The sequence below is a fragment of the Micromonospora sp. 067-2 genome, from assembly GCF_046549295.1.
GTDB lineage: Bacteria > Actinomycetota > Actinomycetes > Mycobacteriales > Micromonosporaceae > Micromonospora.
The window spans coordinates 1-55457 of record NZ_JAJPWB010000007.1 but is presented as its reverse complement, the minus strand read 5'-3'; the positions used below and the strand labels follow the sequence as shown (position 1 = coordinate 55457).

The following is a 55457-nucleotide window of genomic DNA, read 5'->3' as shown; positions in this document are numbered from 1 at the left end:
ACCGGTCCGGGCCACGTTCCAGGACGAGATGCGCCTCGGCGAGTTCGGCCACGGCCCTCCGGATCTCGCGACGGCCGGTGCCGGCGAGGCTGGCCACGGCCGCCGCGCTCACCGTGACGTCCGTGCTGCCTCCGACCAGCCGGAACACCCGGGCGGTCGGCACCGACAACAGGCGGTACGACCAGGACAGAGTCGTCCGTACGCTGCTGTCGTGCTCGCCCGTGTCCAGCCCGTCCAATCCGCCGTCGGTGCGCAACTGCGCGCCCAGCTCGGCCAGCGAGAGCTGCGGACGGACCACCGTGCGGGCCGCCACCACGACCAGTGCGAGCGGCAGCCGGTCGCAGAGTCGTATCAACTCGTCGACCGCGGCGGGTTCCGCCTCGGCCCGCGTCCCGATCCGCGCACGCAGCAGCGCCCGCGCGTCCTCGTCGGTGAGCAGGTCCAGCACCACCGAGTCGGCACCCTCGGTGGCCACCAGGCCGGTCAGCCGGTCGCGGCTGGTCACCAGCACCAGGCAGCCGGCGGCCCCGGGCAGCAGCGGCCGGACCTGCGCCGCGTCCCTCGCGTTGTCCAGCAGCACCAGCATCCGCCGGCCGGCCAGCAGGCTCCGGTACAAAGCAGTCTGCGCCTGCTCGTCGGGGGGCACCTCCCGGGGCGGCACCCCGAGGGCGCTCAGGAAAGCCCGGACCACCTGCTCGGAGCTGCGGACGACACCGCTCTGGCTGTAGCCCGCGAGGTTGGCGTGCAGCTGCCCGTCCGGAAAGTGGCTGGCCACCCTGTGTGCCCAGTGCACGGCCAGTGCCGTCTTTCCGACTCCACCCGGCCCGGAGATCACCCCGACCGGTACCGCCGTGGCGGGCTCCCCGGCCGATGTGCGCAGCGCGTCCAGGCGGGCCAGCTCGGCCCGCCGCCCCGCGAAGCCGCGTACGTCGGACGGTAGCTGGGCCGGCACCGGCCCGACGGCAGCCGGCCGGGCCGGGGTGCCCGCAGCGGTCGGCGCCGTGGAGCCGGTGGCGGACGGCGCCGAGGTGATCTCCCCGCGCAGGATGGCCCGATGCAACCGTTGCAGCTCGGCTCCCGGGTCTGCGCCGAGCGCCTCGGCCAGGCGGTCCCGCGTCCGGGCGTAGTGCTCCAGGGCCTGCGCCCCGCGCCCGGCGGCGGCCAGCGCGTGAAGCAGCGTCGCGGCGACGGGCTCGTCCAACGGCTGGTCCTCGGCCAGGCGGGTCAGCGGGTCGACCACCGCAGCGGGGTCGCCCCGGCGCAGCAGCGCCCGGGCCCACTGCACGGTGGTGTCGGTGTGCTGACGGTGCCAGTCCTGCCGGACCCGCGCCGCCCAGTCGCCGGGCAGCCCGGCCAGAGGTTCGCCCCGCCACAGCGCCAGCGCCCGCCGCAGCAGCTCGACGCGCTCGGGGTCGTCGTCGGCCAGTGCGCCGGCGCGCTGGCGCAGCATGGCGAACCGCTGGCCGTCGACGGTGTCCGGCGGTAGGTCCAGCAGGTAACCGCCGGAGCGGCGGACCAGCGCGTGCGGTGCGCCGGCGTCGGTCAGCACCCGCCGGATCCGGGCCAGGTAGACGTGCAGGTTGTGCCGGACCCGCAGCGGTGGAGCCTCACCCCAGACCCGGTCCATCAGGGACTCGGCGCGCACCGGCCGACCCAGGTCGACGGCCAGGGCGGCGAGGACGGCGCGTTGGCGCGCCGCGCCGGCGTCGACCAGCCTGTCGTCCGTCCACACCTCGAACGGTCCGAGAACCCGAATCTCCATGAACCGCCGCTCGCCCATGCCGCCGTCCGGGCAACCCGGCACGGCCGGATTGAGGTTCCGGCAGGAAACCGTCGACCTTCCGCGCAGATCCTTCTCGACAGAGGGAAATCTCTCAATGTGATGTCGACAACTCGACTCGCGGCCGGATAGGTCGTGACATGACCCGGAGGTGCACGGACGTGCGAACGTCGCTGAGAAGGCTCATCCCCGCCCTGCTCGCAGCGGTGGCGTTGACCGCTGCCACGGCCGCCACTCCGGCCGCCGCAGCCGCGGCCGGCCCGACCTGTTACTACAATCTGGTCTGCCTCTACGACGGGACCAACTTCACCGGCAGAGTCGTCTATCTCGAGGTCGACTACGTCAACGCCTGCCGGGACATCGCCGTGCCGTCGTACTTCCGCAACAAGACCCGGTCGATCATCAACAACCGGCCGTCGGGCACCGTCTCCACCTTCTGGGACAACAGCAACGCCACCGGTCTGCTCGGCTACCAGCACGCCTACGGCTACCGGGCGAACCTGGCCTACGACTCGGCGGCCATCGGGGGGACCTGGGACCAACGCATCGAGGCGGTCCGGGTCTGTTGAGCCACTGAGAGTCGGTGTCTCCGGGTGGGGGAGGGCCGGCGACACCACAACGGCGCCGGCCAGCATCCGACGGGGGGATGCTGGCCGGCGCCTTCAGGCTGCTCAGCCCGGGTAGTAGCAGGTGTTCGGGATGACCGCGCCCCCGTTGACACCGAAGATCGCGAAGCCCATGTACGCCCGGGTCTGCGGGCCGTACTCGCCGTCCTCGGCGATGTGCGCGTACACGTAGTCTCGGTTGATCTGGCGCTGGGCGGCCCGGACGGCGTTCTTGGTGTTGGTGCCGTACTGGCCGTCGAGCCTCAGGGACTGGGAGTAGCAGTTGTTCAGCGCCTCCTGCAACACCTTGACCGCGCTGTTGGAGTTGCCGTAGGCCAGGTTGCAGGTCTTGTTGCCGTCCTGCCAGCCGACGGTGGGCACGTGCATGTCGGCGCCACCCGGGTAGCCACCCACGCGGAAGAAGGTCAGGCTGGTGCACGTGCTGGCCGCCTGCGCGGCGGACGGCGCGAGCACGGCAAGGCCGGTGCTGGCCAGCAGGGTCAGCAGGGTGGCGGTTGCGCCGCGGCGCCCGATGCGGTTCCGGATCGGCATGGTCTCCTCCTAAGGATGGGCGGGGCTTTTCGGGTCGACCCCGCTTCTACCCGAGGAGCGTCACTGTCGGCGGTCTACGGTTTCTTGCGCGATCGTCAATCGTCGGCCGACCCGACCGGCGTGAGTGCCGAGTGGCCGGCGCGTGCAGCGCGGCATTCCGCTGCAGGCGTTGAAGCGATTCACGGTTGGGTGAGGACCCCCTGCCTCCGGGCCGACGACACCCGCCCGCACCACTCTGGAACGGCTGCTGCTCCGGTGGTTGGCCTGTTTCCTCTTGACGTCGGGCGGGTTGCGCGGTTGACTCCAGCGATAAACATGTATCGATTCAATCGTGGGTTCCGGAGGCATCGGATGACCGGCAGTCGGCGTGCACTGGGCCCGAGTGTGACACTTCTGGGGATGGCTGCTCTCGTGGCGCTTACGCCCACCAGCAGTCAGGCGGCGACGCCGACCACGTGGTCGATCGCGCAGCCGGGCGTCGCCGCTGGCGGGTGCGACGGGGTGCGGGCGAACCTGTCCATCGACGCGGCCGGGAGCCTGACGCTCGGCGCGACCCGCAACTGCGCCACCGTCCTGGAGCCGGCCGCCGTCGGCCTGGCCACCACCGCCGTCGACCTGACCACCGGGCTCTCCTTCGTCAGCCGCACCGACGGCACGGTGAACGTTTCGTACACCACCCTGGCCGGCAAGACGCGGCAACGGCAGGGCACGGCGACGGAGTCCCAGTTCGTGTTCTCGCGCGGGTCGACCCGGATGACGGTGTTCGTACGGGTATCCGGCGACGGCATCGCCTACCGGTACGAACTGGCCGGTGGTGGAACCGTGACGAGGGAGGCGTCCACCTTCCAGGTGCCCGGCAGCTCCCCGGCCTACCTGAGCACCTTCATGGACTACTACGAGAACCAGTATTCGGCCACCACCGCGGCCGGCGCCGCGACCGCGGACTACGCCCACCCGGCGCTGTTCCGGGTGGGGTCGAACTGGGCGCTGATCAGTGAGTCGGACGTGGACGGCCGCTACTCCGGCGCCCGGTTGACGCACACCGCCGGCACTGGCCGGTACACCGTGAAGCTCGCCGATGCCCAGGTCACCTTTCCCGGGGCGCTGGTCACCCCATGGCGTACCGCGATCATCGGCACGCTCGACACCATCGTCGGATCCACCCTCGACGACGACGTCGCGCCGCCGTCGCGGATCGCCGACACGTCGTGGATAAAGCCGGGTCGGGCCGCCTGGTCGTGGCTCGACGGCGGCCGCGCCACGCAGCAGAGCCTGAGCAGGCAGAAGGCCTACGTGGACTACGCCGCCCGGCAGCGCTGGGAGTACGTGATCGTGGACGACGGCTGGAAGAGCGTCACCTGGATGCCAGAGTTGATCACGTACGCCAAGGCCCGGAACGTCGGCATCATCCTCTGGTACAACTACGCCGACGTGGACACCGACGCGGAGCGCACGACTCAGTTCGGCCAGATCGCCGGGTGGGGCGCGGTCGGGGTCAAGCTCGACTTCATGAACTCCGACAGTCAGGCCCGGCTGCGCTGGTATGACGCCGCCCTGGCCAGTGCCGCCCGGTACAGGTTGCTCGTCAACCTCCACGGCTCGACCATTCCGCACGGCATCCAGCGCACCTGGCCGCACGTGGTGAGCATGGAAGCCGTTCACGGTGGCGAGCACCGCAGCCGCACCCTGGCCCACGTCACCGCGCTGCCGTTCACCCGCAACGTCGTCGGCTCCATGGACTACACGGCGGTCGCGTTCCAGCACGGCACCAGACCGCACACGGCCGCCGCCGAACTCGGCCTCACCGTGGTCTACGAGTCGGGTCTGCAGGTGTACGGCGGGTCGTTGTCCGCGTACAGCACCCGCCCCGAGCTCGAACGCTTCCTGCGTCAGGTGCCGGCGGTCTGGGACGAAACGCGGCTGGTCTCCGGCGATCCCGCCAGCGGCGTCACGATCGCCCGACGCAACGGCGACCGGTGGTTCGTGGGCGCGGTGCTGCCGGGCTCGGCGCGTACGGTCCCGGTCCCGACCACGTTCCTGCCGGCTGGTCGGTGGCTGGTCGAGGTGATCATCGACGGTACGACCCTGACGCGGACCACCCGCACCATCGAGCGAGGTGAGACGCTGAGCGTGCCGATCCTGGCCAACGGCGGGTTCGCGGCACAGATCTGCCCGGCGGTCAGCGGCCGGACCACCTGCGACCGCTGACCGCCCGCTCGGTAGTCGACGCCGGGACCGACCGCACGGCGTCTCAGGCGGCCGCGGTGGCCGCCGTTCCCGGACGCGCCCACCCCTGGCCGGTCGACCAGCCCCGCCGCGCGGCGGGAACCCCGTCCCCGCCCCGATCGGAAGCGGCTCTCGACGGGGTGCCGGCCACACCGCGGGCCAGCCGGAGCGACTGTTCGGCGTTGCCGCGGGCGGCGCACGGCCACGGCTGACCGGCGCAGAGCAGGTTGTGGCAGGCGCCGTTCTCGTCCGGCTCGTGCGCGCTCAGCACGTCGACGGCAAGCTGCCAGAGCAGCGGGTCGGTCACGTCGGCGGGTCGCTGCTCGCGTTGGCTCGCACGGATGGTGGTGTCCTCGGGCATGGTGGTCCCCCCTGTCAGGCTGATCCCTTCAAGGTCACCGATCCAACCGTCGCTAAACCAGTCACCCGGTGTGAGGTGCACCGCCGTTGCCGCTCAGTCCGGCAGCAGGGGCATCTCGACGCCCGGCTCCCTGCCGAGCAGCACCGCTCGGGTCAGCGCCGCTGACCCGAAGCGGTCGCGGACCGCGTCCACCGCGGCGTCCAACTCGGCTCCCGGATCACGGTGGAACGGCAGCTCGGGCTGGACCGGGTTGTCGTCCAGGTTGCCCACCGAGACGCCGACCAGCGTGACACCCCGCTGGTCGATCTCGGGCTGCGCGGCGCGCAGGAGCGCCCGCGCGGCGGCGAGCAGCGGCGTGGTGTCCGAGGTCGCCTTGCCGATCGTGTGCGATCGGGTGGCCCGCGTGTAGTCGCCGAAACGCAGACGCAGCACCACGGTGCGTCCGGACCGCCCGGCCGCCCGCATCCGCCGGGTCACCCGGTCGACCAGGCCGGCCAGGATGGCGTCCAGCTCCGCCGGCGGGTGCGGGGTGCGGCTCAGCGCGTGCTGGGCGCCCATCGAGCCGCGTCGACGGCCGACCTGGACGGCCCGGGGGTCGCGGTTGTGCGCCAACGCGTGCAGGTGCCGACCGGCGCCCGCGCCGAGCAGTGAAACCAGCGCGGCCTCGCCGAGCCGGGCCACCTCGGCGACGGTGCGGATCCGTCGTTCCCGCAGCTTCGCGGCGGTGACCGGGCCGACGCCCCAGAGCCGTTCCACCGGCAGTGGGTGCAGGAACGCCAGCTCGGCGTCGGGCGCGACGACCAGCAGCCCGTCCGGCTTGGCCACGCCGCTGGCCACCTTCGCCAGGAACTTCGTCCGGGCCACACCCACCGTGATCGGCAGGTGGATCCGGTCCCGGACCTCCCGGCGCAGCCGCTCGGCGATGACGGCGGGCGACCCGGCCAGCCGCCGGAGGCCGCCCACGTCCAGGAACGCCTCGTCGATGGAGAGCCCTTCGACCAGCGGGGTCGTCTGCCGGAATATCTCGAACACCGCCCTGCTGGCCGCCGTGTAGGCCGACATCCGGGGCGGCACCACGATCGCGTCCGGGCAGAGTCGGCGCGCCTGCTGGCCGCCCATCGCGCTGCGTACGCCGCACGCCTTCGCCTCGTAGCTTGCTGCCAGCACCACGCCGCCGCCGACGATCACCGGCCGCCCCCGCAGGCGCGGGTCGTCACGCTGCTCGACCGACGCGTAGAAGGCGTCCAGGTCGGCGTGCATGATGCTGGCACCCGACGACATAGAACATATGTTCGCACAGACGCGGTGTGTCGGAGCACCGACCTGGGCGAACGCGCCGCTCGACGACCTCCCCAGGCTGCAGAGCGCGGGGCTGTCAGCCGACGGCGGTGGCCGACGGCGGGGCGCTGCCGCCCTGCGGTGCCTCCGGGGTCATCAGCCGGACGATCTCCGCCCGGTCGGCCGCCGAGGGCAGCCCCCATTCCCGCCGGTATCCGTACACCTCGTGCAGTGGGGTGGAGCTGGTGCGGCCGTCCAGGATCTCCACCGCGTCGGTGTCGATCAGGCCGGGGTGCTCGACGCCGCACGCCTCGGCGACCTTCACCAGGTCCCGGCGCAGCGTGCGGAGGTAGTTGGCCGCCCGCACCGACTTCAGCGCCGGGTCCAGGCCCCGGGCCAGCCAGGCGTTCTGGGTCGCGACGCCGGTGGGACAGGTGTCGGTGTGGCACTTCTGCGCCTGGATGCAACCGATCGACAGCATGGCTTCGCGGCCCACGTTGACCATGTCGCAGCCCAGAGCGAAGGCCACGATGGCGTTGTCCGGTAGGCCCAGCTTGCCGGCGCCGACGAACATGACCTGCTCGTGCAGGTCGTGCTCGGCGAAGACCCTGTAGACCCGGGAGAAGCCCTGCTGGAAGGGCAGCGACACCGAGTCGGTGAAGATCAGCGGCGCGGCGCCGGTGCCACCCTCGCCGCCGTCGATCGTCACGAAGTCGACGCCCCGGCCGGTGTCCCGCATGAGGGTCGCCAGATCCTGCCAGAAGCCCAGGTCACCGACCGCCGACTTGATGCCGACCGGCAGGCCGGTCTCGGCGGCCAGCAGCTCCACCCAGTCGAGGAGGCTGTCGCAGTCGGAGAACTCGGCGTGCCGGGACGGGCTCACACAGTCCTGGCCGGCCGGGATGCCCCGGGTGGCGGCGATCTCGGCGGACACCTTCGCCCCCGGCAGCAGGCCGCCGAGGCTGGGCTTGGCGCCCTGGCTCAGCTTGATCTCCAGCGCCTTGACCGGCGCCTCGGCTACCAGGTCCTTCAATCGGTCCAGGCTGAACCGGCCGTGCTCGTCCCGGCAGCCGAAGTACGCCGTACCGAGCTGGAAGACCAGGTCACCGCCCTTGCGGTGGTACGGCGACAGGCCGCCCTCGCCGGTGTTCTGCAGGCAGCCGGCGAGTGCGGCACCCCGATTCAGTGCCGAGATGGCGTTGCCGGAGAGCGAGCCGAAGCTCATCCCGGAGATGTTGACCACCGACTCCGGTCGGAACGCGCGGGCCCGACCCCGGGCCGCGCCGAGCACCTTGGCGGCGGGCAACCGTACGTCGTGACCGGCGGTCGGTGTCGACGGCGGCACCGCCCGGCCGAAGGTGCGATGTTTGATGATCGGGTAGCCGGGGGTGTACTCGATGTCGTTGTCCGTGCCGAAACCGAAGTAGTTGTTCTCCTGCTTCGCCGACGCGTACACCCAGCGGCGCTGGTCCCGGGTGAACGGCCGCTCCTCGTTGTTGCCGGCCACGATGTACTGCCGAAGCTCCGGCCCGATCGCCTCCAGCAGGTAGCGGGCGCGCCCGAGCACCGGGAAGTTGCGCAACAGCGCGTGGTCGCGCTGGATCAGGTCCCGCGCGGCGAGCGCGGCGACGGCGGCGGCGACGGCAGGTACGGCTCGGCGGGCCCATGTCATACCCGCCACTCTTTCCGCCCGCGTCGCCGGCCAAACCGGCCCACCAGCGACGCCCCGCTGGTCAGCCCTGCGACTGGGTGATGTTGACAAGCCACCCGATGCCGTACGGGTCGACGCACATGCCGTACTCGTCGCCCCACATCTGCTTCTCCAGCGGGGTGTTCACCGACCCGCTCGCGGAGAGCTGCTCCCAGTAGCCGCGAATCTCGTCGGCCTTGTCGCCGCTGAGGCTGATCGCGATGTTGGTGCCGGGCACGTGGTTCATCCCGGGCGCGGTGTCCGAGGCCATCAGGGTGAAGCCGTTGGCCGTCTCCAGCAGCCCGTGCATGATCTGGTCCTGCAGGCCGGGCTCGGTGCTGCCGAACTCGCCGAAGGTGGTCAGCTTCAGCTCGCCGCCGAACACGCGGTGGTAGAACTCCATCGCCTCGCGGGCGGTGCCGGGAAAGTTGAGGTACGGGTTGAGTCGTGTCTGCACAGCACACCCCTTCCTGGGCCTGGTCGCCGTCATCGTCGCAGGCCGATCGAGGGTGGACAACGAGGCGCGCCCACGTGTGCGGGTCGGACCTGGCGGCGGCGCGGGTACGCCGCCCACGCCGCCGCCGGAGACGCCAGGGTCAGTGGTGCCGGAACGACTGCCGGACCGACCCTCCGACGATGGTGCACCAGGTGCTCGTGCTGACCTTGCCGTTACGGGGCAGCCCGTGCAGCGCCTGGAGTTCCTTCACCGCTGCCCGGGTGGCGTGGTCGTACGCCCCGGTGACCGCGACGGCGTACCCCTTTCTGGCGAGGATCTCCTGCACGGCGGTGACCGGCAGGCCGGTGGCGTGCTGATCCAGCTCGGGAACCAGGGTCTCCCAGGTCGGTGCGGTGAGCGTGGCGTCCACGTCGACGGCGATGCCGTTGCGGGCCTGCCAGTCCTGTACGGCGGTCACGGTCGCGGTGTCGAACGCGCCGCTGACCGTCACCGGGTAGCCGCGGTAGGCCAACAGGTACTGCACCACCCGCACCGACGGGGAGCTGACGAAGCGCCACAGGTCCGGCCAGCGACGAGCCGGCACGTCGCCCAGGTCGGTGCCGAGGGCGGCGAACACCCGTTGACGCAGCGTGGGGAACTGCCGGTAGAACGCGGCGCCCGGGCAGTCGGTGTCGCGGAAGTCCCAGTGGCCGAAGATGTCGTGCGCGTGCAGTCCGTACTGCCGGCAGACGGCGACGCAGAGCGTGACCAGCGAGTCGGTGAGTGCCGTCGGCGGGGTCTCCGTGACGTAGGTGCCCTCGTTCTCGATGCCGATGGCCCGGCCGTTCTCGCCCGGACAGTGCGCCGAGATCATCTGCCGGTCGCCGGCCTCGAGGCGCTCCAGGCTGCCCCGGCGACCCTCGAGCACGTAGCCGCCCCGGCTCACCGTGAAGTGCTGGCCGGTGTCCGACCAGCCGTTGCCGTCGATGTGCAGGTCCTGGCAGTCGTGGGCCAGCTTGACCGCCTGCTCGCGGGAGTAGTCCGTGACGTTCGGGAACGCCATGTGGTGCACGATGATCTTGTTGGTGGCGATGGCGCTGACCGACAGCGGATCCTTCGGCGGACGGGCGGCCCACCCGTCACAGCTGATGATCCAGTCCAGGTCCGTGCCGGAGGCGGCCTGCGCCGCGCCAGGGAACGCGAGCTCGCTCCCGACCACGGCGACCGTGGCGGCACCGAGACCGGCCCGCAGCAGCGTTCGGCGATCCACTTCGGAATGGTCGACGTGCATGACATCTCCTCCTGCGGCCGACGGCGGGGGATGATGAAAAGTAGCTACAGTGGCCGCATTTGCTTCGGAGGATATTGCCAGCGCTCGCCCGCGCGCCAGACCCTGCCGTCCATCTCCCCGAAACGCCCGTGGTCGGCTGAGCATCACGTGGTCGAAGGGGCAGAGGCACAGTCGATGCGCCAGTCGTTGCTGCGCATCAGGGAGCCGCTGCCGGTTGGGTACTCGAAATCGCAGGGGCCGACGAGCGTGAAGCCGAGGCGGTGGCAGAGCGCGTTGGAGGGGGCGTTCTCGACTGAGGGGAACGCGTGCAGGCTGTGGGGAGCGTCAGGATGGCGAGCAGCCTCGCGGACGATGGTGATCAGGGCCGTACCCGCTGCGGTGGCAACGCCTCGGCCCTGATAGGGCGGTAGGACGTTCCAGCCGGTCTCGTAGATCTGCCGGCCCTGCCACTCACGCTGGTGGTAGGCGATGCTGCCGACCATCTCGTCGTCGAACAGTACGGCGAACATGCGGCCGCGAGCAGTCGTCGGCAGAGCGAGGTATCGACGGTGCCGGGCGAGCAGTTTGTCCTCCGGTTCGGGGCCGCCGACGTGTCGACGCATCTGCGGGGTGTTGATCCGGCGCAGGAGGTCGAGCGCGGACTCCGACCAGGGCTCAAGACGTACGTCCATGCCGCGCAGCCTGGCATGCCCCGGGACCGTCGAGCAGCGGCGGCATGGCCGGGACCGGAACGGGTACCCGGCGCTCCGGGAGGCGAGCGCCTCCGGGGGAGCGGGATGTCATGGGATCCGCCGTCGTCGTTCTGGTCGTCGTGGTCGTGGTCGTGGTGCTGCTGTTGGCACTGAGCGTGCGGATGGTGCAGCAGTACCAGCGCGGCATCGTGTTCCGTTTCGGCCGGGTGCTCGACCGGGTCCGCGGGCCGGGCCTGCAACTGATCGTTCCGGTGGCCGACCGGATGGTGCGGGTCAGCATGCAGACCACCGTGATCGGCGTGCCGGCGCAGGGCGCGATCACCCGGGACAACGTGACACTCACCGTCGACGCGGTGGTCTACTACCGGGTCGTGGATCCGGTGAAGGCGCTGGTCAACGTGCACGACTATCCGTCGGCGGTGCTCCAGGTCGCGCAGACCGCGTTGCGCTCCGTGATCGGCCGGGCCGACCTGGACACCGTGCTGGGCGACCGCGAACGGATCAACGCCGAGCTGAAGTCCGTCATCGACGCGCCCACCGAGAAGCCGTGGGGGCTACTCATCGAACGGGTCGAGGTCAAGGACGTCTCGCTGCCGGAGGGGATGAAGCGCTCGATGTCCCGGCAGGCCGAGGCGGAACGGGAACGCCGGGCCCGGGTCATCGCCGCGGACGGCGAGTTCCAGGCGTCACGCCGCCTCGCCGACGCGTCGCGGGCGATGGAGGCGACACCCGGCGCGTACCAGTTGCGCCTGTTGCAGACCGTGGTGGACGTGGCGGCGGAGAAGAACAGCACGCTGGTCATGCCGTTCCCGGTCGAGCTGCTGCGCTTCTTCGACCTGATGGCTCCGCAGGCGGCCGGGGCGGGTCATCCCACGCCCGCCGCGCCGGATCTCGGGCCCGTGACGGAGGCGGTGGCCGACGCCGCCGAGCAGAGCTCCGAGCATCCGGGGACGCCGCAGCACTGAACGGCCGGCGTTTCCGCACGCAGCGCCGGGGGTAGGTCGGGGCCGACCGTCCCGGCTGCCCCCAACTGAAGGACACCCCGATGAGTGACAACGTCAGCGACGCGGTGGGCGACGCCCTCCGCTCGGTGATGCTCTTCCTGCCCAAGGCCGTCGCCTTCCTGGCGATCCTGGTGGCGGGATGGCTGATCGCCAAGGCCGTACTGAAGATCGTGGAGAAGGTCCTGGAGCGAGTGGGCTTCGACCGCGCCGTCGAACGCGGCGGCGTGCGCCGGGCGCTGAGCCGCTCACGGTACGACGCCAGCGACATCGTCGCGAAGCTCGTCTACTACGGCGTGCTGCTGCTGACCCTCCAGCTCGCCTTCGGCATCTGGGGACCGAACCCGATCTCGGACCTGATCGCCGCGGTGATCGCCTGGCTGCCCCGCGCCTTCGTGGCGATCGTCATCGTCGTGGTCGCCGCCGCCATCGCCAACGCCGTCAAGGACATCATCGGCGGCGCGCTCGGCGGGCTGTCCTACGGTCGGGTGCTGGCCCGCATCGCCTCGGTGTTCATCCTCGGCCTCGGCGTCATCGCCGCGCTGAACCAGATCGGCGTGGCGACCGCTGTCACCACCCCCGTACTGATCGCCGTGCTGGCCACCGTCGGCGGCATCCTCGTCGTCGGCGTCGGCGGCGGTCTCGTCCGTCCGATGCAGAGCCGCTGGGAGTCGTGGCTGACCCGCGCCGAGCAGGAGTCCCAGGTCATCGCCACGCACGCCCGCGCGTACCGGGCCGAGCGTCGGAACGCCGAGACCGCGCCTGCCAAGGCCTCGACCGCCCACACCGACCCGGAGGCGACCCAGGTGGTGACCCGACCGGCCGAGCCGGAGGCAACCCAGGTGGTGACCCGACCTGCCGAGCCGGAGGCGACCCAGGTGGTGACCCGACCGGCCGACCCGGAGGCGACCCAGGTGGTGACCCGACCGGCCGACCCGGAAGCCACGCAGGTGGTGACCCGACCGGTGGACCCGGACGCCACGGAGGTACTGGGTAGCGGCCTCGACGCCGACGCCACCCAGGTGGTGAGCGGTGGCAGCGAGCGGGTGGCACCCCACCAGCGCGCCAGCGACGACAGCGAGACCACCACCGTCATCCCGCCGGTCGACCCGGACCATCGCTGACATCCAGCGGGCGCAACGGGGCGGGATCCGGTCGGATCCCGCCCCGGTTTGGCATTCGCGGGCACGCCGAAAGGGCTGGCCCGGGCCGTGAAGCGGGTCTAGCATCCCCGACATGACCTGGCGACATTGATCTACCGCCGCAGACCGATCCCGTGGGCCACCGCGGGCACCGCACATCCGGTGTCCGTCTCCGTCCCCACGGAAAGGTCTCATGACCCACATCGCCTCGCGGGTGCCCGACCCGGCGGTCCGCCGTCTGACGGCCACCCTCTACGGGTACGCGTTCCTCAGTGACCTCGTCCTGCTCTATCCGGTGTACGCGCTGCTCTTCGCCGACACCGGGCTGTCGGTGGGGCAGATCTCCTCGCTCTTCGTCCTCTGGTCGGCCGCCGGCATCCTGTTCGAGGTGCCCTCCGGCGCCTGGGCCGACGCGGTGTCCCGCCGGCTTCTCCTGGCCCTCGCGCCGTTGGTGACCGCCGCCGGCTATGCCCTCTGGGTGCTCTCTCCGTCGTACCCGGCGTTCGCGGTCGGGTTCGTGCTCTGGGGCGCGGGCGGGTCACTGGTCTCCGGTGCCCTGGAGGCGCTCGTGTGGACCGAGCTGGACCGGCTCGGCGCGGTCGGCAGGTACCCCCGGGTGCTCGGCCGGGCTCGGACGGCGGGTGTGCTGGGTGTGCTGGCGGCCGGGGTGCTCGCCGGCCCGGTGCTGGCGGCCGGCGGTTACCCGGCGGTCGGCCTGGCCAGCGTGCTCGCCTGCCTGCTCGCTGCCGCCGTCGCCACCCGGTTTCCGGAACACCGCCGGCCGTCCGACACCTCGTCCAATCTGGACGACGGGAGTGACCTTGGTTGGTGGGACGCGTTGCGGGCCGGGGTGGCGCAGGTCCGCACGCACCCCCCTGTGCGGGCCGCGGTGCTGCTGGTCGCGGTGGTGGCCGCCGACTGGGGTGCCCTGGACGAGTACACGCCGCTACTGGCCCTGGACACCGGCGTCGGAGTGCGGGTCGTCCCACTGTTGCTCCTGCTGCTCTGGGCCGGGGTCACCGCCGGTGGGCTGCTGGCCCCGGCCGGGGAGCGGATGGGCGGCCGGGGTTACGCCGCGCTGCTCGCTGTGGTCGCCGTCGCGCTGGCCGGGGGTGCCCTCATCGCACATCCGGCCGGGTTTGTGCTGCTCGCGGTGGCGTTCGGGGGCGCGCAACTGGCCACCGTGCTGGCCGACGCGCGACTGCAGGCACGGATCACGGGGAGCAGCCGCGCCACCGTCACCTCGCTGGCGGGGATGGCCACCGACGTGCTGGTCATCGTGACCTACGTCGGCTACGGACTGGTGGCGACAGCAGCCGGCAACGCGGTGGCGTTCGCGGTGGCGGCCGGGCCGTACCTCGTCGTGGCGCTGGTGCTGCTGGCCCACCGCCAGCGGTCGCACTCCCGACCCGGCGCGGGACCCACCACCACCTGACCGGCGGTGGCACCCCCGGCGGCGGTCGGTGTGCCGTCGCCGGGGTGTGCGCTCAGCCCGCCATGTGCAGGAACGACCACTGGTGGCCGTCGATGTCCCGGAAGCCGCGCATGTACATCGGCCCGCTGGTCATGCCCGGCCCGAGCGGCTCCCCGCCGGCCACCACGGCCCGGTCGACCAGTTCGTCGACCCGCTCCCGACTCTGCGTCGACAACCCCAGGATGACCTCCCGGCTGGCCTCCGTGTCCGTGGTCGCGACCCCGGTGTACGCCTCGAAGGTCGAGCGGAGGTGCAGCATCAACCGGGTGCTGTCGGAGATGGCGATCTGCACGATGTCACCGCCCAGATCGGCCTGGTCGCTGGTGAAACCGAGCGCCCGGTAGAACTCGGCGGCGGTGGTCAGGTCACGCACCGGCAGGTTGATGAACGTCATGGTCATCGGTGGTCCCCGTCCGACTCCAGCAGTGCCTTCAATGCGGCGAGCCGCTCCCGCCAGTACGTCTTCAGCTCCGTGGCCTGCTCGGCCTCCGTCAGCTTCTCGTGCGAGAGGTTCACCCGGGCCTTCGACTCGCCGACCGCCTCGAAGCCGACGACGATCCGGGTGGGGCCGCCGGCCCAGTCGGCCCGGAAGCTGCGGGGCGCGGTGGCGGTGCGCAGGCGCACCTGCACGTCGGGCAGCCAACGGGCCCGTGCCGTCTCGTCGGCGAACGCCTCGAACAGCCGCAGCACCGGCACCGCCACCGTCCGGCTGGCGGTGGCCGAGAACCCGGCCCCGCGCGCTTGACCGGGCGCGCGCAGGCCGCGTGCCTGCTCGTACCCGACGGTGATGCTCTGTGCCCACCAGCCCGCCACGTCGTGTTCGACGACCAGGTGGCGGGCGATCTCGGTGTGCGTCCGCCGCGTGGCGTCCACGGCGTCGAGCAGGGCGAACCACTCCGCCCAGCCGCGGCCGGTCCGCGCGCGGATCAGCTCGTCGGCGATCCGCTCGGTCTGCGCCGCGGCGGGCGCCGGCGAGGGCGGCACGTCCGGTTCAGGGAACGGCGACACGTCCGCGGCCGGTGCGGCGGCGGGTGCGGTAGCCCGATTGATCAGGTGCCGGCGGGCGGTCGTGTAGCTCTCGCCGGTCTTCTCCATCCGGGTTCGGACCCGGGTCTTGAACGATCTCTGATTGGTCATCACATGCTCCCGGTCAACGGCACGGTCACCGGGACTCACGCTCCCGTCGACCCCGCCGGAGTGGGGCATGTGGCACCGCGTCCCGAGGGCGCCAGGCCCCCTTTGCCTCCGCGTGGCCGGCGGCGTGAGCGCCGAGAGGGAGGTGTGGCGCAGGACTGCGCCGAGGTCATCCTACGCGACAACCGGCCATCAGGGCTCTACGCCGTCGAGATAGACCCACCGGCCGTTCTCGCGGACGAACCGGCTGCGTTCGGTCAGCGTGCCCGGCCGACCCGCGTCCCGGTAGTGCGCGTGAAACGTCACGGTGCCGGCGTTGTCGAGCAGACCGCCCCGCTCGGTCTCGACGATCTCCAGCCGGGTCCAGCGCTGCCCGGGCTCCAACTCCAGCCGAGCCGGGCGGGTCGAGGAGTGCCAGCTGCGCAGCAGGTAGCCGCTGTCGCCGCGGGCGAAGGCGCTGAACCGGGACCGCATCAGCGCCTCGGCGGTCGGCGCCTGCGCCACGCCGCCGTGCACCTCGGCGCAGCAGTCGGCGTACACCCGGCCGGAGCCGCACGGGCAGGTGAGTCCCGTCGTCGCGTCCGTCCGCCTGCGCCCCGCACCCTTGCCCACGTCACCATCCTGCCGCACCGCCGATCGACCTAGACTCGCGACATGACGCGATCCCCGGCCGTGCAGCTGGCTCCGAACGTCTGGCGCATCCCCACGGTGGGCCGCGCGGCCGTCAACTCGTACGCCCTCGTGGACGGCGACGGCAGCGTCACCCTGGTCGACTGCGGGGTGACCAGGGCGCCCGCCCGGATCGTGCGGGGGCTGGCGGCGATCGGCAAGGTGCCGGCGGACGTCACCCGGATCGTGCTGACCCACGCCCACCCCGATCACGCGGGCGGCGCTGCGGAGATGGCCCGCCGCACCGGCGCCCCGATCGCCGCGCACACCGGCGACGTGCCGTACGCCGAGGCGGGCCGCGCACCTGCCGCCGACCCGGCGGTGACCGGCGGACGCTTCCTCGCCCGGGTCGGCGGTGGTCGGTTCCCCGCGGTCGAGGTGGCGCAGCCACTCGCCGACGGCGACCTGATCGACGTCGGCGGTGGCCTGCGGGTGGTGCACACCCCCGGGCACTCGCCCGGGCACGTGTCCCTGCTGCACGAGCCGACCCGACTGCTGATCACCGGGGACGCGCTGTTCAACGTGCTCGGGGTCCGCTGGCCGCTGAAGTGGCTGTGCAGCGACTTCCGGATGACCCAGCAGACCGCGCACGTGCTCGGTGAGCTGGAGTACGACATCGCCGCCTTCACGCACGGCCCGGAGTTGACCGACCGTCCCCGCGACCGGATCCGCGGTTTCCTGTCCCAGCCCCGCTGACGGGTTTCAGAGCCAGCCGGAGCGGCGGAACAGGCGGTGCAGGGCGAGGGCGGCCGCCGCCATCAGGGTGAGTGCGCCGGCGTAGCCGTAACGCCAGGTCAGCTCCGGCATGTGCGAGAAGTTCATGCCGTAGATGCCGGCGATGGCGGTCTGGGTGGCCGCGATGGCCGCCCACGCGGCGATCTTGCGCATGTCGTTGTTCTGCTCGACGGCGAGCTGCGCCAGCCGGGACTGCACGATCGAGGTGAGCAGGTCGTCGTAGGCGGCCACCCGGTCGACCGCCCGACTCAGCCGCCCGTCCACGTCGACGAACCAGCGGTGCAGGGCGCGCGGTGGCCCGTCGGTGCCCGGGTCGAGCAGCGTACGCATCGGCGTCTGCAAGGGCAGCACCGCCCGCTTGAACTCCACCACCTCCCGCTTGAGCTGGTAGATGTGCTGGATGTTGGCGGATCGCTCGCGGGCGAACACCGACTCCTCGACCCGTTCCAGGTCCCGCTCCACGTGCCCGGCCACCTCCAGGTAGGAGTCGACCATCCGGGCGCACACCGCGTAGGCCACCGCCCACGGTCCGGCGGCCAGCAGCGCTGGGCGATTCTCGATGTCGGCGCGGACGCTGCGCAACGCACCGGCGGCACCGTGCCGCACGGTGATGGCGAAGCGGTCACCGAGCAGCACCATCACGTCCCCGGTGTCGATCACCTCGGAGGTGTCGGTCAGCTCGGCGTGCTCCACGTACCCGGCGGTGCGTAGCACCAGCAGGGTGACCGTTCCGTGTCGTTGCACCGTGGGCCGGTGCCCGTCGGCGAGCGCCTGCTCGACGGTCAGTTCGTCGAGGCCGAAGGTCCGTCCCACCGCGGCGAGCACCGCCGGGCCGGGTTCGTGCAGACCCAGCCAGACGAAGGCGTCGCGGCCGTGCCGGGCGCGCGCGTACGCGTCGGCGTAGTGCGGGCGGCCGGGCTCGCGCCGGCCGTTGACGTAGACGGCGCAGTCGACCACGGCGTCCGGGTTGGACCTGCGGGGCGCGGGGAGGCCGCCCTCGACGCGGCCGAGAAGTCGACGGGCCAGGGCGCGTACGCCACGGCTGGCCCGGTCGCGTACCGCTCTCTGATCCATCGCGTGCCTCCCCGCCGCCAGCGCACCGCCGCGATCGCGGTGCCCGGGGGCGATGGTGCCACCGCATTCTGCCGAGCGAAGTCCGGCTCCCGACACCCGGGTCGGTGGTGTCAGGCCGCGGGTGGTGTCAGGCCGTGCGGGTGGTGTCAGGCCGTGCGGGTGGTCTCAGGCCGTGCGGGTGGCGAACACGACGACGTTGTCCACGTAGTTGCCGCTCGCGGCGTCGAACCGCCCACCGCAGGTGATCAGGCGCAGCCCGGCGGCATCCGCCGGGCCGTAGACGAGTCCGCTGGGAAAACGCTCCTTGGGGTACGCGCGAACGTCGTCGACGGTGAACGTCGTGACCCGGGTGTCGGCGCGGGTGATCTGGATCTCCTGGCCGGCGCGCAGTCGACCGAGGTCGAAGAAGACCGCCGGGCCGGCCGGGGAGTCGACGTGTCCAACCAGGACGGCGTTGCCGATCTCGCCGGGGCTGACCCCGTGCCGGTACCAGCCGGCGACGGTGGGCCGATCCAGTGGCGGCACCTCCAGCACCCCGGCGGCGTCCGCGCCGACTCCGACGACCTCGGCGCGTACGCCGATGGCCGGGATCCGGATCCGGACCGGCGCGGCGCGTGGCAGGGGGGACAGGTCCGGTGCGGGGTGGGTGCGCGTCGGCGCGAGCGTCGGCGGCCGAGGTGGACGTGCCGGGTCGGCGGTGAGGCCGACGGTGATGAGCCCCAGCCCGGTCACCCCGAGCAGGGCGACCACGACCGGTAGGGTCCGCCGCCACCACACGTGCGCACCTCCGTACGGGCTCGTCGGGGTGCCCGCGCCGGTGTTCGTCGGCGCGGGCACCCGTCCTCAGGGATGGAGCGGGTCGCCAGGTCAGGCGACGGCGGACACCGGACGGCGTCGGCGGATCAGGACGACCGCCCCGGCGACGGCGGTGCCGAGCAGGGTGCCTCCGGCGGCGAGAGTGCCGTTGTCGCGGCTGTCGCCGCCGGAGCCGGCGGGGGCGCCGCCGATCGGGGTGACGGTGAACGTGGCGCTGCCGGCCGAGCTGCCGTCGCCGCAGGTGGCGGCCACCGTATACGTGCCCAGGGTGAACCCGGCGGTGAAGAGTTCGGCGCTCAGCCCGCCGCCGGCGGCGGCCGTGGTGGAGCGGACGTTCTGGTCGCGGTTGGGGCCGGTGACGCGGAAGAGGGCGTCACCCGACTTCGGGTTGCAGGTCGTCGCGGTGAGCACGACGGTCCCACCGACCGGGGTGGTGGCCGGTGACACCGTGGTGTCGGCCAGTGCGGCGCCCGGCAGCAGGAGCGTGCCGAGGCCCACGCCGAGCGCCGCCGAACAGAGTGCTGTTGAGACCTTCATACGCGTCTTCCCTCACATTTCGTCCGCTGACTGCGTGGGACGTCGTTCGGGTGGCCAACTCCGACTAGCACCGGTGTGCCCAACACTAGGTGTGTTGGGTCCTCGATCAGGTGAAAATGAGAAATCCTCGTTGCCGTCACGTGTCCACCCGAAGGCGGGGGGAGCTGCGCAAATGCCCGGACGAGCCGACCGGCACGGGGTGACCCGATCGATGTTCCTCCGCCGTCGACAGCGCGGCTGGGCGGATGGCGAGGTATCGACGGTACCGGCGGGAATGACCCGCGCGACCCGGCCGAGGACCCGGATAAACCGGGGGCGGGTCTGGGGCGGGCGCTGGTAGGTTCGCTGGCCGTGACGCGAGACGCCGGGACACCGATGGGACCACAGTTCGCCCGGCTGTGGGCGGCCAGCACCCTCTCCGCCCTGGGCAGCGGCCTGGCCACCGTCGCCGCGCCGCTCTTCGTCGCCTCGCGTACCGACGATCCGCTCGTCGTGGCCGCGGCGTCCGCGGTGGCCTGGCTGCCCTGGTTGCTCTTCGCCCTGCCGGGCGGCGTGCTGGTCGACCGGATGGACCGGCGCCGCCTGATGATCCTCATCGACCTGGTGCGCGTGGTGGCGCTGGCCGTGCTGGCCACGGCGATCATGACCGGGACGGCCGGGGTGGCGCTGCTGTACGCGGTGCTGTTCGTCGTCAACACCGGTGAGATCGTGTTCCGCGCCGCCAGCCAGGCCATGCTTCCGACCGTGGTGCCCCGACAACGCCTGGAACGGGCGAACGGCTGGCTCGGCGGCGGCACCACCCTCATGAACGGCATGCTCGCCGGGCCGTTGGGTGGTTTCCTGTTCGCCCTCTCGGCGGGTAGCCCGTTCCTCGTCAACGCCGTCACGTACGCCCTCAGCGCGGTGCTGGTGGCACTCGTCGGAGGCGGCTTCCGGGCCACCGCGACCGATGCGAACGCAGACCGGACCCGCTCGATGCGCAGGGAGATCGGCGAAGGGCTGCGCTGGCTGGCCCACCAGCGGTTGCTCCGGACGATGGCCGTGCTGATCGGTCTGCTCAACGTGACCCTGACCGCCGCGCTCGCGGTCCTGGTGCTGCTCGCCGACGAGCGACTGGGGCTCGGCTCGGTGGGCTACGGGCTGCTGTTCACCTGCATGGCCACCGGCGGGGTGCTCGGCGCGCTCCTCGGCGACCGGCTGATCGCCTGGATCGGCGCCACCTGGACGATCCGGATCGGCCTGCTGATCGAGGCGGGGCTGCACCTGGCGCTGGCCGGCTCCCGCAGCACGATCGTGGTGGGCGCCGCGCTCTTCGCCTTCGGTGTGCACAGCGCCCTGTGGAACATCGTGGCGAACTCGCTGCGCCAACGGCTCACGCCGCCGGCGTTGCAGGGCCGGGTGGCCAGCACCACCCTCTTCGTCGCGGCGGGCGGCAACTGCGTGGGCGCCCTGCTCGGCGGGCTGCTCGCCACCCGGTTCGGCATCACCGCGCCGTACTGGGTCGGACTGGTGGTGGCGATCGGTGTCTCCGCCGCCACCTGGCGGGTCTTCGACCGAACGGCGGTGGCCCGCGCCTACGCCGATCCGCCGCCCGCCGAGCAGCAATCCGCCCCGGTGGCCTGAGCGCCACGCCGTACCGGTGGCGGCGCGCGACCCGGGCGGGTGGTGTGGCAGCGTGGTGCGGTGACCGAATCCGCGCCGCTGGACGTCGACCTCGCGCTGCTCGGTGGCGGCGGCGCCGCATCGCTGCTGCTCGCCGCCCTGGACCGGCACGGCGTCCGCGACCTGCGGATCGCGGTCGTCGATCCGGTACGCCGCCGTGGCCAGGATCGCACCTGGGCGTTCTGGGGCCACCCGGACAGCGACCTGGACCCGCTGCTCAGCGCGAGCTGGCAGCAGGTCGAGGTGGCCACGCCGACGCGGCGTCGGGTGCTGGATCTGGCCCCGCTGCGGTACGCCATGCTCCGCTCCGGCCCGGTCTACGACCGGGCCGCCGAGGCGGAGCGTCGGCTCGGCGCCACCCGGATCGTCGCGCCCGCCGAATCGGTGACCGACGACGGCACGCGGGTGGTGGTGCGCACCGGTGCAGGCCCGGTCGTGCGCGCCGACTGGGTGCTGGACTCCCGCCCCCGCCCACCGGCCCGCCCCGGGCGGACCACCTGGTTGCAGCACTTCCGCGGCTGGTGGCTCGAAGCCGACCAACCCGTCTTCGACCCGGCGCGGGCCGTGCTGATGGACTTCCGCACCCCGCAACCTGCCCGGGGCGTCTCCTTCGGGTACGTGCTGCCGGTGAGTGACCGCTACGCCCTTGTCGAGTACACCGAGTTCTCGCCGGGCCTGCTCACCGACGCCGGGTACGACACGGCACTGGCCGGCTACCGTGACCTGCTCGGGCTGGATCCGACCGGGCTGCGGATCCGCGAGGTGGAGAACGGGGTGATCCCGATGACCGACGCGCCGTTCCCGGCCCGGCCCTCCGCCCGGGTGGTCCGCCTCGGCACGGCCGGCGGCGCGACGCGCCCGTCGACCGGGTTCACCTTCTCCGCCATGTACCGCCAGGCCGACCAGGTGGCCCGCGCGCTCGCCGCCGGCCGGCCGCCGGTGCCGCTGCCCGCGTACCCGCGTCGGCACCGCTGGATGGACGCGGTCGCGCTGCGCGCGCTCGACCGGGGTGGGGTCGGCGGCCGCGAGTTCTTCGATCGGCTCTTCGACCGCAACCCGGCTGAGCGGGTGCTGCGCTTCCTCGACGGCGTCACCAGCCCGGCCGAGGAGGTCGCGGTGATGAACTCGACCAGGCTGCTGCCGATGATCGCCGCAACCGCCGGCGACGCGGCACACCGGGTCCGGGCGCGGTTGGGTCCGACCCGCCCCGCGCCGACCATTCCGGCGGCGGTGGTCGGCCCCACGCCCCCCGGTGCCGCGCCGGACGGCGGCACCCTGCCCGGTTGAGCCGGTGTTTCGCAGCCGGCGCGGTGGCCCCCGAGCGCGGGCCACGGCGTCGACGCCCGGTAGGTTGCCGGGCATGGTGGACGCGGCAGCCGGCAGGGGCGTGCAGATCTGGACCGACGGGGCGTGCAGCGGCAACCCCGGGCCGGGCGGCTGGGGCGCCCTGCTGCGCTACGGCGACCACGAGCGGGAGCTGTGCGGCGGCGAGGCCACTCCGACCACCAACAACCGGATGGAGCTGATGGCGGCCATCCAGGCGCTGGAGAGTCTGAACCGGCCGGTCGTCGTGGAGCTGCACACCGACAGCACCTACGTGCGCAACGGCATCACCAGCTGGCTGGCGTCCTGGAAGCGCAACGGTTGGCTGACCGCCGCGAAGCAGCCGGTGAAGAACGCCGACCTGTGGCATCGACTGGAGACGGCCTGCGAGCGGCACGAGGTCACCTGGCTGTGGGTCAAGGGGCACAACGGCCACCCGGAGAACGAGCGGGCCGACGGGCTGGCCAACAGGGGCATGACCGAGGCGCGGGCGGCCGCGCTGGCCAGCCGCTGAACCTGCGCTGGCCGGCCGGTGAAACCGCGCTGGGTCCGTGTCAGCGGGTCGCGTCCGGATGTCCGGGCAGGTTCGATCCGCCGCCACTGCTGCCGGAGCTTCCGCCGGCGACGCCCGAGTTGTCGTCCTCGGTCACGATGTCCGGTGGCACGTCGGTGTCGTCCGGCGCCGGGACCGGAGTGTCCGCCTCGACCTGCACCAACCGGGCCTGGCCGGCCTCGTCCTCGCTGTGCTGCGGGTCGCCCGGCAGCTCACCGTCGCGTTTTCGGAAGCCCACGCCGTGCCCCCCGTCGGTGCCGTCTCTTCTCGGCAGTGGCTACCCGGCGTCGTCCCGGACGAAACCTCGCCCGGCCGTGGCGACCGTCGCGGCGCTCGGCCACCACCGGGAGGGTCGTTCAGCGACGCCGGCCCCGACGGGCAGGGGAGGGGAGGCCCGGTCGCCGGCGGACCGGGGTGAGCGACAGCGCCGTCCAGTGCGTCGGGCGGGTGAGCGTCGCCGGCAGCCCGGTGCGCGCGTCACCACGGGCGGCGTCCAGCTGCGCCTGGTGCAGGAAGAGAGTGGCGCTGACGTCCGCGCCGCGCAGGTCGGCGCCGCGCAGATCCGCGCCGGTGACGTCGGCCAGCCCCAGGTCGACCCCGCGCAGGTCGGCGCCGATCAGCACCGCCCCGCGCAGGTTTGCCCGGCGCAGGTCCACCCCGCGCAGGTCGGCCCCGAGCAGGTGGGCGCCGCGGCGGTCCGAGCCGACGCCGCCGCCTCGGGAGCGGGCCACGTCCCCGGCCCGTGACAGCAGCGGGTTGACCCGGTCGCGGTGCGCCGACACGTCCACGGTGCGCAGCCACGCCGGGTCGCCGCCGGTCAGCGCCGCCGTGTCGGCGCGGGCACGCTCCAGCGCGACACGCAGCTCGGCGGGTGGGTCCAGGGCCAACGCCTCGGTGACGTACCAGAGCAACTCGTGCAGTGGACGCAGGACGACGAACGCCGCGGCCATCGCGGGGAGCGTGTCCGGTGCGTCCCGCCAGTCCCGTCCGCCGAAGGTCACCTGGGCGACCTGCTGGCCGGCGCCGAAACAGTCGAAGACCGTGCAGCCGGGGAACCCCCGCTCCCGCAGCTGGGTGTGGATGCCGCAGCGGTGGTCCGGGCCCAGGTTCGTGCAGGCCTGCCCGGCCGGCTTGTCGACGGCGAAGTCCGCCGACGCGGCGAAGGCGGGCACCACGCAGCACAGCCCGAAGCAGCGCCCGCAGTCGGCGCGCAGCTGCGCCGGCCCGAGCGGTGCTGCGGGGCTGAGCGACACGGGACTGCCCTCCAGGCGGTCGGCACGGCACAGCGCCGTGAGCACCATTGTCCCGCGCGACGACCCGACCGGACGGCTCGGGGGGTCACCCCGCGTGCGGGTCGCCGGCCGCCGCAGGGCGGGGTGCGGGGGTACGGGAGTGGCCCGGCGGCTGCGGCACCAGTCGACGCAACGCCCGTTCCCCGTCGCCCCGCCCGTACTTCTGGTCGAAGTGCCGGATCACGCCGGCGGGCGGCGTGCGGTCCCCGTCGGCCGGTTCGGCGAGCGCGAACACCGCCGTCGCCGCCGCAACCGCCCGGGGCGGCAGGCCGGCTCGCACGCTCAGCGGCCGGGCCAGCCGGAACGCACGGCAGTCGATGTAGTGGTGCCCGTCGACCGTCACGTAGGGCACCTGCACCTCGACCACGTCGGAGTCGTCGTGCAGCAGCGTGACCGTGACCGACCAGTACCGGTCCAGGTTCAGGGTGGCCTGACCGTGCTCCCACAGCTCCTCGAACCGGGCGTGCACGAACCCACCCCACGGGCTGTCCATGTCCACCTCGAGCTGGGGCACGTTGAACGACAACTTCCCGATCGGGAAGAACGAGATCAACGCCCGCCCATCCCACTGATAGAGCTGGATCGACGGGGAGGCGTCGTAGAGCTGGACCTGGAAACGGTGCCGCAGGCGCGGGTCGAGGGCTTCCTGAAAGGCGGTCAGGTGGCGCAGGTTGGTGCGGATCTGCCGCGGCACATCCACCCGCTGACGTTCCAACTCCTCGGAACGCTGCTGCGCGGCGGCGCAGTCCGGATCGAGCAGGAGCACCTGCACCTGGGCGCCGTTGGCCAGCGCCGCCCGTACGGCCGCCAGGGTCTCGTCGCGGTGCCGCTGCTCCAGCAGGATCGTCCAGGTGTCCAGGATCCGCACCCGGCGGCCGGCGCGGTGCAGACGCGCCACGAACGCCTGTTGGTCGAAGCTCAGGTGCTCCTGCACCCGCGCCTTGCGGGCCTCCTCGAACAGCGGGTCGAAGATGACGTACGAGATGGCCGCGAGCACCACGCTGGCGCCGAGGTTGAGCAGGAGGTCGCTGAGGAAGCCGGTGCTGCGCCAGGCGGCCAGCAGCATCACGACGGCGACCGCGAGCAGCGTTCCACCGACGACGAAGGCGCGTCGCTGCCGGCCGCCCCGACCAGCCCACTCGGGCATCCGGTCCCCTCTCCGTCGTCGGCCAGGCCCCCGTCACCGCCCGCTGACACCGGAATGCGGAGGATACGTGCCCGCTTTGCTGCCCCGCTGTCCCGTTCCCGACCAGCGGGGTTCGGCGATCGGACCGCGTTCGACGCTCGTAGTGTGACGGTAACGGGGTCGCGCGACTGCGGAGGGTCAGGCGGGATGGACGACGGCGAACGCGAGCAGGCGCTGCTCACCGCCCTGACGACCGAGCACTACGCGTTGCAGACCGCCCGGGCCGGTACGATCGCCGAGGCCACCGGCCGGGCGACGATCTTCCTGTCCGTGCTCTCGGCCGCCCTGATCGGGCTCGGCTTCGTGGCCAGCAACGACAAACTCGTCCGGCCCTACCTGGGTGCGGTGCTGCCGACCCTGGTGGTCATCGGGGCGCTGACCTTCCTGCGCCTGGTCGAGACGACCGTGGAGAACTCGATCGACCTGTGGCGGATCCAACGCATCCGCGCCTTCTACCACCACCGGTTCGCCGCCGAGCACGACTTCTTCGCCGACGCGGTGATCGCCGAGGGCAGCATGCGTACGGCCTGGACCCAGGCCGGAAGCCGGCCCGGGCGCTGGGAGTTCCTGCTGACCACCGCCGCGCTGGTGGGCGCGGTCAACGCGCTGCTGGTCGGTCTCGGCGCCGCCCTGCTGGCCCGCTCGGCCGGGGCGGGGCACGGGCTGGCCGTTCCGGGCGGCGTGGTGCTCGCGCTCGTCGTGTTCGGCGTGCAGTTCGTCTACATCGTCCGGGAGTCGTCATCCGGGCGCCCGAGCTGACGGTGCCCAGATCGACCGCCACGGGTGCGCGGCGGGGGCACCGGCGGCGCGCTCGCGGGCATACCGTCGCCGGATGCGGATCACCCGATTCACCCACTCCTGTGTGCGCATCGAGCACGACGGCGGGGTGCTCGTCGTCGACCCGGGCACGTGGAGCGAGCCGCGCGCCCTGGTCGGCGCGGACGCCGTACTGGTCACCCACGAGCACGCCGACCACGTCGACGTGCTGCGACTGGCCGGTCTCGGCACCCCGGTGTACGCCCCCGAGGGCGCTCGGCTGCCCGACCTCGCGCCGCTGCCGGTGACCCGGGTCCACGCCGGTCAGCGCTTCACCGCAGCCGGCATTCCGGTCACCGCGTACGGCGGTCGGCACGCAGCCATCCACGAGGGCCAGCCCGACTGCGCGAACCTCGGTTACCTGATCGGGAACGGCATCTACCACCCGGGCGACGCCCTGCACGTGCCGGACGAGCCGGTGCACACGCTGCTGGTGCCGGCGCAGGGGTCCTGGCTACGCCTCGACGAGGCCATCCGGTTCGCCCGCGGGGTGGGCGCCGCCCGGTCGTATCCGATCCACGACGGGCAGCTCAACGAGCGGGGCCTGGACAGCGTCGCCGGTTGGTTCACCGAGACGATCCCCGGCTACCGCCACCTCGTGCCGGGCGACACGGTCTGACCGGGCCGGCCGTGGCACGCCTTCATCGTCCGGCGAGGGCGAGCGTCACGCCGAGCGCGACGAACGTGCCGGCGACGGATCGGCGCAGCCAGTCGGTGACCCGCGGCCGGGACAGCACCCACCCGCGCACCCGGGCCGCGAAGATGCCGTAGCCGCTGAACACCACGAAGGTGAGCACCATGAACACCGCGCCGCAGGCGAGCATCGACCGGGTCGCGCCCGGCGCGGTGGTGTCCACGAACTGTGGCAGGAACGCGACGAAGAACAGCATCGGCTTCGGGTTGAGCAGGTTCACCAGGATGCCGTCGATGATCACCCGGGCCGCGGGTCGGGGTGCGGCGGTGGTGCTGGCCGCGAAGCCGCTGCGGTCCCGCGCGGTCGACCAACCCAGATAGAGCAGGTACCCGACGCCGAGGTACGTGACCACGTCGAAGAGCACCGCGCTCGCCTGCAACAGCGCGGCGAGACCGGTCAGCGCCGTCAGCAGGTGCGGCACCGTTCCCAGCGTGCAGGCGAACGCGGCCAGGACGCCGGCTCGGGCGCCCCGGGACAGGCCGGCGGAGAGGGTGAAGATGACCCCGGTGCCCGGGGTGATCACCACGATCAGTGTGGTGAGCAGGAACGGAATCGTCACGGACGTCCTCCATGTGGCGTGGCGGGGCTGACGTGATCTCCACTCTGCTGGCACGATGGTCCGATGAGCAGGGCCAAAACAGCGGCAACCGATAGGTCCATAGCGGCCGGGTCGGACTTTCTGCACCTGACCATCGCCGACGCCCCGCCCGGCGGGCGCGCCGACTGGCTGGCCGCCCGGCTGCGACAGGCCATCGCCGACGGTCGGGTGCCGGTCGGCGACCGCCTGCCCGCCACCCGGTTGCTCGCCGCCGATCTCGGTGTCTCCCGGGGCGTGGTCACCGAGGCGTACCAGCGGCTGACCGAGGAGGGGCACGTCACCGGCAGGGGCCGGGCCGGGACGGTGGTCGTCGCCGCCCCGCCCGCACCGGCCACCCCGGCACCCGCCCCGACCGCCGCGTTGGCGCCGGCCGCGCTCTTTCCGCCGGCCCCGGGCAGCGACATCTTCGACGCGGTACGCGCAGCGAGCGCGGACATCGACCTGACACCCGGCGTACCGGATCTGACCGCCTTTCCCCGCGCGGACTGGCTGCGCGCCGAACGGACCGTGCTGCGTCACCTCGCCGCGTCCGACTTCGGCTACGGCGATCCGTGCGGAACGCCCGCGCTACGACGGGCCGTCGCCGCGTGGCTGGCCCGCAGCCGTGGCATCGCGGTCGACCCCGGCGAGGTGATCATCGTGACCGGGGTGTCCCAGGCGCTCGGGCTGCTCGCCCAGGCACTCGGCGCGGCCGGCATCCACCGGATCGCCGTGGAGGACCCGGGCTCGCTCGGCGTGCGGCAGCACCTGAACAACTGGCGGGTGGACACCCCGCCGATCACCGTGGACGACGCCGGGCTGCGGGTCGACGAGTTGACCGCCAGCGGGGTGCGCGCGGTGATGCTCACCCCCGCGCACCAGTTCCCGACCGGCGTGGTGCTCGACGGTGACCGCCGCCGCCAGCTCGTCGACTGGGCGCGGGCCGGGGGTCTGATCATCGAGGACGACTACGACGCCGAGCACCGCTACGACCGGCCCCCGGTGCCGGCGCTGCGCGGGCTGCTGCCGGAGCAGGTCTGCTACGCCGGCAGCGTCTCGAAACTGCTCGCCCCGGCGCTGCGGATCGGATGGCTGCTCGTGCCCGCCCGACACCGCGAGGCGGTGGTTGCCGCCAAGCGCAACGCCGACCTGGGCAACGCGGTGCTGCCCCAGCTGGTGCTGGCCGAGCTGATGACCTCCGGCGCGTTGGAGCGGCAGCTGCGGCTGCTGCGTCGCCGGCACATCCAGCGCCGGGACGCGATGATCAGCGCGCTCACCCGGCACCTGCCGGACGCCACGGTGCACGGCGCGGCGGCCGGGCTGCACCTGATGATCACGCTGGACGGCGAGCTGATCGACGGGGAGCTGGCGGCGGCGGCACTGGCCCGCGGGGTGAAGGTGCAACCGCTGTCCTGGCACTGCCAGCGGCCGTACCGCCCCGGCCTGGTGCTCGGCTACGCCGCGCGGACGGCAACCGAGATCGACGAGGGCGTCGCGACGATCGCCAGCTGTCTGTCGGCGCGTTGAACTGCTGAAAACCGAAAGACGATCCTGTTACGGGTCGAGGGGCTCGATGACCGCTTTGCGGGCGTGCTGGTAGATCACGGAGCTGCGGAACCCGGCGATCTCGCGGCGCCCGCTGAACTTGTCCATGAGGAACGCGTGCAGGCTGTCCACGTTGGGCACCGCGACGTGGACGAGAAAGTCGTCGCCGCCGGCCACGACGAACACCGACAGCACCTCGGGCAAGGCCATCGCGTACGCCTTGAAGCCCTCGATCACGGTGCGGCTGAGCGGCCGGACCTGCACGTGCAGTAATGCCTGCACACCGCGGTTGAGCGCGGCGAGGCTGATCTCGGCGTGGTAGCCGGTGATCACGCCGCGATCCCGCAGCGCGCGGACGCGTTCCAGGCAGGTCGACGGCGCGATACCGACCGCTCGGGCCAGCTCGCGGTTGGTCTGCCGGGCATGTGTCTGCAGGTGCCCGATGATCGCCGAATCAAGTTCATCCACGATCGGAATCATGGCATCTCTCTCGAACGTCGTTCGGTAGGGGCCGGTCGACGCCCTCCGTCTGACTACTGTCGAGCCGATCAAATGACCAGATGACAGGAGCCGCCATGTTCCCAGCCGCCACCGACAGCGCCAGCGAGTCGATCCACGAACGTGTCGTCATGCAACAGGGCATTCGGTCCGGGCTGCCGATCATCGTCGCGGTGCACTCCACCGCGCTGGGCCAGGCCATCGGCGGCTGCCGGCTGGCCCACTACCCGGACTGGCGCGACGGCCTCACCGACGCGCTGCGGCTGTCCGCTGCGATGTCCGACAAGTGCGCGCTGGCCGGGCTGCCCAACGGCGGCGGCAAGACCGTCGTCCCGCTGCCGCCCGGCCGCCGTCTCGACGCTGCCGCCCGCCAGCGTCTGCTGCACGACGTGGGCGACGTGATCGCCGCGTTGAACGGCACCTACGCCACCGGGCCCGACGTGGGCACCGGCCCGGACGACATGACCACGATCGCCGAGCGCACCCCGCACGCGTTCTGCCGACCGGTCCCGGCCGGCGGCAGCGGTGACTCGTCGCAGCACACCGCCGTGGGCGTCCTGGCTGCCCTGCGTTCGGTGTGTTCGGAGCGGTTCGGCTCGGCCGACCTGTCCCGGCGCAGCTTCGCCGTCCTCGGGCTGGGCCGCGTCGGCGGTCACGTGGTCCGCATGCTCGCCGACACCGGCGCCAAGCTGGTGGTCAGCGACATCGACGAGGACAGGCGGGCGCTCGCCGACCAGTACGGTGCCACCTGGACCAGCCCGCCGGACTGCCTGACCGCCGACGTGGACGTCCTGATCCCCGCTGCCCTGGGCGGCGTGCTCACCCCGCAGTCGGTGCCGACCCTGCGCTGCGCCGCGATCGCCGGGCCAGCCAACAACCAACTCGGCACCCCCGGCACCGCCGACCTGCTGCACGAGCGGGGCATCCTCTGGGCACCCGACATCGTCGTCAGTGCCGGTGGCATCATCCACGCCACCGCCGTCGAACTGCACCACGAGACATCGACACAAGCCACCACCCGGGTACGCGGCATCGCCGAGACCCTCACCGGCATCCTGCGCGCCGCCAGCGCCGCGACCGCCACCCCGGCCGCCGCGGCCCGGCACCTGGCCGGGCAACGGATCCGGCACGGCACCGACGTGAGGTTGGCCGAGGGGTCCTGGTCAGGCCACGAACAGGCGGACCAGGACCAGCACGGCCAGCAGCGCCGGCCCGCGTGAGCCCTGGCGCAGCAGGTCCACCGGGATCATCCCGAACGGGGTGTTGACCGTCGCCCCGCCGTAGTCGATCGGCGGTCGGGTGGCCGCCCGCCAGGCGGCGGCCACCACTCCGAGCGCCAGCGCCGGCCCCAACCAGGGCGGCCCACCGTCGACCGTCGGCAGCGTCAGCAGCCACCACAGCCCCGCGCCGACCGCCGGCACGACGACGTGGATCCCGCGCAGCGCGGCGTCACTGCCACCGAGAGCACGACGCAACCCGGGTGACCGGCTGACCGACCGCAGGCCGCCGGTGAGCCGGTCGGCGGCCAGGTAGCCGAACACCACCTGCGCGGCACCGGCCAACCCGGGCAGGGCGAGCGCGGCGGCGTACTGGACGAGGATCAGAGCCGTCCAGATCAGCAGGGCGCTGGGATGGCGGCGGAGCCGGCGCACGTCGGCCTGGAGGAAGGCCCACCAGCCGGGGCCGGGCAGGAACCGGCGGCTGCGCACCCGACCGATCTGACGCCAGCGCCGGCTCTCCACCAGGCTGGCGAGCAGGCTCGGGTCGAGCAGGATGGTGGCCGTGGCGGCGGCGTTGGCGAACTGCGCGCCGGTGGTCAGCGTGGCCCGGTCCACGCGGGGCAGCGCGCGTACCGCCAGGACGGTGGCGACGACCGCGAGGGGCACCCCCACGGCGGCCAGCGCGGCGGCCGGCGACGCCGTCGGCCGGGACAGCCCGTCGCCCAGGCGCCCGACGAGCACCACCAGGGCCGTGACGGCCGCGGCCGCCAGCACCGGCACCACCCCGGCCAGGGTCGGCCAGCGCCGGCCGGGCCGGCTGCCCTGGGCGACGACGCTGGACGCCAACCCGGTCGCACCCCACCCCGCGCCGGCCGCCGCCGCCCAGCCCAGGTCAGCCAGGTCGGCGACGCCGCCGAGCGCCGCCACGGCCACCCCGATCAGCGCGGTGCCGGCCGTCGCGCCGGTCACCAGGAGGACGAGGCGCGGCGCCAGCCAGGCCCGCCGGTCGACCGGAGCGCTGGTCACCCAGCTCTGCGTTGCCGGAGTCACCAGCAACGGGCCGAGCGCGCGCAGGCCGCGCCAGGCGAGGCCCGCTCCGGCCAGCAGCGCGGCGACCGCCAGCCACCACCGCACCCCCGGATCGGCGCGGCCGACGGTGGGCGAATTCAGCATGTCGCGGCTGGCGCTGATCGCGAACCAGCCGTACATGCCCACGAAGAGCACCATGACGTACGCGTCGCCCAGCACGTCGCCGAGGGAGTGGTCGTGGTGCCGCCGACGGGCCTGGCGCAGGTGCGAGCGCAGCTGACGGGCCGTGGGCACCCCGATCGGCGTGTCGGCGACCGTGGCCGGCGGGGCCGTCACCGGCCGATCTCGATCCGCTCGTCGACCACCGCGTCGATCAGCTCGGGGTCGTGCGAGGCCAGCAGTACGGCGGTGCCCGCCTCCCGCTCCCGGCGTAGCCGGTCGGCCAGCCACTGCCGGCCGCGTACGTCCAGCCGCTGCTCCGGCTCGTCGAGGATCAGCACCCGACGCGGCCGCACGAAACAGGACGCCAGGGCCAGTCGGCGACGTTGCCCACTGGACAGCGTCACCGGCAGTTGGTCGCGGGCTGGTTCCAGGCCCAGCTCGGCGACGACCTCGTCGACCGGGTCGGCGTCGCCTCCGTGGGCGTACGCGACCAGTTCCAGGTGCTCGACCACGGACAGGTCGGGAAAGAAGTCGATGTCGTCCAGGGCGGCCGCCACCAGTGCCCGTACCTCGGGATCGGTCTCGTCGGCCCGGCGACCGAGCACCAGCACCTCGCCCGCGTCCGGCCGGTCGGCGCCGACCACGCAGCGCAGCAGCGTGGTCTTGCCACTGCCGTTGGGGCCCAGCACCACCGCGATCCGCCCCGCCCGGAGCGTGAAGCTCACATCGTCGAGCACGACCAGGTCACCGAAGTTGCGGCTGAGTCCCCGCACCGAGAGCGCGTCCACGATCACACACTCTCCCAGACCCGTTCAAGCGGCCAACGTGAGCGACCCACATCACGTCGGCGCCCCCGCCGATCATGGGCCAGGTGCCGCCGGGTCGGTGCCCTCCTCCAGCCGACTGTCGGCGGCGGCCAGCCCCCGGGCGTCGTCGACCTCCTCGGCCACCGCCGCCGCGTCCGCCCAGTGCTGCCGCGCCTCGACCCGGTCGCCCAGCTCGGCGGCGGCGTCACCCAGGTACAGCAGGGTCCGCGCCAGCCCCGCCGTGGGCTGGCTGTCCTCGCGCAGCCGCCGACCCTCGGCCAGCAGCTCGTACGCCGCCCGCGCCTGCCCCGGCGCGGCGGTGAGCAGCGTCGCCCCGGCGTTGAGCAGCGCCGCCGACCGGCTGGTCGGGTCCCTGACCGACTCGTACTCGCGCAGCGCGGCCCGCCACGCCTGCGCGGCGTCCAGGTGCTCGCCGAGGGCGGCGTGCACCAGCACCAGGTTGGTCAACGCCGCCGCATAGCCGCGCGCGTCCCCCACCGACCGGAACGTGTTCGCCGCCCGCACGAGGTGGTGGTGGGCGGTGTCCAGCTCCCCCCGGGCCAGCTGCGCCGCGCCGAGACCCAGGTCGGTGAGCGCCAGGCCGGACCGGTCCGCCCCCGAACGGTGCCGGCGGGACAGCTCCAGGTGCTCCACCGCGTCGTCGAGCTGGCCCAGGTCGAGCAGTGCCAGGCCGAGGTTCATCCGGGCCTGGGCGGTGCCCCGCCGGCCACGCTCGGCCACCGCGAGGGTGAGCGCGGCGGCGGCACCCTGTGGGTCGCGTCGGCGCCGGCGCAGCACCCCCAGCTCGTTGTGCGCCCATCCGGCGATCTCCGGTCGGTCGTCGGCGGTCGGGGTGTTGAGCACCGTCCGGCACACCTGCTCCCACTCCTCCAACCGCTCGACGTGCGCCAGCCACCCGCACAGCGCCACGGCCAACCGGAACCACCACCGGCGCACCCGGCGGGGCAGCGTCTCGGCCGCGCCGGCCGGCACCCGCACCACCGCCAGCAGCAGCTCCTGGTGCAGGTCGAACCAGCCGTACGGATCGTCGTCCAGCGCCAGTGACCACTCCCGGTCCGGTGGGGAGCCGAGCACGGCCAGGTTGGCGGCGTGCCGCTCGGCCCGCCGGGCCAGGTGCCGGGTCAGCCGGGCCTGGGCGGCGACCCGGGCCCGGGCCGGGTCGGCGTCGCGCAGGTGCAGCCGGGCGTTGCCGGCGAGCAGCGGGCGGATCTCGTACCGGTCTCCGGGAGCGCCGACCACGAACGCCGCCGCGGCCAACTGATCGAGCAGCGTGGTCACCCGCTCCGCGTGCCGACCGGCGAGCGCGGCGATGGCCGGGCGGTCCACCGGGGCGGGGGCCAGCGACATCAGCCGGTACAGGCGGCGGGCCCCGCGGGTCAACGCCCGGTACGCGGTGTCCCGTTCGGTGACCAGCCGGGCCGCCGGCGAGATGGCGACCCGCTGGTGCGGCGGTGTCTGCACGGCGCGGCGCAGCGCGTCCAGCACATCGGCGTGCCGCCAGCCGTGCTGGGCGGTGCGGTAGCCGAGAGCCCGGACCGTGCGCGGCTGCTGCCCGCACAGCTCGACGATCTCGCGTACCGCCGGGTCGGTCCTCGGGTCGGCGCGGCGGACCCGGGCGGCTGGTGCGGCCCCTCCGGCGGCGGCGAACAGCTCCACCGCCTCGGCCGGGCCCGGCTCGGCGATCCAGTGCGCGACCACGCCCTCCAGGCCGCTGAGCGCCGGGCCGCCGGCGAACAGCAGCCGACACGTGCGTGCGGTGGGCGGAAGCAGCGGCCGGACCTGCTCGGGACGGTCGACGTTGTCCAGCACCAGGAGGATCTTGCGGCCGTCGAGTTGGCGGCGCAGCGCGTCGGCGGCGACCGCGAGGGCGTCCGGCCGGCTCGAGGTCGGCGGCGCGGTGCCCAGGACCCCCGCGAGCGCGGCGAGCACCTGCCGGGCGGACCGGGGCCGGCCGCCGCGGCGCAGGTCGAGGTAATACTGCCCGTCGGGGAAGTCCTCCCGGCACAGGTTCGCCGCCTGCACCGCGCAGGCGGAGGTCCCCACCGCCCGCCGACCCAGCACGGCCACCGCGTGGTCCCGGGTGAGCAGCCCGAGCACCGCCTGGACGTGCTCGTCGCGGCCGGTGAAGCCGGCCGGGTACGGCAGCGTCGGCGCGCCGGTAGCCGGCACGGCGACGACCTCGGTGGGCTCCGGGCTCACCTCGCGATCGATCCGGCGTCGGCGCATCTCGAGCAGCACCGAACCGACCACGCCGCCGACCAGCAGCACGATGCTGGCCGGCCCGAGCACGCTGGCCGCCAGTTCGGAGAGCAGATTGCTCACCAGGTTGCCGAGCACTCCGCTGACGATCGTGCCAACCGCGATGACCACCGGCCAGCGTGGCCCCCGGCCGGTGCCGGTCGGGCTGGTCACCGGACGCCTCCGGAGACCAGCCCGGTGACGAGCTGCCGCCGGGCGAGAACCACCAGCACCACCGGCAGCACCGAGGCGAGCACCGAGCTGGCGGCCAGCAGACCGCTGTTGCTCACGAAGCTCCGGGTCTGCCCGGCCAGGAACAGCCCCAGCGGCGCCGCCTCCGGCCCGCTGAACAGCAGGCCCACCACCAGGTCGTTCCAGACCTGGACGAACTCCAGCACGGAGACCGCCACCACCGCGGGCAGGTTGTGCCGGGCCAACCGGCGCAGGGTGCCCCACCAGCGCCGGCCGCCCAACCGGGCACCGCGCACCTGCTCGGCCGGCAGGTCGGCGAACGCGTTGCGCAGCACCAGCACCGCGAACGGCACGCCCAGCGCCACGTGCACCAGGGCCAGCCCGCGGGCGGTGCCGGAGGAGAGGACCAGGCCCAGCACCTCGTTGACCGGCCCGGCGATGACCTGGACCGGCACCACGCTGGCGGCCAGGAGCAGCAACCCGGTGGCCTGCGCGGCCGGCCCGGTCAACCAGGCCAGCGGGTACGCGGCCAGCAGGGCGACCACCAGCACCGTGGCGGTCACCACGGTGGCCAGCAGCAGCGTGAAGGCCAACGTCCGCCACAACCCGGTGCCGGTGACCAGCGTCCGGTAGGAGTCGACGCCCGGCGGCGCCGACCACCAGCCCCGCGCGGCGGCGTCCACCCGCCCGTGCATCGAGGTGGCGACCAGCACCGCCAGCGGCACCAGCCAGGCCACCGCGGCGCCCGCCGCGAGCAGCCGGAACACCCGCCGGGGCGGGGCCACCCGGCCGGGGTCCGGTGGTGTCTCGGCACGTGGCGGTGGCCAGGCCTGCCGGACGAACAGCGCCGCCACCAGCATCCCGCCGACGACCGCCACCAACCACACCACACCGAGTGCGGCGCCCTCGCCGGTGGTGGTGCCGCCCGAGGTCTGCCAGACCCGCAGTGCGAGCACCGCGGCCTCGCCACGGACCGAGCCGGGGGTCATCACCAGGATCAGGTCGAACGTGCGGCTGGTCCCGACCGCCACCAGCGCGAAGACCACCGCGACGGTACGCAGCAGCAGCGGTCGCCACTGCGCGTCCCACAGCACGTGGCGTCGACCGCCACCGTAGGCGCGTACGGCGTCGGCCAGGCTCGGCGGGACCGCGTCCAGCGCGGCCCGGAAGACCAGCACGGCCAGCCCCACCCAGGCCCAGACGAACGCCGACATCAGCGCCACCGTGACCAGGCCCGGCCCGAGCAGTTGCGGGGCGTCCTCGGGAGACCGGCCGGTCAGTCGCGCCGCGAGCAGCGTGGCCAGACCCCGGGAGGGGTCGGGGTCGTACATCAGGCGGAAGGTCACCCCGGTGACGACCAGCGGCAACGCCACCGGCACCAGCAGGATCAGGCGGACCAGGCCGCCCTCCTGTGAGCGGCGGGAAGCGGCGGCGAGCAGATAGCCCAGCGCCGTCACCACCGCCGGCACCAGCACCGCCCAGAGCACCGTGCGGCCGACCACCGCGCCGGTGCCCGGCGCGGCGAGCGCGGTGCGGAAGTGCGCCACCCCGACCCAGTGACCGTTGGTGGTGACGCTGGCGTGCAGGGTGCGCAGCACCGGCCACACCACCAGGCCGCCGAGCAGCACGAGGGCGGGCAGCAGCAGCGCGGAGGTCGCTCCGGCCGCCGGGTAGGCCCGGCCGCGCCGGGGTGGACCCACGTCGTCGAGCACCGCCAGCTCGCCGAGCACCCGGACCTGGCTCATCGGCCGCCCCCCGCGCTGCGCGCCGCCGAGGCGAGTTGCCCGGTGGCCCGGCGAACCGACTCGGCGGCGGGTACGCCGTCGGTCACGTCGGCGAAGAAGTCCTGCATGATCCGCCAGATGCCCAGCCCGTCGGAACCGGTGAACGGCCCGGGCAGCTGGTCGGAGAGGTCGAAGCGCAGGGTGCCGGGGGCGCGCATCTCGTCGGCGAGCCGACGGCGGACCGGATCGACGTAGCCGTCCAGCGGGACCGTGGTGTTGGGTGACAGGTAGCCGCCGGCGCGCAGCCACGGCTGGAACGAGTCGGCTTTGGTGAGCCACTCGACCAGCTCCGCCCCGCCCCGGGCGCCGACGAACGCCACCGCCGCGTCTCCGCCGACGATCAGTGGGCCGCGCGCGCCCGGTCGGCCGCTCGGGAACCGGAAGGTGACCGGCTCCTCCGGGCCGCGCCGGAACGCGCCGACCACCTCGTCGGTGAAGTCGGCCTCGAAGACCATCACCGCCCGCCGGGACCGCACCACCTGGATTACCGACTCCTCGTACTGGGTGAGCAGGGCGCGGCGACCGCCGCCGGGGAAGGCGCCGTCGATGCTCCACAGCTCGGCGAGCCGGTCCAGCGTGTCGCGCACCGGCCGGCCGCGCCAGTCGGCGTCCGGCCCGGCGAGGGCGTCGTAGGCGTCGGGTGCCAGGTCGGCCAGCACGTTCTCGAACCAGTCGGTGAGGACCCAGCCGTCCGCCGCCCCGATGGCCAGCGGCGCCGGGTCGGAACCGCGCCGGGCGAGCGCCCCGAGGCGGCGGGTCAGTGTGACCAGCTCGTCCCAGCTGCCGGGAGGCTCTGGAAGCACCGACGGCAGGCGCCAGATCAGTGACTTGTGCGCCGCCTTCACCCAGACGCCGTAGCGCCGCCCCCGCGTCATCAGCAGGTCGCTCAGCGCGGTGGGCACCGCGTACTCGCTCGACGGGCGCACCGGGCTCAACCACCCCCGCTGGGCGTACTCGGTGACCAGGCCGGGGCGCGGCAGGATCGCCACGTCCGGGCTGGTGCCGGCGAGGTGCCGGGCACGCAGGAACGCGTCGATGTCGTTGCCGGCGCTGACCACGTTCACCGGGGCGGAGTAGCCGGCCACGACCTCGCGGAACCGGTCCAGCTCCCGCCCGCTCCAGACGACCGCCACCTGCACCGACCGGGTGCCGCCGGCGCAGCCGGCCGCGGTCGCCGCGGCGCCGGCCGTGGCGGCGCGCAGCAACGTACGCCGGGTAACTCGGCCAGCCGGCGTCACCGGCCCACCCCGTCGGGCTCGGTGACCAGTTCATGGTGCAGCGGGATCTCGGTCAGGGTCGCCGGATCGGCGGTGCAGACCAGCACCGCGACCCCCGGCGCGTCCGCTGGGGACAGTCGAGGCAGCAGGTCGCCGAGGCGGCTGCCGCCGGCCGGGCCGGCGGGCAGGTCGACGACGAGCACCTCGGGCAGGCACACCGCTGCCCGGGCCAGGGCCACCCGGAACCGCTGGGCGTCGGAGAGCAGGTGCGGCAGCAGAGCCAGCGTCGGCGCCAACTCCAGCCGGTCCACCACGGTCGCCGTCCAGTCGTCGGCCACCTCGTGCACCCGTTCGCGTTTGCGTTGGCCGTACTCGATGTTGCGTCGCACGGTGAGCTGCGGCAGCAGCGCGCCACCGGCTGGCACGTAGCCGATCTGCCGGCGCGGTGGCGGCAGTGCGGTGACGTCCCGATCGCCGACCATGACCCGCCCGGTGACCGGGGCGGCGAGGCCGGCCAGCACCCGGGCCACGGCTGTGCCGAACCGGGGCGACGCCACCAGGGCAGCCGTCGTGCCGGCCGGGACGTCGAGGGTCACCGGCCCGGTGCCGGGAACGGCGACCAGTGCGCGTAGCCGTAGCGTGACCCTCACCTCCGGTGACCGCTGGTGACCGTCCCAGGGTGGCACACCAGGCCGACAGTCGATGCCCCTGCCATTCTCCACAGTGGATGTGTCGTGGTCCTCACCGGCCCGGCTGGTCGACGGGGGCGTAGAGGGCGACCAGCCCGGCCGCCGTTGCGGCCAGCTGTTCGCGCAGCGTGGCCGGGGTCAGCACCTCCACGTCGGCGCCGAGGCGCAGCAGCTCACCGTGGGCGTGGGTGGTCGACTCGATCGGCAGCACCGCGATCACCCAGCCCCGCGCGTCGGGGGGCCCGGCGCTGGCGTCCACGGCGGCCACCACCGGATCGCTGCCGATCTCCCGCAGCCGCGCCCGGCCGGTCGGGGAGAGCCGCACGGTGGCCTCGTCGCGGTGCAGGCGGGCACGGAACTGCACCACGTGCGCCCGCCACCAGGCCGCCAGGTCGAAGTCGGCCGGTCGGTCGAACTCCTGGGCGAGGGGGGTCAGCGCGAGGATCTGGTTGACCCGGTAGGTCGCCGGCGCGCCCCGGCCGGGCCGGTCGGCCACCACATACCACCGGCCGCCCTTGAGCACCAGACCGTACGGCTCCAGCACCCGGACCACCTCGCCACTCCAGCTCCGGTAGCGCACCTCGACACGGTGCTGCCGCCAGACCGCCTCGGCCGTACGCGCCAGCTCTGGGGAGGCGTCGCCGTCGGCGTACCAGCCGGGTGTGTCCAGGTGGAAGCGTTGCTGGAGCTGGGTGGCGCGGTCACGCAGCGGCGCCGGCAGCGCGGCGTGCAGCTTGAGTTGCAGCGCGGCAACCACGTCGCCGTAGCCCAGCTCGTCGGCCGGCCCGGGCAGCCCGGCCAGGAAGAGCCGGTCGGCCTCCTCGGCGGTCAGCCCGGTCAGCCGGGTCCGCCAGCCGTCGACGAGGTGGTAGCCGCCGGCGTGCCCGGCCTCCCCGTAGAGCGGGATGCCGGCGGCGTGCAGCGACTCCACGTCCCGGTAGATCGTGCGCGGCGAGACGGCCAGCCGCTCGGCGAGCTGCGCGGCGGTCAGCCGGCCGTGCGACTGGAGCAGCAGCAGGACGGAAAGAAGTCGGCTCGCTCGCACTTCACTGACACTAGCTGTCAGGGGAATGGTCCTACCGTCCCGGCATGGCATTTCGCGACAAGGATCTACGGACGCCGGGACCGGTCACGGTGGACGGTTGGCAGCTCAAGCGTTACCACATCGACCAGCCGGAGCGACCCATCGAGTCGGAGGTGGAGAAGGCCGCGTACGAGGTACTGCCCGCGCTGCTCGCCGGAGCGGTGCGCGACGGCACCCCGGCCGCCGGGTGGGTGGTGCTGCACCGGGGCGCGGACACCGGCGCCTATCTGCTGGCCTACACCTGGGTGTGGGACAACGCGCTGCAGGTGCACATCGCGGTGGCCGGGCAGCCGGCGTTGGACTGCCCGGACGACGACCCGACCCACTTCGTCGAGTTGCGTCGGCGCGAGGTGGGCTGCGTGTGGGAGTTGGCGGTGCTGGAGCACGAGCGGGCCGCCTGGGTGCGGCACCTGCTCGTGCCGGATGAGCCCGACCTGACCGGATACCTGGACGACACCCGAGCGGAAGGGCCGGTGGGCCGCTGATGGGCGACTTCGACTTCTATGTGGGCACCTGGAACGTGGTCAACCGGCGGCTGCGTGAGCGGCTGGTCGGCAGCGACGAGTGGGAGGAGTTTCCGGGGGTTTCGGTCGCGCACAGCTTCTTCGGCGGGGGCGGCAACTTCGACGAGATCACCTTTCCGAGCAAGGACTTCTCCGGCGCCACGATAAGGATCTTCGACCCGGCCCGGAAGGAGTGGTCGATCTACTGGATGAACAGCGGTCGTGGCGAGTTGGAGCAGCCGCCGATGGTGGGTCGCTTCGTCGACGGCGTCGGCCGTTTCTACGCCGACGACCAGCACGAGGGTCGTCCGGTCCGCTGCCGGTTCATCTGGTCGGAGATCACCGCCAGCACGGCACGCTGGGAGCAGGCGTTCTCCGTCGACGGTGAGCGCACCTGGGAGACCAACTGGATCATGACCTCGACCCGGGTGGAATAGCTCAGGTCGACGCTGGGGGAGTCGTGTCGCGGTAGATGCCGGCCAGCCAGAGGTCGAGCAGCACGTCCACCACGTCCGACTCGGCGACCGCCGGTCCGTCGCCGGCGAAGGTGGCGTACCAGACGCGCTCGTTCATCGAGTTGAGCGCGATGGCGAGGTCCCGGGCGGAAATCCCGTCCGGGGCCGCGCCGCGTCGTCGTTCCGCCTCGATGGCCGCCTCGATGGCCTGCACCCAGCGTTCCAGCACCGCCGCCCAGAGCCGGCGTACCTCGGCGTTGGTGCCACGGACCTGGGCGCACGCGAGCACCAGCGCGCGGTGCGCGCCGAACGTCTCGTGGAACCGGTGGATGAGCTCGCGCCAGCGGGCACGGGGGTCCTCGGCGAGCCGGACCAGCACGTCGCCGGCGACCGCGTCGGCCTCCTCGGTGACCCGGTCCAGCAGGGTCAGCAGCACCGCGTCCTTGGACGGAAAGTAGAAGTAGAACGTCGGCCGGGAGATGCCGGCGCCCCGGGCCAGGTCGTCGATCGAGATGTCCGCGAACGCCCGCTGCTCCAGCAGACGCTCGGCGGTGGCGAGGATCGCCGTCTCGCGGTCGTCGCCGGTGGAGCGGGCGGCGCGCCGGCCGCGCGGTGTCGCCCTGCCGGCGCCGGTGCGGGCGGTCGTCATGGCCGCTGATGCTACCCGAACTCAACACCCTGTCGACGGAACTCGACAGGGTGTTGACGGCTGTCGACACGAGTGGATAGGGTCCGTCCACTGCCTCGGATGGAGGAACGCGATGACCTCCGACCACGTCGACGTGCTCATCATCGGCGCCGGCCTGTCCGGCATCGGCGCCGCCTGCCACCTCAGCCGGGACTGCCCCGACAAGTCCTACGCCGTGCTCGAGGCGCGCGACGCCATCGGCGGCACCTGGGACCTGTTCCGCTACCCCGGCGTCCGGTCCGACTCGGACATGTTCACCCTCGGCTACTCCTTCAAGCCGTGGACCAACCCCAAGGCCATCGCCGACGGCGCGGCCATCCGGGAGTACGTCCGGGAGACCGCCCAGGAGTACGACGTGCCGCGGCACATCCGCTTCGCCCACCGGGCGGTACGCGCCGAGTGGGACAGCGTGACCGCCCGGTGGACGGTGTACGCCCAGCACGTCGACACCGCCGAGACCGCAGTGCTGACCTGCTCGTTCCTCTTCGCCTGCTCCGGCTACTACCGCTACGACGAGGGCTACACGCCGCCGCTGCCCGGCGTCGACGCGTACGGCGGGCGGTTGGTGCACCCGCAGCACTGGCCCGACGACCTCGACCACAGCGGCAGGACGGTGGTGGTGATCGGCAGCGGCGCCACGGCGGTCACCCTCGTTCCGGCCATGGCCGAGCGGGCCGCCCACGTGACCATGCTCCAGCGCTCACCCACGTACGTCATGGCGTTGCCGTCGAGGGACGTGCTGGCCGACGCGCTGCGGCGCTGGCTGCCCGCGAAGGCCGCGTATCCGGTGGTCCGCTGGAAGAACGTGCTGCTGTCGACCGCCAACTTCCAGCTCAGCCGGCGTGCGCCCCGCCTGGTGAAGCGGCTGCTGCGCCGGGCCGCGAAGGGCCGGCTGCCGATCGGGTACGACATCGACCGGCACTTCTCGCCCCGCTACGACCCGTGGGACCAGCGGCTCTGCGTGGTGCCCGACGGCGACCTCTTCACCGCCGTGCAGCAGGGCAGGGCCTCGGTGGTCACCGACACCATCGACACCTTCACCGAACACGGCGTCCGACTGACCTCCGGCGACGAGGTGCCCGCCGACATCGTGGTCACCGCCACCGGTCTCAACCTGCTCGCCCTCGGCGGCCTGACGCTCGTGGTGGACGGCGCCGAGGTCGACCTGGCCAGCACGGTCGCCTACAAGGGCATGATGCTCTCCGGCGTACCGAACTTCGCACTGACCATCGGCTACACCAACGCCTCGTGGACGCTCAAGGCCGACCTGGTCGCCGGCTACGTCTGCCGGCTGCTGCGTCACCTGGACCGCACCGGCCAGCAGGTCGTCACCCCGCTCCCGCCGCCCGACGGCGAACTGGTGCCGATCATCGACCTGCGCTCCGGGTACGTGCTTCGCAGCCTCGACGCGCTGCCCAAGCAGGGCGCGGTCAGGCCGTGGCGGCTGTACCAGAACTACGCCCGCGACGTGCTGCTGATGCGGCACGGCCGGCTGACCGACGAGGGAGTGCGGTTCTCCCGCGCTCCGGTCCTCACCGACCCGGGCGAGCCGGCCGAGCCCACCGGCACCCGGGTGTCCTGACCGTCGCGATCCCCGATCCGTCCCGGCCCGCCGCCGGGGCCGCCAGGAAGGAGCACCAATCGTGCAGAGGTTCGATTTCGTCGGTGCGACGGCCGTGGTCACCGGCGCGGCCAGCGGCATCGGTGCCGCGCTGGCGCACGCGCTGGCCCGCCGCGGCAGTGACCTGGTCCTGCTGGACCGCGACGCCGAACGGCTGGAGGCGGTCACCGCCGCGATCCGTGCCGAACACCCGGACCGGCAGCTGCACACCCACGTGGTGGACCTCGCCGACGCGGCGGCCACCGCCCGGGTGGCCGCGGAGATCGGCGAAGCGCACCCGCGGGTCCGGCTGCTCGTCAACAACGCCGGTGTCGGTCTCGGCGGCCGGTTCGACCAGGTCACGTACGACGAGTTCAGCTGGGTGATCGACGTCAACTTCCGGGCCGTGGTGCAGCTGACCCACGCGTTGCTGCCAAACCTCAAGGCGGAGCCGGGCGCGCACCTCGTCAACATCTCCAGCCTGTTCGGGCTGATCGCGCCGGCCGGGCAGACGGCCTACTCGGCGAGCAAGTTCGCGGTGCGCGGCTTCACCGAGGCGCTGCGCCACGAGCTGGTCGACGACGGCATCGGGGTGACCTCGGTGCACCCCGGTGGGATCCGCACCCGGATCACCGAGAACGCCCGCGTCGGCAGTGGCGTCTCCCGGGAGGAGTACGCGGCCGGCCGGGCACAGTTCGAGAAGCTGCTCACCATCGCCCCGGAACGGGCCGCGGACGTGATCCTGCGCGGTGTCCAGCGCCGGCGTGGCCGGGTGCTGATCGGCTGGTCGGCGAAGGTGCCCGATCTGCTGGCCCGTCTCCTGCCGGCCTCGTACAACCGGCTGCTCGTCACCGGCCTCAACCGGGGCGTCGTTCCTCCGGCTGCCACCGCCGCGCCGAAGACCCCGGCGGCCGTCGCCGACGTGGCCCGCGGCTGACGGTCACGGTGGGCTGCTGCCCCGCTTCTCCTCCTGGGCCAGCACCGCTTCGCGGCGCTCCGGCTCGTCGCGGCGGGTCAGCTCGGCGGCGAGCCGCGGGTCGGCCACCAGCCGCTCCCGGTTCCGGTGCAGGAAGCTCTCGAAACCCCCGGTGTACGGGCAGGCCAGCTCGCCGAGCGCCGCCTGCGGCGCGTAGCGACAGCCGCCGCAGTAGTCGCTCATCTCGTCGATGTCCGCGCCGTCCACCGCGTACGGTCGGGTGTCCACCCGGGCCAGATCGGCGTACTGGCTCATGCCGATCACCGTCGCGTTCATCACCCAGTCGGTGCCGTCCACGAACGACCGTTGGAACCACTCCACGACCTCGGCCGGGCGCCAGCCGCGCTGCAACGCGTAGTTGCCCAGCACCAGCAGCCGCGGGGTGTGGTGCGTCCATGCCCGGTCCCGGACGCTGGCGAGCACGTCGGCCAGGCAGCGGGCCTCCACCGCGTCGGCGTCCAGGTCGGCGAACCAGTCCGGTATCGGCTCGGTCGCGGCCAACCAGTTGGCGCCCCGGAATCGCGGTTCGAAATACCAGTACAGCTGCCAGAGGAACTCGCGCCAGCCGAGCAGCCCCCGGATGAACGGCTCCACCGCCGTACGCGCGGCCGCGCCGGACCGCCATGCCTGCTCGGCCGCCCGGACGGCCGGCTCCGGGTCGAGCAGACCCAGGTTGAACGAGGACGAGAGCACCGAGTGCGAGAACATCGGGTCGTCGACGCTCATCACGTCGGCGTACCGGCCGTACTCGGGCAGTCGGTGGGTCAGGAAGTGTTCCAGCCGGGCCTGGGCCTCGGCGTGCGTGGCCGGGTAGCGCCGGGGAGCGTCGTTGCCGACGAACCGCACCCCGTCGGCCGCCCACCGGTCCAGGTCCCGACGGACCTGCGCGTCGATGTCGTCCTCGACGATCAACGGTGGCGGCGGTGGTGTCGCCGGCGTGACACGGGCCTCGGCGCGAGGCCGCCGCGCCGCCCCGACGTTGCCGGCCGGGGCGGCGGTCAGCACGCCGTGCCGACGACGGGCGTGCCGGTAGAAGTCCGTCATGCGCAGGGTGCCGCGCCTGGTCCGGTCCGCCCAGCCGGCGAAGTCGGCCTGGCTGGTGATGAAGCCGCGCGGCGGCAGCACGGTCAGGCCGGGCACCGACCGGGCGAAGCGCAACGCCGCCCGTGAGTGCGGGTGGCACACCTCCACCGGCTCGGCGACCTGTGCGAGCGCCTCGCGGAACGTGTCGGTGCGCAGCAGCAGCGCCCGGTCACCCAGCTCGGCCGCGCGGTGCCGCAGCGCGGAGAGGAGCAGATGGGCCTTCTGCCGGTGCATCGGTCGACGGCGGAACATCTCCCGGATCTCCACCAGCAGCACCGGCTGGTCGGGGTCGTCGAGGAAGTGCGGCCCGAGTTGGTCGGCGAGCAACCATCGGCGGCGATACATCCCGCAATTCTGCCCAATTTTCGGCCGCCGCGCCCGCCGGCATGCCGGCCTGTCGCGTCCGGATTCCCCGACCGTTGAACGGATCAGGCCGGATCGGCACCGGCCGGCGACGAGGTCGGCAGGTCGTCTCGGTGGCGCAGCAGCACGGTCAGCGCCACCAGGACGAACAGCAGCAGCGCCAGCACCTGCACCGGAATCGGGCCGAGCGGTGCCAACAGCGCCAGCAGCGCGACCACCGGAAAGGCCACGACCACCACGCCGTGCCGCTGCCGGCGGACGTGCAGCAGCCAGACGGTGAGCAGGTAGACGGCGATCGGTACGGCCACCGCGTAGCCGGTCGCCTGCCCGGACACCTGCCCGATGCGCCGCTCGTGGTCCACCGCCACCACCAGGCCCGCGCCGACCGCGGCGATCGCGGCGAAGACCAGGTAGTGGCCGTAACCCCAGACCAGGGAGTACGGCGTTCGACTGGGCGCCTCGACCGGACGGTCGAAGTAGAGCCACCAGACCGCGTACACGATCACCGCGCCGGCCGCCGCGAGCGACCAGAGGCCGTGGTCTCCGGCGTCGATCCCGGTCTGGATCGCCACCGAGATGGCCAGCACCGCCTCGCCGAGGACGATCAGGGTGAACAGCCCGTACCGCTCGGTGATGTGCCGGGGATGCCACGGGGTCATTCCGGGGCGCTCGGCCACCGCCGGTACCAGCAGGTCGGCCAAGCCCAGCAGCACGAACGACGCCGTGCCCCAGTGGTGTGGCAGCGCCAGCCGCAGCAACCAGCCGATCTGCACCAGCGTGACGCCGACCGCGTAACGGCGGGCCGCCGCGCGGTGCGTCGGGTCGCCGACGGCGGCCCGGACCCACTGCCCGACGGTCGCCAGCCGCATCACCACGTACCCGTAGGTGATGGTGCTGAAGTCGCCGTCGGCGAACGCGCGCGGCACACCTGCCGCCAGGATCAACGCCCCGGTGATCTGCACGAGCGCGGCGATCCGGTAGACGTCGTCGTCGGTGTAGTAGGCCGAGGCGAACCAGGTGAAGTTCATCCACGACCACCAGATCGCGAAGAACACCATGAGGTAGCTGGTCACCGCGTGACCGAAGTGGCCCTCGGATACGTCGTGGTGCAGGCTGGCGGCCGCCTGTGCCACGGCCACCACGAAACACAGGTCGAAGAACAGCTCCAGCGGGGTGGCCGAGCGGTGCGGTTCGTTCCGGCTGCGGGGCCTCATCGGTTGGTAGAACGGCCGCGCGGAACGGGGTTCGGTCACCACACCTCCTCAGGTCGGCCACCGGTCAGTCGCGCCGCCGGCGGCCGTGGGTCAATCCTTCCAGCACCAGGGTCATTCCGGCGCCGACGAGCCAGACGTCCTTCGCCAGACCGATGCCCTGCTGGGTCGGGCGTATGCTGCCCGGCTCGCGCATCCCCGGCGTCTTCAGGTAGAGCTGCACGAGGCCCGCGCCGAACGCGGTGAGGCCCAGCCCGGCCAGGCTGGCCGGGACGAACGGGGCGAGCAGCGCCGCCCCCAGAGCGATTTCGGAGTACGACAGCAGTTTGGCGAACCGTGCCGGCTCCAGCTGACCGAGCTGCGGGATGGCAGCGACCGCCATCCCGTGCATGCCCTGCGCCGCCTCACCCTCCAGGTTGCGTTTGCCCAGACCCGAGTTGAGGACGTACGCGCCGATACTGACCCGTAGCGGCAGGTGCGCGAGCTTCATGGTCACTCCCGGTGGCCGTGGGTTGAGTGCGGCCCGCGTACCCCGTGAAAACCCGCGATAACCCGCTGGTCGGCCGACTGGGCCGGCCGTGGTGATCGCGGTAGGTTCGCCAGGGGCCCAGCGTCGGGTCCGACGCACCGCCTGCCGGCACCCGGCAAGCCGCGGATCATCAGCAGGAGGCGTCGTGAGCCAGGAAGTCCGGGGAGTCATCTCCCGCAGCAAGGGCGCGCCGGTCGAGGTCACCACCATCGTGGTGCCCGATCCCGGCCCCGGCGAGGCGATCGTCCGGATCCAGTCCTGCGGGGTCTGCCACACCGACCTGCACTACCGCGAGGGTGGCATCAACGACGACTACCCGTTCTTGCTCGGCCACGAGGCGGCGGGCATCGTCGAGCAGGTGGGGGAGGGCGTCACCGACGTCGCTCCGGGCGACTTCGTGGTGCTCAACTGGCGGGCCGTGTGCGGCATCTGCCGCGCCTGCCGCCGGGGTCGTCCCTGGTACTGCTTCAACACCCACAACGCCCGCCAGCGGATGACCCTCACCGACGGCACGGAGCTCGCCCCGGCCCTGGGCATCGGAGCGTTCGCCGAGAAGACCCTCGTGCACGCCGGACAGTGCACGAAGGTCGACCCGGCCGCACGCCCCGCGGCGGTGGGCCTGCTCGGCTGCGGGGTGATGGCCGGTCTGGGCGCGGCGATGAACACCGGCAACGTCGGCCGGGGTGACTCGGTCGCGGTGATCGGCTGCGGTGGCGTCGGGGATGCGGCGGTCGCCGGCGCGGCCCTCGCCGGCGCCACGACGATCGTCGCCGTGGATACCGACAGCCGCAAGCTGGACTGGGCGCGCCGGTTCGGCGCCACGCACACCGTGAACGCCTCCGAGACCGACCCGGTCGAGGCGATCCGTGCCGCCACCGGTGGCTTCGGCGCCGACGTCGTCATCGACGCGGTGGGCCGACCCGAGACGTGGAAGCAGGCCTTCTACGCCCGGGACCTGGCCGGCACCGTGGTGCTGGTGGGCGTGCCGACCCCACAGATGACCGTCGAGCTGCCGCTGCTGGACGTCTTCGGGCGCGGCGGCGCCCTCAAATCCAGCTGGTACGGCGACTGCCTGCCCAGTCGTGACTTCCCCCTGCTCACCGAGCTGTATCTGCAGGGCCGGCTCGACCTGGACGCGTTCGTCACCGAGGAGATCGCGCTGGACCAGGTCGAGAACGCGTTCGACCGGATGCACCACGGCGACGTGCTCCGATCGGTGGTGGTGTTCCCGTGACGGCCCGCGTCGACTCCGCGGTCACCTCCGGCACGTTCACCCTGGACGGGCAGACCTTCGAGGTGGACAACAACGTCTGGGTGCTGGGCGACGACCACGAGTGCGTGGTCCTGGACGCGCCGCACGACGTCGACACCATTCTCGCCCTGGTGGGTGATCGCCAGGTGCGGGCGATCCTGGCCACCCACGCCCACGACGACCACGTCCGGGTGGCGCCCGAGCTGGCCGAGGCCACCGGTGCGCCCGTGCTGCTGCACGCCGCCGACCGGGTGCTCTGGGACATGGTCCACCCCCACCTGCCGCCGCACGGCGAGCTGCACGACGGGCAGATCATCGAGGTCGCCGGCAGCACGCTGCGGGTGGTGCACACACCCGGTCACAGCCCCGGCGCGTGCAGTTTCCACTCGGCGGAGCTGGGCGTGGTCTTCACCGGCGACACGCTCTTCGCCGGTGGCCCTGGCGCAACCGGCCGCTCGTACAGCGACTTCGACACCATCGTCCGGTCGATCCGTACCTGCCTGCTCACCCTGCCGCCGGAGACGGTCGTGCACACCGGGCACGGCGACGACACCACGATCGGCGCGGAGGCCCCGCACCTCGACGAGTGGATCGTCCGGGGGCACTGACCACCGGGCAGCGCCGGGTTTCAGCGTTCGTCGAGCGCGCCGAGCACCGGCTTGACGTCCAGCACCGGCCTGCCGTCCAGGGCTTCCAGCCCGGCAACCCGGCTCCAGGGCCCGTCGCGCGCCAGCACCGGACCCGAAACCGGGCGCGACGCGCAACCGGATCGCGCTAGCGTTCCGCTCATGCTCTCCGATCCCGTGCCCACCGTCCGTCAGCTACGTCTCGTGGTGGAGGCGGAGGACCACGAGGCCGCCGTCGCGTTCTTTCGAGACGCGCTCGGCCTGCCGGAGCAGGCAGCGTTCAGTGGTGACGGGGACGCCCGGGTGGTGATCCTGGATGCGGGGCGGGCCACCCTGGAAATCGCCAACCCCGCGCAGAAGCGGATGATCGACGACGTCGAGGTGGGTCGGCAGGTCGCGCCACGCATCCGGGTGGCCTTCGAGGTGGACGACGCCCGGGCCACCGCCGCTCGGCTCGTCGCCGCCGGAGCGGCCGAGGTTGCGCCCCCGACACTCACCCCGTGGCAGTCCCTCAACGCCCGCCTGGACGCGCCGGCCAACCTCCACATCAGCATCTTCGAGGAACTGCGCACCGCGGAGGAGCGAGCCGCGCCGGACGGTTCGGCACTGGACGATGACGGTCCAGGCTGAGCCGAGCGGACCGCTGAGCCCGGCGCAGGCGGCGGCGGTCGCGCACGTCCGTTCGGTGGCGCTCGCCGAGCGTCCCGCTGCGCTCGCCTGCATCGCCAGCATGGTGGCCGTCGCCGAACATCCACCGCAGCGGCTGCTGCTCGCGATCGCGCGGCGGGGCCGGCTCACCCTCAACTTCCACCCGGACCGGCCGTGCGCCGACGGACGTACCGTTGCGGCTGCCCTCGCCGAGGACGGCGTGTACCGGAGCCAGTTCGTCACCGGCATCTCCAACGGACTACTCATGCCCTCCGCCGGAAGTGACCGCGATCGCTGGGAGTGGCGCATGTTCGGCGGCGCCTACCAGCGTGTGGGGGTGCTGCCGGCGGACCGGCCCGTCTACGGCGGCCTGAACCTGCTCGACCACCCGGACGGCGCCTGTCCCCGCTTCGGCTCGTGCCATTTTCGACTGCGCCCGGCGGTGCTGGCCCGTGCGACGTTCTGTCTCGGTGACAGCCACCTCGGCCCCCGGATGGTCGGCACCATCGACGGCTTCGAAGCCGTGCTCGCCGGCCTGCTGACCGGCACCGTCGCCACCGGCGTCTGCCTCGGCCGCGCCGGTACGGACGTCGCCACGCTGGCGCGGACGCTGTTGTCGTCCGTGCCGGACGCCCCGGCCACATCGTCGGCGATGGGCCGGGCGCTGGACGACTACGTCGAGGCACAGGTGCACGGCACGCTCGACCTTGCCCGGGACGTCGAGGCGCTGGTGGTCGACCCGTCGTTCATCGGCACCCCGGTCGGCGAGACGTTGGAGCACATCGCCCACCACTACGGATGTCGGCTGGTGCGCCACCGCGGCTTCGCCCTGCCTCCGGACCGGGTCGATCCGGAGTTTCGCGGCCCGGCGATTCCCGAGCTGGCGGCCCGGGTGCACGCCGAGTTCGCCCGGCCCGGTGAGCTGGTCGCCGCCGCCCTGATCGGCCGGGCCGCCGCCTCCGTGGTCACCGATCCGGATCGTTGGGCCGACCGGGGCCCGACGTCGGTCACCCTTCAGCACCTCAAGCAGCTCTGGCACGTCCTGGTCCGCTACGGCGCACCGCACACCAGCTGATCGGCCCAGTCCAGCCGCGACCGTCCCGTCCGGTACCTGCCGTCCGGTTACGCCGCGTTCTGTCCGCTCCGAACCCGTCGTACATGCAACGTCGGACTGTGCGGGTGACCGAGGTCGCAGCTGAGCGTGGCACCGGCATATCCGGAATGACCGACACGTGAACCTGGTTGTGTCCCCGTACCGCCGGAGCCCAAACCCTTTCCGCGGTCATCTCCCGGAGGAGTGCTCACCCCGGAGCGCTCCGCACGATCGAGAGGGCAACCATCGTGAAGGTCGACTTCGATCGATGGCTCCCCGCCATCGCCAAGGATTCGTACCGCAAGACCGCGTTGAGCGTTGTGGGTGTCGCCGCCCTGGGTGGCCTGGCGCTCGCACCGACCGCAGCCGCCGCCCCGGTCACCACCGGGCCGCACCAGGGCGCCGTCGCCGCCATCGACCTCGCCACCGGTAAGGCCGCCACCGCCGCACACCAGGAAGACCAGCCCGTCGAGTCCGGTCTGACGACCGGCTCCGCCACCGGCAAGCCGCCCGCCGGCAAGCCGAGCCGCGACGAACTGATCCCGCACGGCATCGAAGGTGCCCAGTCGCGCATCCCGCTCGACAAGGCGCAGCTCGACAACGCGCGGGCGATCGTCGACGCGGCCAGGAAGACCGGCGTCGGCGACCGGGGCGCGGTGATCGGCATCGCGACCTCGCTGCAGGAGTCGAAGCTGTACAACCTCGGCCACCTCGGCGCGTACAACGACCACGACTCGCAGGGCCTGTTCCAGCAGCGCCCGTCGTCCGGTTGGGGCACGCCCGAGCAGGTCACCGACCCGGAGTACGCCGCCACGGCGTTCTTCAGCGCGCTCAAGAACATCGGCGGCTGGCAGGACCTGCCGCTGACCGCCGCCGCGCAGACCGTCCAGGTCTCCGCCTTCCCGTACGCGTACGCGCAGTGGGAGGAGCAGGCGGCGGATCTCGTCCAGCAGCTCTGGTGACACCACACGCCGGCCGGTTTCCCCGAGGGGGAGCCGGCCGGCGTCGTCGTGCCCGGTTACCTCAGCAGGCGGGATAGAGCCGACGGGTGCCGACACCGGCGGCGTACGCGGCCCGGTCGCTGAACCGGCAGCCGTAGTCCGGCCTGGCCAGCACCGCTGGATCGGTCACCGTGTCGCCGGTTGGACGCTTGCCGGTGCGTACCCAGGACACCAGGTCGTCCCAGCCGGCACCGGCCTCGGCCGGGCTGAACTCACAGTGCTGCGTGGTCCGGATGGCCCGCTGCACGACCAGCTTGCCGCGGCCGTGCCGGGCCACGTCCGTGGCGTACGCCTGCTCCATGCTGAACGGTACGAACAAATCGCCGAGGCCGTGCAGGCTGAGCACCGGTGCGGTGGGACGGCCGGCGATCCGCGGCACCTCGGTCAGCGTCGGCAGGAGTCGCTGCAGGACGTTCTCCGGGGCGATCCGCGGCACGGTGGCGTTGACGTTGACCGGGCTGTTGGGGCTGTAGCGGGTGAGCAGGTTGGTGGAGAGTTGACCGGGTCGTTGGGCCGGGGTCACACCACCGCTGGTCACGCTGATCGAGAAGAGGAAGTCCTTCCACACCGCGAACGCGGCGTCCGCGCCGGGCCTCGGCCCGCCGGAACGGTTCACCGTGATCGCCCGCAGCTGCTTACCCCGGTCGGTGGTGGTGTCCGGCCCGGTGGGGGTGAGCCCCGCCAGGCCGAGTGCCACCTGGATTCGCGGTACGGCGTTGCTCAGGTAGTCGGCCGGAGTGGGATAGGCCGGCACCCCGGCGAGGGTCTGCGCGACCAGGTTGTAGTCGAGGTAGAAGTCGAGCAGCGTCTGATCGCCGAGCACCCCGCACATGGGCAGCGCCCCGTCGTAGAAGCCCGGATACTGCTCCAGCGAGCGACCGATGATGTAGCCGCCCATCGACACCCCCGCCAGGTAGGTGTGGTGTGCCCTACGGACCGATCGTCCGAAGTGGTCGGCCAGGTCCCTGGTGCCCAGCACCCCTGAGCGGATGTCGAAGCCGTTACGGTCGTACGAGGACGACGCCCAGGCGTACCCCTGCTCCAGCAGTCGCTGGCGCAGTCCGAAACCGGGCTGCTCCGGCGAGAGCACCGTGCCCTGGCCACGGTAGCCGTGCGCCCACAGCACCAGGTCGCCGTTCCACCGGGCGGGGACCTCGATGATGTAGCCGGCGTGGCGGTGCACGCCCTGCCGTACCGTCGTCGGTCTGCCGGCCACGACCAGCGGCGCCAGTGGCGGATTCTCGATGGTGTACCCGGGCAGCGGCTGACCGCCTGTCGGGTCGCGGTCGGTGGCGCTGGCCGGCGTGGCGCCGGCCAGTCCGACCGCCAGGGTCAGGGTCGCTGTGGCGGCGAGCAGACGGCGGAGGGTGCGAACGGGTGCGGACAGCATCGATGCTCCCCATCGGATGGAGGTCGACCAGGCGGGACGGTTGCCTACCGGCCGGTAGCGTTTTGAACCTAGAACCGCCGTCGACCAGAGTCAATGGCTGCGCTGACCAGCCGGTCAGGCGCGACCGTCCGGCAGTCCCGGCGGGCCGTGCGCCAGCCTCGCTCGGCCACCCGGCGCAACCCCGTCGAGGTGGCTCCGCCCGCCCGGCAGGCCGTCCTTGTCGGCAGTGCTCCAGCAGCGGACCGGGGGATGACCAGGCCCGGCCCGGGCGCACGGCCTCGCAGGTCGGTCGGGTTGACTGGTCGCCATGAACGAGTCGATCTGGGAGGCGGCCAGGGCGTCGCGCAGTTGGCTGGACGCGGCGAACGGCACCGGGCAGACGGAACTGACCTGCCGCATCCTCAAGCTGAGCGAGGAGGCCGGGGAGGCGTCGGCCGCCTGGATCGGTCTGCTCGGGCAGAACCCGCGCAAGGGCGTCACCCACACCCGCGAGGACGTGGCGGCGGAACTGGCCGACGTCGCGTTCACGGCGTTGGTCGCGATCGAGAGCCTGGGGTTGGACGCGCGGACCGTGCTGGACGCCTGCGCCGCCAAGGTCCGCTCCCGACTCGCCGGGTGAACGGTGTCAGGCTGGGCGTCCCCGGCGCTTGCCTGGTTTTCGGCGAAGTCGGGCCGTTCTGTTTCCGGGGGTCGGTGTCGGTTTTCTCAGGCTAGGCGGTTGGTGTCGGGTTCGGGGGGTGGGGTGGGGCCGCCGTGCCCGGCTCCGGGCGGTCAGGCTTGATCCCTGCGCCACGCACGGCGGACCCCACCCCGGTTGGTGGTCGCCGTTCGTGCGCGTGTGGCGCGCCTACCCGTTCCCGGTCGGTGGTCGCCGCTGATGCGCATGCCCAGCCCGGGTGCGGTCGCCGTCTGTGGGAACTGTGGCACGACCTTCCCCTGGGTGGTTGGCCGTCTGCACCTGTTGGGCAGGTCCGCCTGCTTCGGTGGTGGTCGGGGTCGGCTCGGACGCAATCCGGGCCGCGAGCATCGGGACTGCACTCGGTGGTCGGCCGGACCGGCTTCCATCGCAACCCGGGCCGCGAGCATCGGGACTGCACTCGGTGGTCGGCGCCGGACCGGCTTCCATTACAGCGGGTGCTCGGGTGCTCGGGTGCTCGGGTGCTCGGGTGCTCGGGTGCTCGGGTGTTCGGGTGTTCGGGGCGGGGTGACTGTGCTCGGCGTCGGGAGTCGGTCCGGTGGCGGTCGCTGTGGTGTGTGTGATGCCTGTGTGGCATAAATATGCCTGAGTGGCATCACGGGTTTTGTCGACTCCGTTCGGATTGCGTCCCGGTGCGGTGGTCGATCCGGGGTCGAGTGGGTCGATCACCGGCAGGTCGGCGCGTGACGCCCGCCTGGTCAAGCGGCCTGACGCCAGCCCGTTCTGCACTGCCCACCAGCGCGGGGCGGTGATGTCGGGTTTGCGATGTTCTGGGTGTGGTCGGGCGCACTCGCCGGCCGGAATGGTGGCTGGCCCGGGGTCGTTACATACCCTGACGATCGCAGCACCACGGCTCGCCGGCCTGACCGGTCTCTGGTTGGAATGCTGGCCCCCGCCCGGTCGTTACCGTCCCCACGAACGATCCCCCCGGACCGCCTGGATGAGGGTGGCGACGGGATGGGCCACCCCCGGAATGACGGCGGCCCGCCGGTCGTTACATCTGGACCCGGCGCCACGAGCCCCCTCGACGGCCGCCGACCCCGGCGCCACGAGCCGCCCGCCCGTAGGTCGCCGATCCCGGCACCCCGCCCGTAGGTTGCCGACCCCGGCGCTGAGCCGCCGGAGGTTGCCGGTCCCGGCGCTGAGCCGCCGGAGGTTGCCGGTCCCGGCGCTGAGCCGCCGGAGGTTGCCGGTCCCGGCGCTGAGCCGCCGGAGGTTGCCGGTCCCGGCGCTGAGCCGCCGGAGGTTGCCGGTCCCGGCG

Annotated in this window: 54 protein-coding genes and 1 pseudogene (1 of these 55 running past the window's edge); 23 read left to right on the top strand and 32 right to left on the bottom strand. The window is 72.9% G+C overall.

The genetic code is table 11. The features are described from left to right. A protein-coding gene (locus tag ACLJN9_RS17965; protein WP_410812556.1) for an AfsR/SARP family transcriptional regulator crosses the window boundary here: on the bottom strand, positions 1-1762 show its 5' portion. Its footprint begins 1064 nt before the window's first position; 1762 of the gene's 2826 nt are visible here — the first part of the coding sequence; the start codon lies at positions 1760-1762; the stop codon falls past the left edge of the window. 179 nt (positions 1763-1941) lie between these two features. Here ACLJN9_RS17965 and ACLJN9_RS17960 point away from each other — a divergent pair, with 179 nt between their 5' ends. Continuing rightward, the gene (locus ACLJN9_RS17960) at positions 1942-2349 is read left to right on the top strand and encodes a peptidase inhibitor family I36 protein (protein WP_410812555.1); all 408 of its coding nucleotides are present in this window, start codon (positions 1942-1944) and stop codon (positions 2347-2349) included. Positions 2350-2451: 102 nt separating this feature from the next. Here the strand turns inward: ACLJN9_RS17960 and ACLJN9_RS17955 are convergent, their stop codons facing one another. After that, positions 2452-2937 carry a peptidoglycan-binding domain-containing protein gene (locus ACLJN9_RS17955; RefSeq protein ID WP_410812554.1) on the bottom strand — a complete coding sequence of 162 codons (486 nt, stop codon included), beginning with the start codon at positions 2935-2937 and terminating at the stop codon, positions 2452-2454. Between the two features lie 399 nt (positions 2938-3336). On the opposite strand from ACLJN9_RS17955, the gene ACLJN9_RS17950 reads away from it, so the two are divergent. After that, the gene (locus ACLJN9_RS17950) at positions 3337-5145 is read left to right on the top strand and encodes a glycoside hydrolase family 97 catalytic domain-containing protein (RefSeq protein WP_410812553.1); all 1809 of its coding nucleotides are present in this window, start codon (positions 3337-3339) and stop codon (positions 5143-5145) included. Positions 5146-5188: 43 nt separating this feature from the next. Here ACLJN9_RS17950 and ACLJN9_RS17945 read toward each other — a convergent pair whose 3' ends face one another. From ACLJN9_RS17945 to ACLJN9_RS17920, 6 genes are all read right to left on the bottom strand, one after another. Continuing rightward, positions 5189-5524 carry a hypothetical protein gene (locus tag ACLJN9_RS17945; RefSeq protein WP_410812552.1) on the bottom strand — a complete coding sequence of 112 codons (336 nt, stop codon included), beginning with the start codon at positions 5522-5524 and terminating at the stop codon, positions 5189-5191. A gap of 93 nt (positions 5525-5617) precedes the next feature. Next, positions 5618-6805, bottom strand: a complete 1188-nt coding sequence (gene dinB / locus ACLJN9_RS17940) for a DNA polymerase IV (protein ID WP_410812550.1) — start codon at positions 6803-6805, stop codon at positions 5618-5620. Between the two features lie 94 nt (positions 6806-6899). Continuing rightward, positions 6900-8474 (bottom strand): FMN-binding glutamate synthase family protein, encoded by a 1575-nt coding sequence (locus ACLJN9_RS17935; protein ID WP_410812549.1) that lies wholly within the window; start codon positions 8472-8474, stop codon positions 6900-6902. A 61-nt stretch (positions 8475-8535) separates the two neighbouring features. Further along, complete coding sequence (locus ACLJN9_RS17930) at positions 8536-8949, bottom strand: VOC family protein (protein WP_410812547.1); 414 nt, start codon at positions 8947-8949, stop codon at positions 8536-8538. Between the two features lie 139 nt (positions 8950-9088). Continuing rightward, on the bottom strand, positions 9089-10198 hold the full coding sequence (locus ACLJN9_RS17925; RefSeq protein ID WP_410812545.1) for a peptidoglycan-binding protein: 1110 nt from the start codon (positions 10196-10198) through the stop codon (positions 9089-9091). Positions 10199-10362: 164 nt separating this feature from the next. Then, positions 10363-10890: a GNAT family N-acetyltransferase gene (locus ACLJN9_RS17920; RefSeq protein ID WP_410812544.1), complete on the bottom strand. Its 528-nt coding sequence runs from the start codon at positions 10888-10890 to the stop codon at positions 10363-10365. Between the two features lie 110 nt (positions 10891-11000). Here ACLJN9_RS17920 and ACLJN9_RS17915 point away from each other — a divergent pair, with 110 nt between their 5' ends. From ACLJN9_RS17915 to ACLJN9_RS17905, 3 genes and pseudogenes are all read left to right on the top strand, one after another. Next, entirely contained in the window at positions 11001-11876 is an 876-nt protein-coding gene (locus ACLJN9_RS17915; protein ID WP_410812543.1) for an SPFH domain-containing protein, read from the top strand. Between the two features lie 80 nt (positions 11877-11956). Beyond that, a pseudogene (locus ACLJN9_RS17910) lies at positions 11957-12602 on the top strand (mechanosensitive ion channel family protein); the annotation flags it as partial. A 645-nt stretch (positions 12603-13247) separates the two neighbouring features. After that, complete coding sequence (locus tag ACLJN9_RS17905; protein WP_410812542.1) at positions 13248-14489, top strand: MFS transporter; 1242 nt, start codon at positions 13248-13250, stop codon at positions 14487-14489. Between the two features lie 52 nt (positions 14490-14541). Here the strand turns inward: ACLJN9_RS17905 and ACLJN9_RS17900 are convergent, their stop codons facing one another. The 3 genes from ACLJN9_RS17900 to ACLJN9_RS17890 form a co-directional block, all read right to left on the bottom strand. Further along, positions 14542-14928: a VOC family protein gene (locus ACLJN9_RS17900; protein WP_410812541.1), complete on the bottom strand. Its 387-nt coding sequence runs from the start codon at positions 14926-14928 to the stop codon at positions 14542-14544. Next, on the bottom strand, positions 14925-15665 hold the full coding sequence (locus ACLJN9_RS17895; RefSeq protein WP_410812540.1) for a hypothetical protein: 741 nt from the start codon (positions 15663-15665) through the stop codon (positions 14925-14927). The genes ACLJN9_RS17900 and ACLJN9_RS17895 overlap by 4 nt, the downstream gene beginning before the upstream one ends. Positions 15666-15854: 189 nt before the next feature. Beyond that, on the bottom strand, positions 15855-16274 hold the full coding sequence (locus ACLJN9_RS17890; RefSeq protein WP_410812539.1) for a YchJ family protein: 420 nt from the start codon (positions 16272-16274) through the stop codon (positions 15855-15857). A 42-nt stretch (positions 16275-16316) separates the two neighbouring features. Between ACLJN9_RS17890 and ACLJN9_RS17885 the strand changes: the two genes are divergently transcribed. Next, positions 16317-17027: an MBL fold metallo-hydrolase gene (locus tag ACLJN9_RS17885; RefSeq protein ID WP_410812538.1), complete on the top strand. Its 711-nt coding sequence runs from the start codon at positions 16317-16319 to the stop codon at positions 17025-17027. Between the two features lie 6 nt (positions 17028-17033). On the opposite strand, the gene ACLJN9_RS17880 is transcribed toward ACLJN9_RS17885, so the two are convergent. The 3 genes from ACLJN9_RS17880 to ACLJN9_RS17870 all read right to left on the bottom strand — a co-directional run bounded on the left by ACLJN9_RS17880 (position 17034) and on the right by ACLJN9_RS17870 (position 19493). Then, entirely contained in the window at positions 17034-18140 is a 1107-nt protein-coding gene (locus ACLJN9_RS17880) for a magnesium and cobalt transport protein CorA (RefSeq protein WP_410812537.1), read from the bottom strand. 165 nt (positions 18141-18305) lie between these two features. Further along, positions 18306-18917: a class F sortase gene (locus ACLJN9_RS17875; protein ID WP_410812897.1), complete on the bottom strand. Its 612-nt coding sequence runs from the start codon at positions 18915-18917 to the stop codon at positions 18306-18308. Between the two features lie 90 nt (positions 18918-19007). Further along, positions 19008-19493: a hypothetical protein gene (locus tag ACLJN9_RS17870; protein WP_410812536.1), complete on the bottom strand. Its 486-nt coding sequence runs from the start codon at positions 19491-19493 to the stop codon at positions 19008-19010. A 351-nt stretch (positions 19494-19844) separates the two neighbouring features. Between ACLJN9_RS17870 and ACLJN9_RS17865 the strand changes: the two genes are divergently transcribed. The 3 genes from ACLJN9_RS17865 to rnhA all read left to right on the top strand — a co-directional run bounded on the left by ACLJN9_RS17865 (position 19845) and on the right by rnhA (position 22992). After that, the gene (locus ACLJN9_RS17865) at positions 19845-21116 is read left to right on the top strand and encodes an MFS transporter (protein WP_410812535.1); all 1272 of its coding nucleotides are present in this window, start codon (positions 19845-19847) and stop codon (positions 21114-21116) included. Positions 21117-21158: 42 nt separating this feature from the next. Then, positions 21159-22442: a lycopene cyclase family protein gene (locus ACLJN9_RS17860; protein WP_410812534.1), complete on the top strand. Its 1284-nt coding sequence runs from the start codon at positions 21159-21161 to the stop codon at positions 22440-22442. A gap of 73 nt (positions 22443-22515) precedes the next feature. Next, a complete protein-coding gene (rnhA, locus tag ACLJN9_RS17855; RefSeq protein ID WP_410812533.1) occupies positions 22516-22992 on the top strand; it encodes a ribonuclease HI in 477 nt (158 codons plus the stop codon). A 40-nt stretch (positions 22993-23032) separates the two neighbouring features. On the opposite strand, the gene ACLJN9_RS17850 is transcribed toward rnhA, so the two are convergent. The 3 genes from ACLJN9_RS17850 to ACLJN9_RS17840 form a co-directional block, all read right to left on the bottom strand. After that, on the bottom strand, positions 23033-23269 hold the full coding sequence (locus ACLJN9_RS17850) for a preprotein translocase YidC (protein WP_410812532.1): 237 nt from the start codon (positions 23267-23269) through the stop codon (positions 23033-23035). Positions 23270-23387: 118 nt separating this feature from the next. After that, complete coding sequence (locus ACLJN9_RS17845; protein WP_410812531.1) at positions 23388-24284, bottom strand: pentapeptide repeat-containing protein; 897 nt, start codon at positions 24282-24284, stop codon at positions 23388-23390. 85 nt (positions 24285-24369) lie between these two features. Continuing rightward, the gene (locus ACLJN9_RS17840) at positions 24370-25470 is read right to left on the bottom strand and encodes a DUF5919 domain-containing protein (RefSeq protein WP_410812530.1); all 1101 of its coding nucleotides are present in this window, start codon (positions 25468-25470) and stop codon (positions 24370-24372) included. Between the two features lie 186 nt (positions 25471-25656). Between ACLJN9_RS17840 and ACLJN9_RS17835 the strand changes: the two genes are divergently transcribed. Together ACLJN9_RS17835 and ACLJN9_RS17830 are read left to right on the top strand one after the other, a co-directional pair. Further along, the gene (locus tag ACLJN9_RS17835) at positions 25657-26268 is read left to right on the top strand and encodes a hypothetical protein (protein WP_410812529.1); all 612 of its coding nucleotides are present in this window, start codon (positions 25657-25659) and stop codon (positions 26266-26268) included. A gap of 73 nt (positions 26269-26341) precedes the next feature. Beyond that, positions 26342-26944: an MBL fold metallo-hydrolase gene (locus tag ACLJN9_RS17830; RefSeq protein WP_410812528.1), complete on the top strand. Its 603-nt coding sequence runs from the start codon at positions 26342-26344 to the stop codon at positions 26942-26944. 22 nt (positions 26945-26966) lie between these two features. Here the strand turns inward: ACLJN9_RS17830 and ACLJN9_RS17825 are convergent, their stop codons facing one another. Next, a complete protein-coding gene (locus tag ACLJN9_RS17825; protein WP_410812527.1) occupies positions 26967-27578 on the bottom strand; it encodes a LysE family translocator in 612 nt (203 codons plus the stop codon). Positions 27579-27641: 63 nt separating this feature from the next. On the opposite strand from ACLJN9_RS17825, the gene ACLJN9_RS17820 reads away from it, so the two are divergent. Continuing rightward, positions 27642-29123 (top strand): PLP-dependent aminotransferase family protein, encoded by a 1482-nt coding sequence (locus tag ACLJN9_RS17820; RefSeq protein ID WP_410812526.1) that lies wholly within the window; start codon positions 27642-27644, stop codon positions 29121-29123. 27 nt (positions 29124-29150) lie between these two features. On the opposite strand, the gene ACLJN9_RS17815 is transcribed toward ACLJN9_RS17820, so the two are convergent. Then, positions 29151-29609: an Lrp/AsnC family transcriptional regulator gene (locus tag ACLJN9_RS17815; RefSeq protein ID WP_410812525.1), complete on the bottom strand. Its 459-nt coding sequence runs from the start codon at positions 29607-29609 to the stop codon at positions 29151-29153. Between the two features lie 107 nt (positions 29610-29716). On the opposite strand from ACLJN9_RS17815, the gene ACLJN9_RS17810 reads away from it, so the two are divergent. After that, on the top strand, positions 29717-30859 hold the full coding sequence (locus tag ACLJN9_RS17810) for a Glu/Leu/Phe/Val dehydrogenase dimerization domain-containing protein (protein ID WP_410812524.1): 1143 nt from the start codon (positions 29717-29719) through the stop codon (positions 30857-30859). Here ACLJN9_RS17810 and ACLJN9_RS17805 read toward each other — a convergent pair. The 7 genes from ACLJN9_RS17805 to ACLJN9_RS17775 all read right to left on the bottom strand — a co-directional run bounded on the left by ACLJN9_RS17805 (position 30803) and on the right by ACLJN9_RS17775 (position 40042). Beyond that, positions 30803-32224 carry a DUF6297 family protein gene (locus ACLJN9_RS17805; protein WP_410812523.1) on the bottom strand — a complete coding sequence of 474 codons (1422 nt, stop codon included), beginning with the start codon at positions 32222-32224 and terminating at the stop codon, positions 30803-30805. The genes ACLJN9_RS17810 and ACLJN9_RS17805 overlap by 57 nt on opposite strands. Next, on the bottom strand, positions 32221-32844 hold the full coding sequence (locus tag ACLJN9_RS17800) for an ATP-binding cassette domain-containing protein (protein ID WP_410812522.1): 624 nt from the start codon (positions 32842-32844) through the stop codon (positions 32221-32223). Before ACLJN9_RS17800 ends, ACLJN9_RS17805 begins: the two co-directional genes overlap by 4 nt. A gap of 66 nt (positions 32845-32910) precedes the next feature. After that, complete coding sequence (locus tag ACLJN9_RS17795; RefSeq protein ID WP_410812521.1) at positions 32911-35289, bottom strand: tetratricopeptide repeat protein; 2379 nt, start codon at positions 35287-35289, stop codon at positions 32911-32913. Beyond that, positions 35286-37052: a hypothetical protein gene (locus ACLJN9_RS17790; protein WP_410812520.1), complete on the bottom strand. Its 1767-nt coding sequence runs from the start codon at positions 37050-37052 to the stop codon at positions 35286-35288. Before ACLJN9_RS17790 ends, ACLJN9_RS17795 begins: the two co-directional genes overlap by 4 nt. Then, positions 37049-38329 carry a hypothetical protein gene (locus tag ACLJN9_RS17785; RefSeq protein WP_410812519.1) on the bottom strand — a complete coding sequence of 427 codons (1281 nt, stop codon included), beginning with the start codon at positions 38327-38329 and terminating at the stop codon, positions 37049-37051. The genes ACLJN9_RS17790 and ACLJN9_RS17785 overlap by 4 nt, the downstream gene beginning before the upstream one ends. Further along, positions 38326-38958: an ATP-binding cassette domain-containing protein gene (locus ACLJN9_RS17780; protein ID WP_410812518.1), complete on the bottom strand. Its 633-nt coding sequence runs from the start codon at positions 38956-38958 to the stop codon at positions 38326-38328. Before ACLJN9_RS17780 ends, ACLJN9_RS17785 begins: the two co-directional genes overlap by 4 nt. Positions 38959-39049: 91 nt before the next feature. Beyond that, positions 39050-40042: a helix-turn-helix transcriptional regulator gene (locus ACLJN9_RS17775; protein ID WP_410812517.1), complete on the bottom strand. Its 993-nt coding sequence runs from the start codon at positions 40040-40042 to the stop codon at positions 39050-39052. Between the two features lie 44 nt (positions 40043-40086). Here ACLJN9_RS17775 and ACLJN9_RS17770 point away from each other — a divergent pair, with 44 nt between their 5' ends. Next, positions 40087-40566: a hypothetical protein gene (locus tag ACLJN9_RS17770; protein ID WP_410812516.1), complete on the top strand. Its 480-nt coding sequence runs from the start codon at positions 40087-40089 to the stop codon at positions 40564-40566. After that, positions 40566-41021, top strand: coding sequence for a hypothetical protein (locus ACLJN9_RS17765; RefSeq protein ID WP_410812515.1), 456 nt, complete (start codon positions 40566-40568; stop codon positions 41019-41021). Before ACLJN9_RS17770 ends, ACLJN9_RS17765 begins: the two co-directional genes overlap by 1 nt. Position 41022: 1 nt before the next feature. On the opposite strand, the gene ACLJN9_RS17760 is transcribed toward ACLJN9_RS17765, so the two are convergent. Beyond that, positions 41023-41688, bottom strand: a complete 666-nt coding sequence (locus ACLJN9_RS17760; protein ID WP_410812514.1) for a TetR/AcrR family transcriptional regulator — start codon at positions 41686-41688, stop codon at positions 41023-41025. Positions 41689-41800: 112 nt separating this feature from the next. On the opposite strand from ACLJN9_RS17760, the gene ACLJN9_RS17755 reads away from it, so the two are divergent. Then, positions 41801-43309 (top strand): flavin-containing monooxygenase, encoded by a 1509-nt coding sequence (locus ACLJN9_RS17755; RefSeq protein WP_410812513.1) that lies wholly within the window; start codon positions 41801-41803, stop codon positions 43307-43309. Between the two features lie 61 nt (positions 43310-43370). Beyond that, positions 43371-44264, top strand: a complete 894-nt coding sequence (locus ACLJN9_RS17750; protein WP_410812511.1) for an SDR family NAD(P)-dependent oxidoreductase — start codon at positions 43371-43373, stop codon at positions 44262-44264. Positions 44265-44267: 3 nt separating this feature from the next. On the opposite strand, the gene ACLJN9_RS17745 is transcribed toward ACLJN9_RS17750, so the two are convergent. The 3 genes from ACLJN9_RS17745 to ACLJN9_RS17735 form a co-directional block, all read right to left on the bottom strand. Continuing rightward, positions 44268-45731, bottom strand: coding sequence for a cryptochrome/photolyase family protein (locus ACLJN9_RS17745; protein WP_410812510.1), 1464 nt, complete (start codon positions 45729-45731; stop codon positions 44268-44270). A gap of 83 nt (positions 45732-45814) precedes the next feature. Beyond that, positions 45815-47002, bottom strand: coding sequence for a low temperature requirement protein A (locus ACLJN9_RS17740; protein ID WP_410812509.1), 1188 nt, complete (start codon positions 47000-47002; stop codon positions 45815-45817). A 25-nt stretch (positions 47003-47027) separates the two neighbouring features. Next, positions 47028-47450, bottom strand: a complete 423-nt coding sequence (locus ACLJN9_RS17735) for a hypothetical protein (RefSeq protein WP_410812508.1) — start codon at positions 47448-47450, stop codon at positions 47028-47030. Positions 47451-47634: 184 nt separating this feature from the next. Between ACLJN9_RS17735 and ACLJN9_RS17730 the strand changes: the two genes are divergently transcribed. Both ACLJN9_RS17730 and ACLJN9_RS17725 read left to right on the top strand, forming a co-directional pair. Continuing rightward, the gene (locus ACLJN9_RS17730; protein ID WP_410812507.1) at positions 47635-48723 is read left to right on the top strand and encodes an S-(hydroxymethyl)mycothiol dehydrogenase; all 1089 of its coding nucleotides are present in this window, start codon (positions 47635-47637) and stop codon (positions 48721-48723) included. Continuing rightward, on the top strand, positions 48720-49349 hold the full coding sequence (locus tag ACLJN9_RS17725; RefSeq protein WP_410812506.1) for an MBL fold metallo-hydrolase: 630 nt from the start codon (positions 48720-48722) through the stop codon (positions 49347-49349). The genes ACLJN9_RS17730 and ACLJN9_RS17725 overlap by 4 nt, the downstream gene beginning before the upstream one ends. A 20-nt stretch (positions 49350-49369) precedes the next feature. On the opposite strand, the gene ACLJN9_RS17720 is transcribed toward ACLJN9_RS17725, so the two are convergent. Beyond that, positions 49370-49531 (bottom strand): hypothetical protein, encoded by a 162-nt coding sequence (locus ACLJN9_RS17720; protein ID WP_410812505.1) that lies wholly within the window; start codon positions 49529-49531, stop codon positions 49370-49372. Here ACLJN9_RS17720 and ACLJN9_RS17715 point away from each other — a divergent pair. From ACLJN9_RS17715 to ACLJN9_RS17705, 3 genes are all read left to right on the top strand, one after another. Next, entirely contained in the window at positions 49530-49997 is a 468-nt protein-coding gene (locus ACLJN9_RS17715) for a VOC family protein (RefSeq protein ID WP_410812504.1), read from the top strand. The genes ACLJN9_RS17720 and ACLJN9_RS17715 overlap by 2 nt on opposite strands. Next, complete coding sequence (locus tag ACLJN9_RS17710; protein WP_410812503.1) at positions 49981-51090, top strand: DUF3626 domain-containing protein; 1110 nt, start codon at positions 49981-49983, stop codon at positions 51088-51090. The genes ACLJN9_RS17715 and ACLJN9_RS17710 overlap by 17 nt, the downstream gene beginning before the upstream one ends. Positions 51091-51356: 266 nt before the next feature. Continuing rightward, a complete protein-coding gene (locus ACLJN9_RS17705) occupies positions 51357-52070 on the top strand; it encodes a hypothetical protein (protein ID WP_410812501.1) in 714 nt (237 codons plus the stop codon). A gap of 61 nt (positions 52071-52131) precedes the next feature. Here the strand turns inward: ACLJN9_RS17705 and ACLJN9_RS17700 are convergent, their stop codons facing one another. Then, the gene (locus tag ACLJN9_RS17700; RefSeq protein WP_410812500.1) at positions 52132-53499 is read right to left on the bottom strand and encodes a hypothetical protein; all 1368 of its coding nucleotides are present in this window, start codon (positions 53497-53499) and stop codon (positions 52132-52134) included. Positions 53500-53806: 307 nt separating this feature from the next. On the opposite strand from ACLJN9_RS17700, the gene ACLJN9_RS17695 reads away from it, so the two are divergent. Next, positions 53807-54118 carry a MazG-like family protein gene (locus ACLJN9_RS17695; protein ID WP_410812499.1) on the top strand — a complete coding sequence of 104 codons (312 nt, stop codon included), beginning with the start codon at positions 53807-53809 and terminating at the stop codon, positions 54116-54118. The last annotated feature ends 1339 nt before the right edge of the window (positions 54119-55457 follow it).

Excerpts from the sequence above, each read along its gene's own strand:
- ACLJN9_RS17955 (WP_410812554.1), bottom strand. The coding sequence starts at position 2,937 with ATGCCGATCCGGAACCGCATCGGGCGCCGCGGCGCAACCGCCACCCTG.
- ACLJN9_RS17950 (WP_410812553.1), top strand. The coding sequence starts at position 3,337 with ATGGCTGCTCTCGTGGCGCTTACGCCCACCAGCAGTCAGGCGGCGACG.
- ACLJN9_RS17945 (WP_410812552.1), bottom strand. The coding sequence starts at position 5,524 with ATGCCCGAGGACACCACCATCCGTGCGAGCCAACGCGAGCAGCGACCC.
- dinB (WP_410812550.1), bottom strand. The coding sequence starts at position 6,805 with ATGTCGTCGGGTGCCAGCATCATGCACGCCGACCTGGACGCCTTCTAC.
- ACLJN9_RS17935 (WP_410812549.1), bottom strand. The coding sequence starts at position 8,474 with ATGACATGGGCCCGCCGAGCCGTACCTGCCGTCGCCGCCGCCGTCGCC.
- ACLJN9_RS17920 (WP_410812544.1), bottom strand. The coding sequence starts at position 10,890 with ATGGACGTACGTCTTGAGCCCTGGTCGGAGTCCGCGCTCGACCTCCTG.
- ACLJN9_RS17915 (WP_410812543.1), top strand. The coding sequence starts at position 11,001 with ATGGGATCCGCCGTCGTCGTTCTGGTCGTCGTGGTCGTGGTCGTGGTG.
- ACLJN9_RS17905 (WP_410812542.1), top strand. The coding sequence starts at position 13,248 with ATGACCCACATCGCCTCGCGGGTGCCCGACCCGGCGGTCCGCCGTCTG.
- ACLJN9_RS17900 (WP_410812541.1), bottom strand. The coding sequence starts at position 14,928 with ATGACCATGACGTTCATCAACCTGCCGGTGCGTGACCTGACCACCGCC.
- ACLJN9_RS17895 (WP_410812540.1), bottom strand. The coding sequence starts at position 15,665 with ATGACCAATCAGAGATCGTTCAAGACCCGGGTCCGAACCCGGATGGAG.
- ACLJN9_RS17885 (WP_410812538.1), top strand. The coding sequence starts at position 16,317 with ATGACGCGATCCCCGGCCGTGCAGCTGGCTCCGAACGTCTGGCGCATC.
- ACLJN9_RS17880 (WP_410812537.1), bottom strand. The coding sequence starts at position 18,140 with ATGGATCAGAGAGCGGTACGCGACCGGGCCAGCCGTGGCGTACGCGCC.
- ACLJN9_RS17870 (WP_410812536.1), bottom strand. The coding sequence starts at position 19,493 with ATGAAGGTCTCAACAGCACTCTGTTCGGCGGCGCTCGGCGTGGGCCTC.
- rnhA (WP_410812533.1), top strand. The coding sequence starts at position 22,516 with ATGGTGGACGCGGCAGCCGGCAGGGGCGTGCAGATCTGGACCGACGGG.
- ACLJN9_RS17840 (WP_410812530.1), bottom strand. The coding sequence starts at position 25,470 with ATGCCCGAGTGGGCTGGTCGGGGCGGCCGGCAGCGACGCGCCTTCGTC.
- ACLJN9_RS17835 (WP_410812529.1), top strand. The coding sequence starts at position 25,657 with ATGGACGACGGCGAACGCGAGCAGGCGCTGCTCACCGCCCTGACGACC.
- ACLJN9_RS17830 (WP_410812528.1), top strand. The coding sequence starts at position 26,342 with ATGCGGATCACCCGATTCACCCACTCCTGTGTGCGCATCGAGCACGAC.
- ACLJN9_RS17820 (WP_410812526.1), top strand. The coding sequence starts at position 27,642 with ATGAGCAGGGCCAAAACAGCGGCAACCGATAGGTCCATAGCGGCCGGG.
- ACLJN9_RS17810 (WP_410812524.1), top strand. The coding sequence starts at position 29,717 with ATGTTCCCAGCCGCCACCGACAGCGCCAGCGAGTCGATCCACGAACGT.
- ACLJN9_RS17790 (WP_410812520.1), bottom strand. The coding sequence starts at position 37,052 with ATGAGCCAGGTCCGGGTGCTCGGCGAGCTGGCGGTGCTCGACGACGTG.
- ACLJN9_RS17770 (WP_410812516.1), top strand. The coding sequence starts at position 40,087 with ATGGCATTTCGCGACAAGGATCTACGGACGCCGGGACCGGTCACGGTG.
- ACLJN9_RS17765 (WP_410812515.1), top strand. The coding sequence starts at position 40,566 with ATGGGCGACTTCGACTTCTATGTGGGCACCTGGAACGTGGTCAACCGG.
- ACLJN9_RS17760 (WP_410812514.1), bottom strand. The coding sequence starts at position 41,688 with ATGACGACCGCCCGCACCGGCGCCGGCAGGGCGACACCGCGCGGCCGG.
- ACLJN9_RS17755 (WP_410812513.1), top strand. The coding sequence starts at position 41,801 with ATGACCTCCGACCACGTCGACGTGCTCATCATCGGCGCCGGCCTGTCC.
- ACLJN9_RS17745 (WP_410812510.1), bottom strand. The coding sequence starts at position 45,731 with ATGTATCGCCGCCGATGGTTGCTCGCCGACCAACTCGGGCCGCACTTC.
- ACLJN9_RS17735 (WP_410812508.1), bottom strand. The coding sequence starts at position 47,450 with ATGAAGCTCGCGCACCTGCCGCTACGGGTCAGTATCGGCGCGTACGTC.
- ACLJN9_RS17715 (WP_410812504.1), top strand. The coding sequence starts at position 49,530 with ATGCTCTCCGATCCCGTGCCCACCGTCCGTCAGCTACGTCTCGTGGTG.
- ACLJN9_RS17720 (WP_410812505.1), bottom strand. The coding sequence starts at position 49,531 with ATGAGCGGAACGCTAGCGCGATCCGGTTGCGCGTCGCGCCCGGTTTCG.
- ACLJN9_RS17710 (WP_410812503.1), top strand. The coding sequence starts at position 49,981 with ATGACGGTCCAGGCTGAGCCGAGCGGACCGCTGAGCCCGGCGCAGGCG.
- ACLJN9_RS17700 (WP_410812500.1), bottom strand. The coding sequence starts at position 53,499 with ATGCTGTCCGCACCCGTTCGCACCCTCCGCCGTCTGCTCGCCGCCACA.
- ACLJN9_RS17695 (WP_410812499.1), top strand. The coding sequence starts at position 53,807 with ATGAACGAGTCGATCTGGGAGGCGGCCAGGGCGTCGCGCAGTTGGCTG.